This window comes from Streptomyces sp. NPDC044064, from assembly GCF_056434245.1.
In genome coordinates, this window is record NZ_JBWKFN010000033.1 from 68,861 (window position 1) to 116,076 (window position 47,216).

General features: G+C 73.8%; 30 protein-coding genes. 15 read left to right on the forward strand and 15 right to left on the reverse strand.

All coding sequences use genetic code 11. The features are described from left to right. The first annotated feature begins 757 nt into the window (after nt 1-757). From AC07DS_RS38115 to AC07DS_RS38140, 6 genes are read left to right on the forward strand one after another with little or no spacing between them, the layout of a single operon-like run. Complete coding sequence (locus AC07DS_RS38115) at nt 758-8,134, forward strand: SDR family NAD(P)-dependent oxidoreductase (protein WP_479153008.1); 7,377 nt, start codon at nt 758-760, stop codon at nt 8,132-8,134. A 1-nt stretch (nt 8,135) separates the two neighbouring features. After that, nucleotides 8,136-12,896, forward strand: coding sequence for a type I polyketide synthase (locus AC07DS_RS38120; protein ID WP_479153010.1), 4,761 nt, complete (start codon nt 8,136-8,138; stop codon nt 12,894-12,896). Beyond that, entirely contained in the window at nt 12,893-13,213 is a 321-nt protein-coding gene (locus tag AC07DS_RS38125; RefSeq protein ID WP_479153012.1) for an acyl carrier protein, read from the forward strand. Before AC07DS_RS38120 ends, AC07DS_RS38125 begins: the two co-directional genes overlap by 4 nt. Before the next feature lie 2 nt (nt 13,214-13,215). Then, complete coding sequence (locus AC07DS_RS38130) at nt 13,216-14,028, forward strand: alpha/beta fold hydrolase (protein WP_479153015.1); 813 nt, start codon at nt 13,216-13,218, stop codon at nt 14,026-14,028. After that, nucleotides 14,025-15,227 (forward strand): glycosyltransferase, encoded by a 1,203-nt coding sequence (locus tag AC07DS_RS38135; RefSeq protein ID WP_479153017.1) that lies wholly within the window; start codon nt 14,025-14,027, stop codon nt 15,225-15,227. The genes AC07DS_RS38130 and AC07DS_RS38135 overlap by 4 nt, the downstream gene beginning before the upstream one ends. Beyond that, a complete protein-coding gene (locus AC07DS_RS38140; protein WP_479153019.1) occupies nt 15,224-16,291 on the forward strand; it encodes a class I SAM-dependent methyltransferase in 1,068 nt (355 codons plus the stop codon). The genes AC07DS_RS38135 and AC07DS_RS38140 overlap by 4 nt, the downstream gene beginning before the upstream one ends. A gap of 55 nt (nt 16,292-16,346) precedes the next feature. Here the strand turns inward: AC07DS_RS38140 and AC07DS_RS38145 are convergent, their stop codons facing one another. Continuing rightward, the gene (locus AC07DS_RS38145) at nt 16,347-17,426 is read right to left on the reverse strand and encodes a lysylphosphatidylglycerol synthase transmembrane domain-containing protein (RefSeq protein ID WP_479153021.1); all 1,080 of its coding nucleotides are present in this window, start codon (nt 17,424-17,426) and stop codon (nt 16,347-16,349) included. 226 nt (nt 17,427-17,652) lie between these two features. On the opposite strand from AC07DS_RS38145, the gene AC07DS_RS38150 reads away from it, so the two are divergent. Beyond that, nucleotides 17,653-18,297: a DedA family protein gene (locus AC07DS_RS38150; protein WP_479153023.1), complete on the forward strand. Its 645-nt coding sequence runs from the start codon at nt 17,653-17,655 to the stop codon at nt 18,295-18,297. A gap of 23 nt (nt 18,298-18,320) precedes the next feature. Here AC07DS_RS38150 and AC07DS_RS38155 read toward each other — a convergent pair whose 3' ends face one another. After that, nucleotides 18,321-18,848, reverse strand: a complete 528-nt coding sequence (locus AC07DS_RS38155) for a gamma carbonic anhydrase family protein (RefSeq protein WP_479153026.1) — start codon at nt 18,846-18,848, stop codon at nt 18,321-18,323. 110 nt (nt 18,849-18,958) lie between these two features. Between AC07DS_RS38155 and AC07DS_RS38160 the strand changes: the two genes are divergently transcribed. Next, on the forward strand, nt 18,959-19,723 hold the full coding sequence (locus AC07DS_RS38160) for an acyltransferase (RefSeq protein WP_479153028.1): 765 nt from the start codon (nt 18,959-18,961) through the stop codon (nt 19,721-19,723). A 1-nt stretch (nt 19,724) separates the two neighbouring features. On the opposite strand, the gene AC07DS_RS38165 is transcribed toward AC07DS_RS38160, so the two are convergent. Then, nucleotides 19,725-20,582, reverse strand: coding sequence for an EamA family transporter (locus tag AC07DS_RS38165; protein WP_479153030.1), 858 nt, complete (start codon nt 20,580-20,582; stop codon nt 19,725-19,727). A 100-nt stretch (nt 20,583-20,682) separates the two neighbouring features. On the opposite strand from AC07DS_RS38165, the gene AC07DS_RS38170 reads away from it, so the two are divergent. Then, nucleotides 20,683-21,255, forward strand: a complete 573-nt coding sequence (locus AC07DS_RS38170; RefSeq protein WP_479153032.1) for a helix-turn-helix domain-containing protein — start codon at nt 20,683-20,685, stop codon at nt 21,253-21,255. A 43-nt stretch (nt 21,256-21,298) separates the two neighbouring features. Next, nucleotides 21,299-21,856 (forward strand): YbaK/EbsC family protein, encoded by a 558-nt coding sequence (locus AC07DS_RS38175; RefSeq protein WP_479153035.1) that lies wholly within the window; start codon nt 21,299-21,301, stop codon nt 21,854-21,856. A 2-nt stretch (nt 21,857-21,858) separates the two neighbouring features. Here the strand turns inward: AC07DS_RS38175 and AC07DS_RS38180 are convergent, their stop codons facing one another. After that, on the reverse strand, nt 21,859-22,983 hold the full coding sequence (locus AC07DS_RS38180; protein ID WP_479153037.1) for a cation diffusion facilitator family transporter: 1,125 nt from the start codon (nt 22,981-22,983) through the stop codon (nt 21,859-21,861). Between the two features lie 81 nt (nt 22,984-23,064). Here AC07DS_RS38180 and AC07DS_RS38185 point away from each other — a divergent pair, with 81 nt between their 5' ends. Further along, complete coding sequence (locus AC07DS_RS38185; protein WP_479153039.1) at nt 23,065-23,466, forward strand: ArsR/SmtB family transcription factor; 402 nt, start codon at nt 23,065-23,067, stop codon at nt 23,464-23,466. Nucleotides 23,467-23,612: 146 nt separating this feature from the next. On the opposite strand, the gene AC07DS_RS38190 is transcribed toward AC07DS_RS38185, so the two are convergent. From AC07DS_RS38190 to AC07DS_RS38200, 3 genes are all read right to left on the reverse strand, one after another. Beyond that, nucleotides 23,613-24,836, reverse strand: a complete 1,224-nt coding sequence (locus AC07DS_RS38190) for a 4-hydroxybenzoate 3-monooxygenase (RefSeq protein ID WP_479153041.1) — start codon at nt 24,834-24,836, stop codon at nt 23,613-23,615. Nucleotides 24,837-24,911: 75 nt separating this feature from the next. Then, the gene (locus AC07DS_RS38195) at nt 24,912-26,549 is read right to left on the reverse strand and encodes an APC family permease (protein ID WP_479153044.1); all 1,638 of its coding nucleotides are present in this window, start codon (nt 26,547-26,549) and stop codon (nt 24,912-24,914) included. 202 nt (nt 26,550-26,751) lie between these two features. Beyond that, entirely contained in the window at nt 26,752-27,159 is a 408-nt protein-coding gene (locus tag AC07DS_RS38200) for a CoA-binding protein (RefSeq protein WP_479153048.1), read from the reverse strand. Nucleotides 27,160-27,301: 142 nt separating this feature from the next. Between AC07DS_RS38200 and AC07DS_RS38205 the strand changes: the two genes are divergently transcribed. Genes AC07DS_RS38205 through AC07DS_RS38215 form a run of 3 tightly spaced genes read left to right on the forward strand, consistent with a single transcriptional unit; the run spans nt 27,302 to nt 29,327 of the window. Next, nucleotides 27,302-28,096, forward strand: coding sequence for a hypothetical protein (locus AC07DS_RS38205; RefSeq protein ID WP_479153050.1), 795 nt, complete (start codon nt 27,302-27,304; stop codon nt 28,094-28,096). Continuing rightward, nucleotides 28,093-28,641: a SixA phosphatase family protein gene (locus AC07DS_RS38210; protein ID WP_479153052.1), complete on the forward strand. Its 549-nt coding sequence runs from the start codon at nt 28,093-28,095 to the stop codon at nt 28,639-28,641. Before AC07DS_RS38205 ends, AC07DS_RS38210 begins: the two co-directional genes overlap by 4 nt. Before the next feature lie 59 nt (nt 28,642-28,700). After that, nucleotides 28,701-29,327 carry a YigZ family protein gene (locus AC07DS_RS38215; RefSeq protein WP_391337995.1) on the forward strand — a complete coding sequence of 209 codons (627 nt, stop codon included), beginning with the start codon at nt 28,701-28,703 and terminating at the stop codon, nt 29,325-29,327. A gap of 48 nt (nt 29,328-29,375) precedes the next feature. On the opposite strand, the gene AC07DS_RS38220 is transcribed toward AC07DS_RS38215, so the two are convergent. Together AC07DS_RS38220 and AC07DS_RS38225 are read right to left on the reverse strand one after the other, a co-directional pair. Continuing rightward, complete coding sequence (locus AC07DS_RS38220; RefSeq protein WP_479153075.1) at nt 29,376-30,710, reverse strand: MFS transporter; 1,335 nt, start codon at nt 30,708-30,710, stop codon at nt 29,376-29,378. A 142-nt stretch (nt 30,711-30,852) separates the two neighbouring features. Further along, nucleotides 30,853-31,251, reverse strand: a complete 399-nt coding sequence (locus AC07DS_RS38225; protein ID WP_479153054.1) for a DUF3291 domain-containing protein — start codon at nt 31,249-31,251, stop codon at nt 30,853-30,855. 115 nt (nt 31,252-31,366) lie between these two features. Between AC07DS_RS38225 and AC07DS_RS38230 the strand changes: the two genes are divergently transcribed. After that, on the forward strand, nt 31,367-31,987 hold the full coding sequence (locus AC07DS_RS38230; protein WP_479153056.1) for a MerR family transcriptional regulator: 621 nt from the start codon (nt 31,367-31,369) through the stop codon (nt 31,985-31,987). A gap of 6 nt (nt 31,988-31,993) precedes the next feature. Here the strand turns inward: AC07DS_RS38230 and AC07DS_RS38235 are convergent, their stop codons facing one another. The 6 genes from AC07DS_RS38235 to AC07DS_RS38260 are packed head-to-tail and all read right to left on the reverse strand — an operon-like array spanning nt 31,994 to nt 47,069. Next, on the reverse strand, nt 31,994-33,292 hold the full coding sequence (locus AC07DS_RS38235) for an NAD(P)/FAD-dependent oxidoreductase (RefSeq protein WP_479153058.1): 1,299 nt from the start codon (nt 33,290-33,292) through the stop codon (nt 31,994-31,996). A gap of 9 nt (nt 33,293-33,301) precedes the next feature. After that, nucleotides 33,302-34,051 (reverse strand): 4'-phosphopantetheinyl transferase family protein, encoded by a 750-nt coding sequence (locus tag AC07DS_RS38240; RefSeq protein ID WP_479153060.1) that lies wholly within the window; start codon nt 34,049-34,051, stop codon nt 33,302-33,304. Continuing rightward, nucleotides 34,033-35,838, reverse strand: coding sequence for an acyl-CoA dehydrogenase family protein (locus AC07DS_RS38245; protein ID WP_479153062.1), 1,806 nt, complete (start codon nt 35,836-35,838; stop codon nt 34,033-34,035). The genes AC07DS_RS38240 and AC07DS_RS38245 overlap by 19 nt, the downstream gene beginning before the upstream one ends. Continuing rightward, complete coding sequence (locus AC07DS_RS38250; RefSeq protein WP_479153064.1) at nt 35,838-37,550, reverse strand: acyl-CoA dehydrogenase family protein; 1,713 nt, start codon at nt 37,548-37,550, stop codon at nt 35,838-35,840. Before AC07DS_RS38250 ends, AC07DS_RS38245 begins: the two co-directional genes overlap by 1 nt. Further along, entirely contained in the window at nt 37,550-39,166 is a 1,617-nt protein-coding gene (locus tag AC07DS_RS38255) for a PfaD family polyunsaturated fatty acid/polyketide biosynthesis protein (RefSeq protein WP_479153066.1), read from the reverse strand. The genes AC07DS_RS38250 and AC07DS_RS38255 overlap by 1 nt, the downstream gene beginning before the upstream one ends. Before the next feature lie 31 nt (nt 39,167-39,197). Further along, nucleotides 39,198-47,069, reverse strand: a complete 7,872-nt coding sequence (locus tag AC07DS_RS38260) for a beta-ketoacyl synthase N-terminal-like domain-containing protein (RefSeq protein WP_479153068.1) — start codon at nt 47,067-47,069, stop codon at nt 39,198-39,200. Nucleotides 47,070-47,216: the final 147 nt, after the last annotated feature.

The window sequence follows — 47,216 nt, forward strand, 5'->3', positions numbered from 1 at the left end:
AGCCGCCCCCCCCCCCCCACCCCCCCCCCCCCCCCACCCCCCCCCCCAACCGCCCCCCCCCCCCCCCCCCCCCGCCCCCCCCCCCGCCGGGGACGCCCCGCGTGAGGAGCGCGGGCAGGGGCACGGGGACGGGCAGGGCCAGGGCCGGGAGCGCCGGCCGGCCGAGCCGGGGTACGAGACCCGGATCGCCCAGGCCGGCGCCCACGAGGACCCCGGCGCGGCGGAATCCGTCCCTCCCGCGCACCCGGTGCGCCGGCTCGTCCCCCGAGTCGCGGGCACCCTCGTCTCCGCGCCGACGGCGGTCGGCTCGCTGCTCGGCTGACGTCGGAGGGCCACCACGGGCACGTGGTGGCCCTCCGACGTCGTCCTCCGGCGGACTCGCCGCCCCGCTCGGGGGCGTACCGGGATCGAGCCACCGGGCTGAAGTCATGCGGAATTTACAGAAACCGATCCCGTGTCCCGCGACGTTGCCCCCGGGTGAGTCCACGGTGAATATGCCCGGCGCTTTGACGGGCTTGTGGGGGTGTGCCGAGAGGCTCGGCCGGGCCGCACGGTCATGCGGCGGACGGGGATTGCTCTGATTTCCGGCGCTTGCGGGGGAATTCGGCGGGCTGGCCGAATCGATGCCACCGTCCGCGAAAAGGACGCGGCGTTATTGACCCGCCAGTAAGCACCTCGCTAGGTTCCGGTGGCCTCGCACCAGAGAGTCCTGCCGCACACCCCCCACCGTGCTGTCTTGCCGATTCTTCGGAGCATCATGACCTCGCCCGTGCGCGCCCAAGACCTGATCCTGTGTCTCACCCCCTTCGGAGAACCCGACGCCGGGCCGGCCGTGGCAGCCTGCGGCGCCGGCGCGCTCGGCATCCTCGACCTCGGCGACGGCGACCGGCGATCCCGCGACGAACTGCGCCGGCTGAGCAGAGCGGCGCCGGGGCCCTTCGGCGTACGGGTGACCGGACGCTGCGCACTGGACCCCGGCGAACTCGGCGGTGCCCCCGACACCGTGGTCCTCGCGCGGGACGCGCCCTGGAACGTGGGCGAAGTGGCCGCGCGGTACCGGGTGCTGGCGGAGGTCACCGACCTGGCGCAGGCCCGGGAAGCGGTGCGGGCCGGGGCTCATGGGCTGATCGCGCGAGGCGCCGAGAGCGGTGGCCGGGTCGGCGGTCCGAGTACCTTCGTCCTGCTCCAACTGTTGCTGACCGAGGGTGAGTTGGAGGTTCCCGTCTGGGCCTGCGGCGGCATCGGGCCGCGTACGGCCGCGGCCGCGGTGGCCGGCGGAGCGGCCGGTGTCGTCCTCGACAGCCAACTGGCCCTGCTGGCCGAGTCCCGGCTGCCGGAGGCGGTGCGGGCCGCGCTGAGGTCCCTGGACGGTTCCGAGACCGTGGTCGTCGCCGGGCACCGGGTACTGCGCCGACGCGGACCGGACGCCCCGCCTGAGCCCCCGGACGACGCCGAGGCGGTCGCCTCCCTGCTCGGCGCGCGCGACCTGCGCCGCCAGCTCCTGCCGGTGGGCCAGGACGGCTTCCTGGCCGCGCGGTTCGCCGATCGGTGGGGGGACGTACCGCGGACCGTGCGCGAGATGCGGGCGGCGATCCGGGAGGTCGTCGGGGCGGCGGAGGACGCGGGGGCGGACGCGGCGGAGGACGCGGGCGCGGACGGCCACAGGCCGAGGCGGGCGGATTCCGGGCCCGGGAGGCCGGCGGGCGGCGGGTCGGCCGGGTCTGTCGGCCGCGGCCCGACGGAGTCGCACGGCGGCGGGTCGGCCGGCCGTGGGTCGGTAGTGGCCGGCGGTGGGCCGGTAGCAGCCGATGGTGGGGCGACAGTCGCGGATGGTGAGTCGGCAGCGGTCGGCGACGGGCCGGCAGTGGCCGATGGCGGCCCGGGCGCGCCGTTTGGTGGGTCGCGAGCGGTCGGTGAGGGGTCGGTAGCGGCCGATGGTGGTTTGGCGGCGCCCTTCGGTGCGTCGGCAGTGGCCGGCGGTGGTTCGGCGGGGCCGCTTGGTGGGTCGGTGGAGGCCGGCGGTGGTGCGGCGGTGGCCGATGGTGGCTCGGCGGCGCCCTTCGGCGCGTCGGCAGTGGCTCACAGTGGCTCGGCAGCGGCCGCCGCCGGTCCGGCCGAGTCGTTCGACGAGCGCACGGTCGAATCGCCCGACGCACCCGCGCCCCAGCCTGTCGACCACGGCCCCGCCAGTGCCCTGCTCCCCGGCTCCCCCATGAGCCGTGCCCTGGGTACCCGGCTCCCGGTCGCGCAGGGTCCCATGACGCGGGTGAGCGATCAGGCGGGCTTCGCCGCCGCCGTCGCCGCGGACGGGGCGCTGCCCTTCCTGGCGCTGGCCCTCGCCGACGGCGAGCGGACCCGGGCGATGCTGACCGAGGCGCGTGCCGTGCTCGACGGGCGGCCGTGGGGCGTGGGGGTGCTCGGCTTCGCGCCCGAGGACATCAGGAACGCCCAGCTGGAAGCCGTACGGGAACTGCGCCCCACGCACGCGATCATCGCGGGCGGCCGGCCCGCCCAGGCCGAGGCGCTGGAGCGGGCCGGGATCCGCACCTACCTGCACGTGCCCTCGCCAGGGCTGCTGCGGCAGTTCCTGCAGGCCGGGGCGCGCCGGTTCGTGTTCGAGGGCTCCGAGTGCGGCGGCCACGTCGGCCCGCGTGCCTCCTTCCCGCTGTGGGAGGCCCAACTCGCCGTACTGGAGGACTTCCTGGACGACGAAGCCGACGCAGGCACCGCGCGGCAGCTGGAGGTGTTCTTCGCGGGCGGGGTCCACGACGAGCGGTCCGCCGCGATGACCGCCGCCCTGGCCGCGCCGCTCACCGCCCGGGGCGCCGCCGTCGGTGTGCTCATGGGCACCGCCTACCTGTTCACCGAGGAGGCCGTGGCACACGGCGCGATCCAGCCGCTCTTCCAACGGCAGGTCCTGACCGCCACCACGACCGCCCTGCTGGAGACCGCACCCGGCCACGCCACCCGCTGCGTCCCCAGCCCCTTCACCACGGACTACCGCGTCCGCGAGGCAGGGCTACGCGCGTCCGGACTGCCCGACCGGGAGGTGTGGGAGGCGCTGGAGCGGCTCAACGTCGGGCGGCTGCGCATCGCCAGCAAGGGCGTCGAGCGCTCGGAGCAGGGTGAGTTGACCGGCGTCGACGAGGAACGACAGCTCAGCGACGGGATGTTCATGGCCGGTGAGGTCGCCGTCCTGCGCTCGGCGGTCACCACCCTCGCGGAACTGCATCACGCCGTCACCGACGGCGCCGCCGGCCTCCTCGCCGCCCGCGCTCCCCGCCCCGCCCGTTCGCAGGCCCGCGAACCCGCGCCCCCCGCCCCGCTCGACGTCGCCGTCGTCGGCATGGCCTGCATGTTCCCCGAGGCCCCCGACCTCGCCACCTTCTGGGCCAACGTCGTCACGGGACACGACGCCGTCACCGAGGTCCCGGCCGACCGGTGGGACCCGGCCGTGCACCACGAGGCAGGCAGCACGGCGTCCAAGTGGGGCGGTTTCCTGCCCCGCATCCCCTTCGACCCGCTGGGCTACGGCATCCCGCCCGCCTCCCTCGGCAGCATCGAGCCGGTCCAGCTGCTGTCCCTGGAGGCCGCCCGCAGGGCGCTGGACGACGCCGGATACGGCGACCGGGGGCGCACGTTCGACCGCTCGCGCACCTCCGTCGTCTTCGGTGCGGAGGCGGGCAGCGACCTGTCCAACGCCGCCACCCTGCGCGCCGTCCTCCCGTCGTACTACGGCAGGGTCCCCGACGGTCTCGAGGAGCAGCTGCCCCGGCTGACCGAGGACTCCTTCCCCGGCATGCTCGCCAACGTCATCTCCGGCCGCATAGCGAACCGGCTGGACCTCGGCGGCGCCAACTACACCGTCGACGCGGCCTGCGCCTCCTCGCTCGCCGCGCTGGACGTGGCCTGCAAGGAACTCGTCTCCGGCAGCAGCGACGTCGTGCTGTGCGGCGGGGCCGACCTGCACAACGGCATCAACGACTTCGTCCTGTTCTCCTCGGTGCACGCCCTCTCGCCGACCGGCCGCTCCCGCGCCTTCGACGGCTCCGCCGACGGCATCGCCCTCGGTGAGGGCGTGGCCTGCGTGGTCCTCAAACGGCTCGCGGACGCCGAGCGCGACGGCGACCGTGTCTACGGCGTGATCAAGGGCCTCGGCTCCGCGAGCGACGGCCGCTCCCTCGGCCTGACCGCACCACGCCCCGAAGGACAGCGGGCCGCGCTCGTGCGCGCCTACCGCAACGCCGGCGTCTCGCCCGCCGAGGTCGGCCTGGTCGAGGCGCACGGCACCGGCACGGTCGTCGGGGACCGCACCGAACTCACCGTACTCAGCGAGGTGTTCGCCGAGGCGGGCGCCGAAACCGGCGCCTGCGCGCTCGGCTCGGTCAAGTCTCAGATCGGGCACACCAAGTGCGCCGCCGGACTCGCGGGCCTGATCAAGACCACCCTCGCCCTGCACACCGGCGTCAAGCCGCCCACCCTCCACCTCGGACGGCCCAATCCGGCCTGGTCGCAGGAGGAGAGCCCCTTCGCCTTCCACACCCGCGCCCAGCCCTGGGCGGCCCCGGCCGCCGAACGGCTCGCCGGAGTCAGCGCGTTCGGCTTCGGCGGAACCAACTTCCATGTGGTGGTGGGCGCTCACGACGGCGCCGTACCGCCGCAGCAGACCCTGGACGCCTGGCCCGCCGAGCTGTTCCTGTTCCGCGGGAAGGACACGTCCGCGGCCCACCGGGAGGTCGCGGAGATCCTGCGGGCCGCCGAGTCCGACGGCCGCCCCTGGCGCCTGCGCGACCTCGCGCTCGCCGCCGCCCGGCGCGCGGACACCTCCCACGAACCGGTGCGGGCAGCCGTCGTGGCCCGCGACGTCGACGACCTGACCGGGCAGCTGAGACGCGTCCTCGCCGGGGAACACGAACCGGCTGCCGGCAGCCCCGTCGAGGGCGGGGCCGAGGTCGCCTTCCTCTTCCCCGGCCAGGGCAGCCAGCGGCCCGGCATGCTCGCCGACCTGCTGGTCGCGCTGCCCGAGCTGCGCCACTACCTGCACCTCGGCCGCGCCCACGCCGACACCCTGTACCCGCCGGCCGCCTTCGACGAGGCCGCCCGCGAGCGCCACCGGGCCGACCTCACCGACACCCGGGCCGCACAGCCCGCGCTCGGCATCACCGGCCTCGCCGCCCACGCCTTCCTCACCGCGGCGGGCGTCCAGCCGGATCTCGCGGCCGGCCACAGCTACGGCGAACTGGTCGCGCTGAGCGCCGCCGGAGCCCTCGACCCGGAGACCCTGCTGGAACTGAGCACCGAGCGTGCGAGCGCGATCCTGGCGGCCGCGGGCGACGAACCCGGCACCATGGCCGCCGTCGGAGCGGGAGCCGAGGACGTCAAAGGCGCACTGCGCGCCGTGGGGGCGCCCGAGTCGGTCGTCGTCGCCAATCACAACTCGCCCGACCAGTCGGTGATCTCGGGCCCCACGGCCGAAGTCGAGGCCGCCGTGGGCCTGTTGCGCGAGGCGGGCCTCGGGGTGCGTCGGATCCCGGTCGCCTGTGCCTTCCACAGCCCGGTGGTGGCCGCCGCCGGCGAGCGGTTCGCCAAGGTCCTCGCGGACAAGACCGTACGGGCCCCCGAGTTCCCCGTCTGGGCCAACCGCACCGCAGCCCCGTACCCGCAGGACGCCGACGCCGTACGCGGTGAACTCGCCGCACAGATCGGCGCGCCGGTCGCCTTCGCCGCCCAGATCGAGGCGATGTACGAGGCGGGAGCGCGGATCTTCGTGGAGGCGGGCCCCGGCACGGTCCTCACCCGGCTCGTCGGCCGGATCCTCGGCGACCGTCCGCATCGCACCGTCGCCTGCGAACCCCGCGCCGACAGCGGCCTGCCCGGCTGGCTCGACGCCCTCGCCCAGCTGGCACTCGCAGGGCTGCCGGTGCGCACCGCCTGGCTCTTCAGGGGCCGCGACGCCGTCGACGCGCTGCGTACGCCGGCGCCGCGGCGGCCCGGCTGGACGGTCGACGGACACCTCGTCCGCACCGCCGACGGAGCACTCCTGCCCGGTGCTCTCGCACCGGCCCGACGAGTCGTGGAGACGACTGTGACGACGAACCCGCAGTACGGTGCCCCGGCCGGCCAGGACGCCCTGATCTCCGAATTCCTGCGCACCAGCCGGGAGATGATCGCCGCCCAGCGCGACGTGCTGCTCACCTACTTCGGTGCCGCGCCCGGAGCGACCCCGCAGGCCCCGGCCGCCCCCGCACCGCCACCACAGGCCGTGCTCCCGGAGCCGGCCGGGCTGCCACCCGCCGCACTGCCGTCGCCCGAACCCGCCGAGCCCGGGCACGACGTCGAGCGTGTCGTCCTGGAGATCATCAGCGAGCGCACCGGATACCCCGTCGACATGATCGAGCCCGACCTCGACCTGGAGGCGGATCTGAGCATCGACTCGATCAAGCGGGCCGAGATAGCGGGCGAACTCGCCAGACGCCTCGGGATCGCCGGCGGAGCGGAGATCCTGGACGACGCGGAACTGGAGGAGCTGGCCAAGGCGCGTACGGCGGCGTCGGTGACGGCCTGGCTGACGGCTCGGGTCGGCGGGGGCGCCGGTGCCGGTCCGGAGCCCGGCGCGGCAGCCGGCCGGGAACCGGCGGCCCCGCACGAGCACACACCCCTCGGCGAAGCCCCGAAACGCTGCGAACTGCGCCCGGTGCCCCTCCCACCCCCCTCGGCCGACCCGGCCACGACCCTCTCCGGCGCCCGGTTCGTGCTGCTCGGGGACGGCGGGGGAGCGGCGGCCGAGGTCGCGGAGCGGCTCCGGGCGCACGGTGCCGACGCGGTGACCGCCGACCGGGACCACCTCCTCGGCGACGCCGACGGCAGAGTCGACGGCGTCCTGTACCTGGGCGCGCTTCCCGGTCCCGAGCTTCCGGTGCTGCCCGAGGCCTTCCCCGTGCTGCAGGCGGCCCTGGCCCGTGCACCGCGCAGCCTGCTGGCCGTGCAGCCGGCCGACGGCGAGGCGGCGACCTGCTCGGCCGGTCTCCACGGGCTCTTCCGCAGCGCCGCCCGGGAGTACCCCGACACCCTCGCCCGGATCGTCACCGTCCCCGACACCGCCCCCGGGGCCGTCGCCGAAGCCCTGCTCGCCGAGCTGCTCGCGCCGGAGCCGGCCCCCGTCGTCCTGCGGACGGACACCGGACAGCGGCACGGTCTCGAACTGGTGGCCGCGCCTCTGGGCCCGCTCGGCAGCACCGGCGCGGGACCCGCCGCGGACGGTGCCGCCGAGGCCGCCGCGCTCGGCCTGGACCGGGACTCCGTGGTACTGCTGGTCGGGGGCGCCCGGGGCATCACGGCGAGGTTCGCCGTCGCGCTGGCCGCCGCGAGCCGCTGTCGTGTCGAGCTGGTCGGCCGCACTCCCGCTCCCACCGCGCCCGAGACCCCCGCGATCGCCGCGGCCCGCACCGCCGTCGAACTGCGCGCCGCGCTCGCCGCGAACGGCTCGCTGGGGCCGGCGGAGGTCAACCGGGCGGCCGAACTCGTCCTCGCCCAGCGGGAGATCACCGCCACTCTCGCGGAACTCGGCGCCCTCGGCAGCGAGGCCCGCTACCGCTCGGTCGACTTCCGTGAGCGGGATGCCGCGCTCCAGGCCGTCAAGGAGATCCACGCCGAGCACGGCCGGCTCGACGGAGTCGTCTTCGCCGCCGGAGTGATCGAGGACCGGCTGATCGCCGAGAAGAGCCCCGACTCCTTCCGGCGCGTGTACGGCACCAAGACGGCCGGGGCCGCCGCGCTGCTCAGCGCCCTGGAGGACCTGCCCGACGGACCGGGATTCACCGTGTTGTTCGGCAGCATCGCCGCCGTCCTCGGCAACCGCGGCCAGGCCGACTACGCCGCCGCCAACGACGCACTGGAACGCCTCGGCGCCGACTGGGCCGAGCGCACCGGCCACCGTGCGCTCACCGTCCACTGGGGCCCCTGGGCACCCGCCGGCCTCCACGGCGGCATGGTCGGCGAGGAACTGGGCCGGGAGTACGCCCGCCGCGGGGTCAAGCTGATCGACCCCGACGAGGGCACCGCGGCCCTGCTGCGGGAACTCGCCTGGGGCGAGCACCCGGCCCGCGCCGTCGTCTACACCGCCTCGGGCTGGTGAGATGACGGAGCCCCAGGCGCCCGTCGCCATAGTGGGAATGGCGGTGCTGCTGCCCGGTGCCGCGGGGATCGACGCCTACTGGCGCAACCTGCGCGACGGCGTGGACGCCATCGGCGACGTCCCCGAGGGCCGGTGGGACGCCGGCTACTACCGCCCCGGCTCGGCCGCGGAGCCCGCCGTCGCCGACCGGATCTACTGCCGGCGCGGCGGATTCGTGGACGGACTGGCCGAGGTGGAGGTGACCCGGTACGGCATCATGCCCGCCTCCGTGCCGGGCACCGAGCCCGACCAGCTGATCGCCCTCGACGTGGCCGCCGCCGCGCTGGCCGACGCGGGCGGCACGGACCGGCTGCCGGAGCGGGACCGGATCGGCGTGGCCCTGGGCCGCGGCGGTTACCTCACCCCGGGCCTGGTCCGGCTCGACCAGCGTGTGCGCACCGCCGGACAACTCGTGCGCACACTGGGAGAGTTACTGCCCGACCTGTCGTCCGCCCAGCTGGACCGGGTGCGGGAGGCGTTCACCGAACGGCTCGGCCCGGACAGCCCCGAGTCCGCGATCGGCCTGGTCCCCAACCTCGCGGCCTCACGCATCGCCAACCGGCTCGACCTGCGCGGCCCCGCCTACACCGTGGACGCGGCCTGCGCCTCCTCGCTGGTCGCCGTGGACCAGGCGGTCACCGAACTCGGCACCGGCCGCTGCGACATGATGCTGGCCGGGGGAGTGCACCACTGCCACGACATCACCCTCTGGAGCGTCTTCTCCCAGCTCCGCGCCCTGTCCCCGAGCCAGCGCATCCGCCCCTTCCACCGCGACGCCGACGGCATCCTCATCGGCGAGGGCACCGGCGTCGTCGTACTCAAGCGGCTCGCGGACGCCGAACGGGACGGCGACCGCGTCTACGCGGTGATCCGCGGGACGGGCGTGGCCAGCGACGGCCGTACCGCCGGGCTCGTCACGCCCGACCCCGGCGGCCAGACCCGAGCCGTGCGCCAGGCCTGGCACGCGGCCGGACTCGCCCCCGCCGCACCCCACTCCGTCGGCCTGCTGGAGGCGCACGGCACCGCCACGCCCGCCGGTGACACCGCCGAACTCACCACGCTGGCGGAGGTGTTCGGGCCGGGTGCGGCCCACGACGACGAGCGGCCCGTGCTCGGCTCGGTGAAGTCGATGATCGGCCACACCATGCCGGCCGCCGGTGTGGCCGGCCTGGTCAAAGCAGCCCTCGCCCTGCACCACGGCACCCTGCTGCCCACCCTCCACTGCGACGACCCCCACCCCGCCCTCGCGGCCACCCGCTTCCGCACCCTGGAACGGGCGCGCCCCTGGGAGACCGGCCCGGAACAACCGGTCCGGCGGGCCGCCGTGAACGCCTTCGGGTTCGGCGGGATCAACGCCCACGTGGTGCTGGAGGAGGCACCGGGCGAACGAGCGAGGTCCCGGCACGCCCGGACCTCGGTCGCCGAGCCGGAGCGCGTTCTGCTGCTCGCCGCCGACACCCGGGACGACCTCGCCGCCCTCCTCGCCGCCGACGACCCGGCGGTCCTCGCCGCCGGCCTCGACCCCGCCCGGCCGCACCCCGCCGCCGGCCCCGCACGCCTGGGCATCGTCGAACCCACCGCCAAACGGCTGGCGCTGGCCCGTCGCGCGGTCGCCAAGGGGCGCGCCTGGCAGGGCCGCAGCGACGTCTGGTTCCGGCCCGCCCCGCTGCTCGCGCCCGGCAAGCTGGCCTTCGTCTTCCCCGGCCTCGAAGGCGACTTCGCTCCCCGCGCCGACGACGTCGCGGCCCACTTCGGCCTGCCCCCGCTCGCGGCCACCGGCACGGACGTACGCGTCGACGACGTCGGACGGCACGGCTTCGGGGTCGTGGGCGTGGGCCGGCTCCTGGACTCCGCGCTGCGCCGCATGGGGGTCGTACCGGACGCGGTCGCCGGGCACAGTGTCGGCGAGTGGACGGCCATGGCGGTGGCCGGGCTGTACTCGAACGCCCAAGTAGATGCCTTCATGGCCGAGTTCGACCCGGACACGGTGACCGTGCCGGGGCTGGCCTTCGCCGCGCTGGGCGCCTCGGCGGACCGCGTCCGGACGGCTCTCGCCCGATCCTGGGCCGGCTCCGGGATCGTGCTCTCCCACGACAACGCGCCCCGCCAGTCGATGGTCTGCGGTCCGGACGCGGCGGTCCAGGAGTTCGTACGGTCCTTCCGCGCCCAGGGCGTCCTGTGCCAGGTGCTGCCGTTCCGCTCCGGCTTCCACACGCCGATGCTCGAACCGTATCTCGCCCCCATCCAGGAGGCCGCCGACGGCTTCCGGCTCCATCCGCCGACCGTGCCGGTCTGGTCCGGGACGACCGCCGCGCCCTTCCCGCGGGACGAGGCGGCGGTGCGCGAGCTGTTCGTACGGCACCTGCTGGAGCCCGTCCGCTTCCGCGAGCTGATCGAGTCCCTGTACGCGGCAGGCCACCGCACCTTCGTCCAGACCGGCCCCGGCCGGCTGGCCTCCCTCATCGACGACACCCTCGCCGACCGCGATCACCTGGCCGTCGCCGCCAACTCCCCGCACCGCTCAGGAATGACCCAACTGCGATGTGTGGCGGCGGCGTTGTGGACGGCAGGGGCACGGGTGGCTCCCGCGCTGCACGCCGTTCCGGCGCGCGGGGCGGCCTTCGGCGTCGTAGCGTCCGAGCCGGCGTCCCGCGCGCACGCGTCCGTGACCGCACCCCGCACCCACGCGTCCGCGACGGCACTCGCGCGCCCCGCCGTCCGCCTCGATCTGGACGGTGCCCTGGTGTCCCTGGCCGGGCCGGACCTGGACGCGCTGCGCTCGGAGCTGCGGCCGAGCCGGCAGGCGGCGCACCCCTCGCAGCCGCCCCGCCCCGGCACGTCCGCCCTCGACGACCTCGCCACCCGCTTCCCGGCCGCCGCCGAGCTGACCGCCCTGCTACGGGACACCGCTGACACCGCGGCGGAGCTGATCACGGCGCACGGCCGCCGAAGCGGCCGCAGCGACGGCGGACCGGGACCGCTCACGGCCGTCGCCGGTGCCGCCGCGGCCGCGACGCCCCCCGCTTCCGTGCCGCGCACCGTCGCCCGGGCCGCCGCCCAGGCCCCGGCACACCCGGCCGTCACACCCCACACCCCCGTCCCCGGCCCGGCCCCCGCCACCACAACGGTCCACATCTCCGCCCGCTCCATGCCCCACCTCCTCGACCACTGCTTCTTCCCCCAACGCCCCGACTGGCCGGACGTGGAGGACCGTTGGCCGGTGGTCCCGGCGACCACGATCGTCCGGCACATGATGGACGCGGCGGAGGACGCGGCTCCCGGCCTGCGCGCCGTCGCGGTGCACGGTGCCCGCTTCGACCGCTGGCTCACCGCCACACCCCCCGTCGACGTGCCCGTCACCGTCACCCCCGAGCCGGGCCACCCGGACCGCGTCGCCGTCGCCTTCGGCCCCACGGCCCGTGCCGTGGTCGAACTGGCCCCGCACCACCCCGCACCGCCTCCGCCGGGCCCGCGCCCGGACGCCCCCGAACGCCTCCCCGAGCACACCGCCGCGCAGATCTACCGCGACCGCTGGATGTTCCACGGCCCGGCCTTCCAAGGCCTCACCGAACTGACCGCGATCGGTGCACGGCACATCCGCGGAGTGATCACCGCACCTGCGGCGCCCGGTGCCCTGCTCGACAACGTCGGCCAGCTGCTGGGCTACTGGATCATGGCCACGCGCACCGAGCGGACCGTCGTGTTCCCGGTGCAGATGCGCGAGATGCGCTTCCACGGGCCCCATCCGGCCCCCGGGGCACAGGTCGACTGCCTGCTGCGGATCACCTCGCTCACCGACACCCTCCTGGAGGCGGACGCGGAACTGAGCATCGACGGGCAGGTGTGGGCCGTGCTCATCGGCTGGCAGGACCGTCGCTTCGACAACGACCCGCAGACCCGCCCCGTGGAACGCTTCCCCGAGCGCCACACCCTCTCCGAGGCCCGGCCGGGCGGCTGGGCTCTCGTGCACGAACGGTGGCCCGACCTCGCCTCACGCGAGCTGATCATGCGCAACTCGCTCGGCGGTGCGGAGCGCGCGGAGTACACGGAGCGCCCGCCACGGGGCCGCAGACAGTGGCTGCTGGGCCGGATCGCGGTCAAGGACGCCGTACGGCAGTGGCTGTGGCAGCACGGCGAAGGGCCCGTCTTCCCGGCGGAGATCCGCGTGCACAACGACGAACTCGGCCGGCCGTACGTCACCGGCGTGCACGGCCGCACCCTGCCCCCGCTGGACGTCTCGCTCGCCCACCGGGCCGAGGCGGGCGTGGCGATCGTACGGCCGCACACCCCGAGGCCCGGCCCCGGCATCGACATCGAGGAGGTCACCGCGCGCGACCCCGCGACGCTCGCCACCGCCCTCGGCGCGGACGAACTGCGGCTCCTGCGCACGCTCTGCGCGGACGGCCCCGACGGCGAGGACCTGTGGTTCACCCGTTTCTGGGCCGCGAAGGAGGCCGTGGCGAAGGCCGAGGGCGTCGGATTCGGCGGCCGCCCCAGGGACTTCACCGTGCGCGAGGCCGCCCCGGACGGCAGCCGCCTGGAGGTCTCCGGGCGGCTGGAGCGCGCCTACACCGTGCACTGCGCACCGGCGGGCAATCCGCCCGCCCTGCCCCGACGCGCCTACGTGGTGGCCTGGACCACGGGACCCGAGTCCGGTGCCGGACCGGGCGACGGACCAGGCGATGGACAAGCAGACGAAGCAGCCGAGGAGTCCCCGCGATGAACCCCACCCAGCCGGTGCCGGCGCAGCCCACCACCGACACCGTGCTCGCCGACATCACCGGCATGCTCCGCACCCTCCTCACGGAGTACGGCGAGGACGACGTGGTGATCGGCATGTCCACCACCTTCAACCGCGACCTGGAACTGGAGAGCATCGACCTCGTCACCCTGGCGGGTCTGCTGGAGGAGCGGTACGGCCGGCGGGTCAACCTCGCGGAGTTCCTGGCCGGCATGGAGTTCGACGAGATCATCGAGCTGACCGTGGGCCGGCTCGTCGAGTACGTGGTGTGGAGCCTGAAGACCACGGAAGCGGGCTGACCATGGCGATGATCGACGCCGACGGTGTCCGCCTGCACGTCCAGCGGATCGGGCCCGCGGACGGCCGTACCCCGCACGCCACGGTCGTCCTCGTGCACGGGCTGCTCACCGACAGTCTGGCCAGCTACTACTTCACCGTGGCCCCCGCCTTCGCGGCGGCCGGCCTCGACGTCGTCATGTACGACCTGCGCGGACACGGCCGCAGCGGGCGCCCGGCGGACGGGTACAGCCTCGACCACAACATCGACGACCTGGAGGCGCTTCTCGACCGGCTCGGGATCACCGGGCCCGTGCACCTCGTCGGCAATTCCTACGGCGGCACCATCGCCTTCGGCCACGCGGCCCGCCACCCCGACCGCACGGCCAGCCTCACCCTGATCGAGTCCGAACCCGCGACCGCCGCCTGGGCGGTGAAACTGGGCGGCATCCTGCGCCGGGTGCTGACCGAACTCGCGCACAACGAGTCCGACGCCCTCGCCTGGATCGCCGCCCACCGCGGCCACAACACCGCCCGCCTGGCCAAGGGCGCGGCCCGGCTCGCCCGCGAGACCACCCTGGGCCGGGACATCCCCTCGAGCCGGGTCCTGACCGAGGACCAGATCAGCGCCGTGCGCTGCCCGGTGCTCGGCGTGTACGGCGGCGACTCGGACCTGGTGGACCTGGTGCCGCTGAAGGAGGCGCTGCTCACCGACTTCCGGCCGGTCGTGCTGCCCGGGCACGAGCACTCGGTGCTGGTCGAGGCGGCCCCGGCCGTCGGCGGGCACATCCTTGACCTGATCCACTCCGTCGGCGACGTGCGGGCGGGGGTCAGGTGAGCGGGTTCCTGTTCGTCGTCCCGCCACTGGTCGGACACATCAACCCGGCCGTCGGCGTCGCCGCCCGGCTCACCGCGCTCGGACACCGGGTGGCCTGGGTGTGCGCCGACCCGGCGCTGGTCCGCCGGCTCGCGGGCGAGAGCGCGGAGGTGTTCGCCTGCGCGGGCCCGGTGCCGGGCGCCGAGGGCGCCGTACGACCGCCCGACCTGCGGGGCGCGGAGGCGCTGAAGTTCCTGTGGGAGGGCTATCTGGTGCCGCTCGCCGACGCGATGGCGGCGGGCGTCCGCGCGGCCGCCGAGCGGTTCGGCCCCGACGTGGTCGTCGCCGACCAGCAGGCCTTCGCCGGTGCCCTGGTGGCCGACCGCCTCGGCCTGCCCTGGGCGACCTCCGCCACCACCTCGGCCGAGTTCACCGGCGCCTACGACGGCATGCCCAAGGTCGCCGAGTGGCTGCGGCAGCGTCTGGCCGGGCTGCGCGCCCGGATCGGCGACCCGGCCGGCACCGTCGACCCGCGCTACTCGCCCCACCTGCTGCTCATCTTCAGCACACCCGAACTCATCGGTCCCCAGGCTCCGTTGGGGCAGCGGATCCACTACGTCGGCCCGTCCCTCGCCGACCGCCCCGACGGGCCCGGCTTCCCCTGGGACTGGCTGGACACCGGCCGGGCGAAGGTCCTGGTGACCCTCGGCACCGCCAACGCCGACGCCGGGGGCCGCTTCCTCGCCGAGTGCCGCACCGCGCTGCGCGAACGCGCCGACCGGGTGCAGGCGGTACTCGTCGACCCGGGCGCCACCCGGCCCGCCGACCTGTCCGACAAGGACGTGCTGGTCCTGCCGTCGGTGCCCCAACTCCCGCTGCTGGAACGGATGGACGCGGTCGTCTGCCACGCCGGGCACAACACGGTGTGCGAGGCGCTGTGGCACGGTGTCCCGCTCGTCGTGGCGCCCATCCGCGACGACCAGCCCGTGGTGGCCGCCCAGGTCGTGGACGCGGGCGCCGGCGTCCGGGTCCGCTTCGGCCGGGTCACCGCACCCCGGCTGGGCGCGGCCCTCGACACCGTCCTGCAGGACCGCGCCCACCGGGCCGCCGCCACGCGCGTCCGCGCGGCGTTCCGCGCCGCGGGAGGCGCCCGCGCGGCCGCCGACCACCTCGAACGACTGGCAGCACGAAACAGCGGAGGGACGACGGAGAACCGATGAGCGACCACAGTGACAAGAGCGAGCGCATCGCCGCCCTGCGCCCCGCCTACCAGGACGACCTCGCCGACGGCACGGAACGCTTCTTCGCGCCCCGCCGCACCACCTGCCCCTGGTGCACGTCGAGCAGCCTGACGACCCGCCTGCGCACCACCGACCTGCTCCAGCACAAGCCCGGCCACTTCACCCTCGACCGCTGCACGGACTGCGGACACATCTTCCAGAACCCCCGACTGACCGAAGAGGGACTGGAGTTCTACTACCGCGACTTCTACGACGGCCTGGGCGAACAGCGGATGAGCGGCACCTTCGGCGGCCGCACCGCGATGTACCGGGACCGCGCGCAGGCGATGGCGCCGCACGACCCCACCCCGAAGAACTGGCTCGACGTCGGCACCGGCCACGGCCACTTCTGCGAGGCCGCCCGCACCGTCCTGCCCGGCACCTCCTTCGACGGCCTTGACTTCACCGACGGTGTCGAACTCGCGGCCCGCGAGGGCCGCGTGGAGCACGCCTACCGTGGCGCCTTCCCCGACCTCGCACCCGAACTCGCCGCCCGCTACGACGTGGTGAGCATGTTCCACTACCTGGAGCACAGCACCGGCCCCGACCGTGAACTCCGCGCCGCCCACGAGGCCGTACGCCCCGGCGGCCATCTGCTCATCGAGGTGCCGGACCCGGAGAGCCGCTACGCCCGGCTCCTCGGCCGCTGGTGGCTGCCCTGGCTCCAGCCGCAGCACCTGCACTTCATACCGGTCGCCAACCTGCGCCGGCGGCTGACCGAACTCGGCTTCACGGTGGTCGCCGAGCAGCACGCCGAGCCGCACGACCCGGTCGACCTGCTCGCCGCCGTCTGGCTGGCCCTCGACCACACCGCCCCGCGCGACGACGCACCCTGGCTGCCCGGACCTCCCGGCGCCCTCCGCCGTGTCCTGCGCACCGCGCTCCTGCTGGCAGGCGTCCCCGCCCTGCTCACGGCCACCCTGCTCGACCGCTTCGCGGTACGCCCCCTCTCCCACCGCCTCGGCCTGTCCAACGCCTACCGCCTGGTGGCCCGCCGCGAGTGACCCCGCTCAGCACACCAGGGCGCTCACCTCTCGGGCGCCGGCCACACCCCGGCGCTCACAACACCTTGGCGCGGATCAGAGCGGACAGCACCAGCGCGCCCGGCAGCAGCGGCAACCAGTCGGTCAGCACCCGGTACCCGATCACGGCCGCGGTGGCCGCCGCCGGCTCGGCACCGAAGGCGACCAGCGTCCACACCAGCGCCGCGTCCACCGCGAGCCCGCCGGGCGACGGTACGGCCCCGACGGCGGTACCGGCCGCCAGATGGGCGAGAACCACCTGCTGCCAGGGCAGCCCGAGGCCGAGCGCCGACCCCACACAGACCAGCGCACTTCCCTGCAGCAGCGGCATCGCGGCCGCCCCGCCCCACAGGGCCAGCACCCGGCGGGGCCGGCCGTGCACCTCCCGCGCATCGGCGAGGGCCGAGCGCACCAGCCCGGTCACCGGGCGCCGCAACGGCCGTACGACCGTCAGCAGCACCCCCGCCACGGCGACCACCCCGCCCGCGACGGCGGCGAGCGGCACCAGCAGCCGCCCGTCCGGGAGCAGGTCCCCGAGCCGCCGCCAAGCGGGCGAGACGGCCAGGAACACCAGCAGTACCAGGGTCTTCGCGCTGGACTTGGCCAGTGAGTACAGGCCGATCGAGGCGGTCGCCCGAGGCAGCGGCACGCCTCGGGTGCGCAGGAACCGCAGCGTGACGGCGTGTGCGCCGAGGCTGCCGGGCAGCGCGTGGTTCGCGGCTCCGGCGGCGAACTGGGAGGCCAGCAGCAGCCCCGGCGGCACCCGGTCCGGCAGCGCGCCCTGGCGGGCACAGGAGGCCGCGACCCAGTTCAGACACGTGAACCCGACCCCGGCCAGCAGCCACCAGGGGTCGGCTGCGAGCAGCCGCGTCACACCGTGGTACGCCACGGGCCGGTTGGCCAGTGCCCAGCCCACGGCCAGCAGCAGGGGAGCGAGGCAGAGCCCGAGCCGGACCGGCCGGGCCGCCATGAGCGAGCCCCGTCGCACCGGAGCCTCGGACTCCGGACACGGTGGCGAAACAGGAGAGACGGGCACTACAGGGGAGACAGGAACAACAGCTGTTGCCTGTGGGGAGAGCGGGGACAGTGAGGACACGGGGACGTCGTCCTTCCGCATCGGGCCCCGGTGGGGGACCTGGGGGAAGCGGGGCGGCGAGACCGCCGAGAGCCTTCCCCTCCCGCGTGACATCCGGATGTCCGGGGGCCGAAGGAGCGAGGGCGGGACGGTGCCGCCGGGTGTCCGCGGGAGCCGTCGTTCACCGCCGACCAGGTAGCCTTCCCTTGGGGTGCGCTTTGCAAGCCACACCCCGACAGCAAGGAAGGCGACACGGGAGGAACCAGCGGTGCACGTCCAGGAATGGCTCGACACGGTGCCCCCGGCCGCCGTCTACGCGGTGGTGGCCCTGGTGATCGGCCTGGAGAGCCTGGGCATCCCGCTGCCGGGCGAGATCGTGCTGGTCTCGGCCGCGCTCATGTCCTCCCAGCACTCCGGCATCAACCCGATCGTCCTCGGCGCGTGCGCTACCGCCGGTGCCGTCATAGGTGACTCCATCGGCTACGCGATCGGCCGCAAGGGCGGTCGCCCCATGCTGGCCTGGCTGGGGAAGAAGTTCCCGAGACACTTCAGCGAAGGCCATGTCGCCACCGCGGAGCGCTCCTTCGAGAAGTGGGGCATGTGGGCCGTCTTCTTCGGCCGCTTCGTCGCCCTCCTGCGCATCTTCGCCGGCCCCCTCGCGGGCGTTCTCCACATGCCGTACTGGAAGTTCCTGACGGCCAACGTCCTCGGCGGCATCTGCTGGGCGGGCGGCACCACGGCGGTCATCTACTACGTGGGTGTGGTGGCCGAGGACTGGCTGAAGCGATTCTCGTACCTGGGCCTGGTGGCGGCGGTCCTGATCGGCCTGACGTCGATGCTGGTCATCAAGCGCAGGGCGAAGAAGGTCCGGGCCGAACAGCGAGAAGCGGAACCTGTGAGCGCCGGCGAGTAGGACACCCGCACCCGCGAACGGCCCTACTGGTGCACATCCTGATGCGCCTTGGCCAGCTCCGCGTACATCGTGCCGTTGAGGGTGACCCCCTGCCGCTCCTCCTCGGACAGCGCCCGCCTGACCTTCGCCGGCACCCCCGCCACGAGTGACCCCGGCGGCACAACCATTCCCTGGGGCACCAACGCCTGGGCGGCCACGAGCGAGCCCGCCCCGATCACGGCCCCGTTCAGGACGGTCGCGCCCATCCCGATGAGACAGTCGTCCTCCACGGTCGCGCCGTGCACGACCGCGTTGTGCCCGATGGACACCCGCTCCCCGACGCTCACCGGAAACCCGGGATCGGCATGCAGCGTGACGTTGTCCTGCACATTCGCCTGAGCGCCCACGGTGATCCGCTCGACGTCGCCCCGCAGCACGGCCCCGTACCAGACGCTCGCCCCGGTGTGCAGCGTGACATCGCCGATCACGGATGCCGTCGGCGCCACGAACACCTCCGCGTCGAGCCGGGGCTCCTTCCCGCCGATGCCCACGATCAGCGCCTTCTGCGTCATCACCGTCTCCTCGCCATGTCAGTGGTACTCCGCACCGTACGTCAGGGGTGGGGCAAAGATCACAGCAGCCCGCCCTCATGCCGAAGGCTCCCGCCGAGTAACTTGAGCCCGTGCCGAAGAGCAAGAACACGTTCTCATCCTGGCGACGCCGGCTGGTGCAGCGCGCCGTCCACGCGGGCTGGGCGTGGGTCCAGCGCACGGGATCGGTGACGGCCGAGAACCCCGGCCGCCTCCGCTTCGGCTCGATCGGCGAAGCCACCCGGCTGGCCTTCCCGCTCGGCACCGTCTTCGGTGAGCCCTGGATCCGTCTCGGGTCCCACTGCATCGTCGGCGAGCAGGTCACCCTCACCGCCGGTCTGATGCCGGACCTGGACCTCGGCCCGGACCCCATCCTGCGGATCGGCGACGGAGTCGTCCTCGGCCGCGGCAGCCATGTCATCGCCGACACCACGGTTACGATCGGCCGCGACTGCTACTTCGGGCCGTACGTCTACGTCACCTCCACCAACCACTCCTACGACGACCCGCACGAGCCCATCGGCAGACAGTGGCCGCGGATGGAGCCGGTGGAGATCGGACAGGGCTGCTGGATCGGCACCGGCGCCGTGATCCTGCCGGGAGCGCGGATCGGCCGGAACGTGGTCGTGGCGGCCGGCGCCGTGGTGCGCGGGACCGTGCCCGACCACGCCGTGGTGGCGGGAGCGCCCGCCCGGGTCGTACGGCGCTGGACACCCGAGGACGGCTGGCAGCCGCCGCTGAGGACCCCCGCGCCGGTGCCGCTCCCGGAGGGGGTCACACCGGAGCAGCTGCGGGCGCTGGCCGACCTCGACGAGGAGGGCGTGGAACGGCTGGCCCGCCTGGAGGCGGACGGCTGAGTCAGCCGGTCGCCAGCAGCAGCGTCCCGAGCAGGGCGAGACCCGCGCCCGCGGCCTGGATCGCGCGCAGCCGCTCGCTGAGGAAGCCGCGTGCGGCCAGCGCGGTGACCACCGGGTAGAGGGACGCGAGTACCGCCGCCACCGTGACCGGGCCGTGCTGGGCGGCGACCGCGTAGGTGCCGTTGGCCGCCACGTCCGCGAGGCCGACGAAGGCCAGCGCCGGCAACGAGGACCGGGGCAGACCGCCCTCCGGCAGGGCGGGATTGCCCCGCCGGACCGACGCGTACAGGGCTGCGCCGCCCGCGGCGACGCTCGTCACGCGCTGCACGAAGAGGGAGAGGAAGAGACCGGTGGTGTTGGTCGAGGCCTCCGTGATCAGGGCGAACACCGTGCCGAAGCCCAGTGCGGCGACCAGCGTGAGCAGGATCGTCAGTCGCTGAACGGGCGCTCCGCGCAGCTGGGGGCCGCCCGCGAGGACGACACCGGTGACGGCGACCGCGATGCCCGCGACCTGCAGGGCCCCGGGGCGTTCACCGAGGACCAGGCCCACACCGACCGGGACGGCCACACTGAGCGTGGCCAGCGGGGAGACCACGCCCATCGGGCCCAGGGCGAGCGCCTTGTAGAAGGCGAACACGGCCAGCGGCCCGGCCAGGCCGGCCGCGACCGCGAACCACAGCCGTGGCCCGGCCTCGGTCCAGCCACCGGTCGCGACCACGATCGTGCCCAGCACCACCGCCGCGATCGCCTGGGAGGCGACCACCACCGTCAGTGCGGGCGCGCGTCGTGTCAGCAGCCCGCCACCGAAGTCGGCCAGGCCCCACAGGAGGCTGGTGGTCAGGGCGAAGAACGCTGTCACTGATGCCTCGCAGTACAGTTTGGTGAACGAGCGGGTGCATCCCACCGTAGTTCGATTCAGTGAACTGTGTCATCTAAAATATTGAACCCTTGGACGGAACGTGTCGGACCTCGAACTTCTGACCCAGTCCCTGGCGCGCAACGTCAAGCACTGGCGCGCGGTGCGCGGCTTCACCCTGGACGTGCTCGCCGCCCGGGCCGGTGTCAGTCGCGGCATGCTCATCCAGATCGAGCAGGCCCGCACCAACCCGAGCATCGGCACCGTCGTCAAGATCGGCGACGCGCTCGGCGTCAGCATCACCACCCTCCTCGACTACGAGCAGGGCCCGAAGGTCCGCATCGTCCCCGCCGAACGGGCCGTACGGCTGTGGCACACCGACGCCGGCAGCTACAACCGGCTCCTCGCCGGCACGGAGGCGCCCGGACCGCTGGAGATGTGGGACTGGCGGCTGATGCCGGGCGAGCAGAGCCCCTCCGAACCGCACCCCGGCGGCACCGTCGAACTGGTCCATGTCACCGCGGGTGAGCTGACGCTCACCGTGGACGGCGAGGAGTACCGCGTCCCGACCGGCGCGAGCGCGTCCTTCGAGGCCAACCTCCCGCATGTGTACGGCAACACCGGTGACGTACCGATGGAGATGGTCATGGCGGTCTCGGTGCCGCCCGTGCCCTGAGACGCCGGTACGGCGGGCGGACGGGCCTTGCTAGCGTGCGGCCATGCGCGCACCCATCGGAGACTTCGACACCGCCACCCCCGCCCCCGAGTGCCTGGACGAACTGACCGCCCCGGTCGCCGACGCCGTGCGCCACTGGCGGGGCAGCGTCCCCGCCGACCGGATCCTCTACGTCGAGACCGACCCGCGCTGGGCCGACACGGCCGTCTTCGTCGAGCACTACGGCCGCGACCTGCTCGAGCGGTCGGCGAACTGCGTGGTGGTCGCGGGCAAGCGGGGCGGCGGGACCACCCTCGCCGCGTGTCTGGTGCTCTCCACCACCCGGGTCGACGTGAACGGCGTGGTGCGCCGCCGACTCGGCGCCCGCAAGGCCTCGTTCGCCACGATGGACACCGCGACCGGCGAGACCGGCATGGAGTACGGCGGTATCACCCCGGTCGGACTGCCCGCCGACTGGCCGGTGCTGGTGGACGCGGCCGTCGCCGACCTGCCCTACGTCCTGGTCGGCAGCGGACGCCGCCGCGGCAAGCTGCTGGTCCCGGGCAAGGCGCTCGCGGAGCTGCCCGGTGCCGTGGTGCTCGAAGGGCTCGGGGTCGCCTGAGGTCAGGCCGTCAGGTGATGGGCGAGCGCCAGATGCGGGTCCGTCTCGCCCGGCACCGGTGCCGGGTCGGCGTGCACCAGGGCGGCGGTGAGCCTCGGTACGGCGTGCAGCAGGGCGTGTTCGGCCTCGACGGCGATCGCGTGCGCCTGGCGGACCGACACCTCGCCGTCCACCACGACCGCCAGCTCGGCGCGCAGCCGGTGCCCGATCCACCGCAGCCGCAGCTCGCCCACCTCGCGTACGCCCGGCACCGCGCGCACCGCCAGCTCGGCCCGGTCCACCAGGGCCGGGTCGACGGCGTCCATCACCCGCCGGAACACCTCCCGCGCCGCGTCCCGCAGCACGAGCGCGATCGCGGCGGTGATCGCCAGCCCCACGAGCGGATCGGCCAGGTGCCAGCCCAGGGCCGACCCGCCGGCCCCGAGCAGCACGGCCAGTGAGGTGAATCCGTCCGTCCGCGCGTGCAGCCCGTCGGCCACCAGCGCGGCCGAGCCGATCTCCCGGCCCACCCGGATCCGGTATCGGGCCACCCACTCGTTGCCCGCGAACCCGACCAGCGCGGCCACCGCGACCGCCGGCAGATGCTCCACCGGGCGCGGGTCGAACAGCCGCCCGACGGCCGCCCAGGCCGCGAACGCGGCGGAGGCGGCGATGGTCAGCACGATCGCGAGCCCCGCGAGATCCTCGGCGCGCCCGTAGCCGTAGGTGAACCGCCGAGTCGCCGCCCGCCGCCCCAGTACGAAGGCGATGCCGAGCGGTACGGCCGTCAGCGCGTCGGCCGCGTTGTGCACGGTGTCCCCGAGCAGCGCCACCGACCCGGAGAGGGCCACCACCACGGCCTGCGCCAGCGCGGTCGTGCCGAGGACGGCGAGCGACACCCACAGCGCGCGCATACCCCGTGCCGAGGACTCCAGTGCGGGGTCGAGCTTGTCGGCGGTCTCGTGCGAGTGCGGGGTGAGGAGATGGGCCAGGCGGTGGCGCAGGCCGGGGGAGGGACGGGGATGGCGGTGACCATGGTCGTGGTGATGGCCCCGGTCGTCGTGATGACCGTGGTCATGGGGGTGGCCATGCTCGTGGACTCGGCCAGGGGGCTGCTGCCCGTGCCCGTGCGTGTGCCGGTCGCTCACGTGGATCCCCTTCCGGTGGGTGGGAACGGGGACGCGCGGGTGGGAATGGACGCGCGTCGCCCATGGAGCCATTATGTGCGTATGAGCGCACGCATGCACCTGTCACCTGCGCACCATGCGCAGCCGCGCACCCCGGGCGACGAGCAGTTCGCGGTGGCCGCCGAACTCCTCGCCCTGCTCGGCGACCGCACCCGCCTGACCCTGCTGCACGCCCTCACGGCCGGCGAGGCCGACGTCACCACCCTCACCGAGGCATGCGGCGCCGCCCGCCCGGCCGTCAGCCAGCACCTGGCCCGGCTGCGCCTCGCGGGTCTGGTGAGCACCCGCAAGGAGGGGCGCCGTGTGGTCTACGCGCTGCGCGACGGCCATCTGCGCCGCCTGGTCGACGAGGCGCTGAAGGTGGCCGACCACCGCCTCGCCGACCGGGCCACCGCGACAGGGCCCAGCGGCTCACCGCAGCAGGGCGCCGAGCCGCTCCAGTAGGGCCAGTACCTCGTCCGGATCGCCGGTCGCCGCCGCCCCCGCCATGCGGCACGTCCCCGCCCGCCTCGCCGGTGCGGCCTCCGGTATCGACAACACGGTGCGGCACCGGGTTCGGCCGGCCACCGCCTGATGCGGCAGCCGGGCGCTCAGAAGGCGGCGGCCGAGCCCAGGTACTGCTCGGCGAAGGCCGCAGCGGCGGCGGGCGAGGTGAACAGACGGCGCAGCCGGGCGAGCGTGGTGCCGGCCCGGAAGGGGTCACCCGAGGCGACCCCGTGATAGACGTCCGACAGCCACTGCGAGAACTCCTGGTAGTCCCACACCCGCCGCAAGGACGCCTCCGAGTAGCCGTCCAGGCCGCTCCCGTCACCCCGGGTGAGGCGCCCGACGAGCGCGTCGCCGAGCAGGAAGGCGTCGTGCAGGGCGAGGTTCATGCCCTTGGCCGCGATCGGTGCCGTGAGATGACCGGCGTCCCCGGCCAGCAACAGCCTTCCGTGGACGAGGGGTTCGACGACGTAGTGGTGCATGTCCAGCACCCGCTTCTCGATCAGCCGGCCCTCGGTCAGCGGCGGTGCGCCGGCCGCGCCGAGGCGGGTGCGCAGCTCGGTCCAGACCCGCTCGTGCGGCCAGTTCCCGGGATCGTCACCGGGCGGGCACTGCAGGTAGTAACGGGTGACCTCGGGGCTGCGGGCCATGTGCCCGGCGAAGCCGTTCGGGTGGACGCCGAACAGGACGCAGTCGGCGGAGGGCGGGGCCTCGGCGAGCAGTGCCAGCCAGCCGATGCCGTCGTCCTGCCGTGCGATCCGTGTCGCCTCCGGGGGCATCGCGTCCCGGGTCACCCCGCGCGCCCCGTCGCAGCCCGCGACGAACTCGCAGCGCAGCAGCCGCCGTTCACCGGTGTCCGGGCACCGGTACGACACCGCGAGCCGGTCCGAGTCCAGGTCGTGCAGTCGTACGTCGTGCACACCGAAGCGGATGTCGCCGCCGCGTACGTCGGCGTACTCCCGCACCAGGTCCGTCACCAGCAGCGGCTGCGGGTAGACGTAGTGGTGGTGGCCCGTGAGGTCGCCGTAGGAGAACCGGAACCGTTCGCCGCCGAAGCGGAACTCGCAGGTGTCGTGCACCTGGGCCCGCTCCAGCAGGTTCGCCGCGAGGCCGCGCCGCGCGAGTTCACGCACCGCCCATTCCTCGATCACGCCGGCTCTCGGCCGGGTCTCGATGAACTGCCTGCTCTCGGTCTCCAGGACCACACAGTCGACGGAGGCGTCCCGCAGGATCGTGCCGACGGTGAGCCCGGCGGGCCCGGCGCCCACGACGACGACCGTACGACGTTCTCCGGGCGCGGAGTTGGGGTGGGGGGAGGGGTGAGTCACCCCGGCATTATGACGGTGTCCCGTCAGCCACGGCGGAGTTGCCGCGGCTGACGGGACACCGGGTGAGGTGCGGGGTCAGTGCGCCGGGGCGTCGGTGACCACGACCTCCTCGATGCTGCGCTCGATCGCCTCGGTCTTCGAGGCGGTGGCCTTGGCCCAGTAGTAGATGGCCAGGGAGAACACCGCGACCACCGCGATGTCCCAGTACAGCGGGATGGTGCCGTCGCCGCCGAAGGTGCTCAGGTAGGAGATCACGCCGAGGCCGGCCAGGTAGCCGGGCAGCCACTGCGCGGCCTTGAAGTCCAGCCGGGGCGCGTCGGGCAGGTTCTTGCGGATCGCGTACCAGGCGTAGGAGCCGAGCAGCACGTAGCCGATCAGGATCGCGGCACCCAGTCGCCACAGGGTGTCCCAGCCGGACCAGAAGATGATCAGGTTGGCGACCACGAAGGACAGCGGCGAGACGAACTTGCCGAAGGGCAGCCGGTACGGACGCTCGTGGTTCGGCAGACGGTCGGCGAAGACGCCGTAGGCCAGCGGCGCGCCGGCGTACATCAGGACGCTCGCCGAGGTGATGAAGCTGACCAGCTCCTGCCAGCTGGGGAACGGCAGGAAGCAGATGATGCCGGTCACGAACGAGACCACGAGGCCGAACCACGGCACACCGCGCGAGTCCGTCTTGGCGAAGACCTTCGGCGCGTAGCCGTTCTTGGCCAGGCCGTAGGAGATGCGGGAGGTGGCGGTGGTGTAGATCAGGCCGGTGCCGCCGGGAGAGATGATCGCGTCGGCGTACAGGACGAAGCCCAGCCAGCCGAGGCCCACCAGCGTGGCGAGACCCGCCCAGGGGCCGCTGATGCCGGCGAAGTCGAGCTTGGCCCAGCCGTGCGCGAAGGAGGCGTGCGGCAGCGCGACGATGAACACGACCTGGAGCAGGATGTAGATCACCGAGCCGATCGCGACCGAACCGAGGGTCGCGCGGGGCAGGTCACGCTTCGGGTTGCGGCTCTCGCCGGCCAGCTGGATCGCCTGCTCGAAGCCGAGCAGCGCGAAGATGATGCCGCTGGAGCTGATCGCACCGAGGACGCCCTTGGCACCGAAGGGCGCGAAGCCCTCGGAGGTGAAGTTGCCCGGGTGGAAGTTGCCGATGGCGATGACGAAGATCGCGGCGAGCGGGACGGCGATCTTCCACCAGGTGGCGGCGCTGTTGGTGTGGGCGAGGACACGGACACCGAGGAAGTTGACCGCGACGAAGACCGCCATGAGGACGACCGCGGTGGCGATGCCGCTCGCGGTGAGCGTTCCGTCCGCGCGCTGCAGTCCGTCGGCCCAGCTCCAGTGCTTGGCGTAGCCGATCATGGCCTCGACCTCGATCGGTGCCACGGTGGCCGCCTGGAGCCAGGAGAACCAGCCGAACGACATGCCGGCCAGGCCGCCGAAGGCGTAGTGCGGGTAGCGGGCCGTGCCACCGGCCACCGGGAACATGCCGCCGAGCTCGGCGTGCACCAGCGCCAGCAGCACGATGGCCACCGCGCCGATCACCCACGAGATGATCGCCGCGGGGCCCGCCACCACGACCGCCTTCTCGGCGCCGAACAGCCAGCCGGACCCGATGATGGAGCCCACGGAGGCCCACATCAGACCGATCAGGCCGACGTCACGGCGCAGGCCGCCCTGGTCCTTCGCGGTTATGGGCGCTGCATGGTCGACTTTCACCATGTCAAGTGGCCTCTCAGATCGTTTAACGCAGACTTAACGAACAACAGCGCCACACAGTAGGGACGCTTTCTGCGTCGCCAAAAGACTCTTGGTGAAGTCTTGACCTCGGATCTTGCCCCTCTTGGTCTCAGTATTCGCACAGGTCAGAGGGTGAGTCGAATGTCAATATTCAGCCGCGAATTGTGAGAAGAAGGTGAGACAGTCAGCTCAGAAGGGGGATTTCGATCGCCGGGCAACGGTCCATGACCATGTCAAGTCCGGCGGCCCGGGCCCGCTGGTGGGCGGCCTCGTCCACCACTCCGAGCTGGAACCAGACCGCTTTGGCGCCCTTGGCGACGGCCTCGTCGGCGACCGCTCCGGCCAGCTCGCTGTTGACGAAGACGTCGACGACATCGACCTCGAAGGGGATGTCCGCGAGGGAGGCGTAGCCCTGCTCGCCGTGCACCGTCTCCGCCTTCGGGTGCACCGGCACGATCCGCTTGCCGTGGCGCTGCAGGACCTGCGCCACGCCGTACGCGGCCCGCCGCTGGTTGGCGGACAGGCCGACCACCGCCCAGGTGTCGCCCAGCTCGGTCAGAATCCTGCGGATCGTCGCTTCGTCGCCGTACACGGCTGCCTCCTCCGGCTGCGGTATCTGTCGTCGGGGCAGAACAGCGCCCTTCAGGTGCTGATTCCCCCCAGAACCCCGCCACGGTGACCGGAATCGGCGCAAGGTGACTGCGTACGGCCCTCCGCACGCCTACGCTCGGGCCGTGCTGCGCATCCTCGACGCCCGAACCGGTGAGCCCGTCGCCGCCGCGCCCGCCCGGCGTGGCCTGACCCGCATCGAGGCCTACGCCTCCGGCCTCGACCTGACGGCCCTGCGGGTACTGCTCACCGCCGACGTCCTGGTCCGCGCCCTGGAACTCGGCGGTACCCCCGTCTGGGCCACTCTCACCGCACCCCACCGGCACGCCGAACTCCGCACGGCCGCGACGACCCTCGCCATCCGTCCCTTCGAGGACGGCCGCGACCTCGCCTCCGGGCTGGGAGAGGCGCAGGTCATCCATGTGGTGGCCGGGAACGCCGCGACCATGCCGGGCGAGGGCCCCCTGCTGACGGTCGCCCCGGCAGAGTGGAAGGCGGCGGAACCGGCGGAGGAGGAGCAGCCTGCCACCCCCCGCCCGCCGGGTGAACAGTCCCCTCATGACCTCCCGGTCCTCCTCTCCGATCCCACGGCCCTGCGCCTCGCACTTCTCTCCGTCCCCCGGAACACGGCGGTACGGCTGGACGCCGGCGCACTCGGAGAGGCCGCGCAGAACCTCGCCCGCCTGCGGCGGGCCGTCGCCGGGTGGGCGCGGCAGCCCTCGCGGCCGGTGCCCGATGCGGTGCGCGTGCGGTTGCGGGCGGCATGGGAGGACGATCTGGACCTGCCCGGGGTGCTGGCCGTGCTGCGGGAGGTGGAGAACGCGCCGGAGCTGTCCGACGGGGCCCGGTTCGAGACGTACGTGTACGCGGACCGCCTGCTCGCCCTCGACCTCGCCCGTGACCTCGGGAGTCTCGCGTGATCGAGCGGGCGGGCGCGGGCCCGCTGCGCCGGCTGGTCGTGCTGCGGCACGCCAAGTCCGCCTGGCCCGAGGGCGTCGAGGACCACCGTCGTCCGCTCGCGGCACGCGGCCTGCGGGACGCCCCGGCCGCCGGGCGCGCCCTCGCGGAGGCCGACTGCCTGCCCGACCTCGCCCTGTGTTCCCCCGCCGTACGTGCCCGCCGCACCTGGGAACTGGCCTCCGCCCAGTGGGGCACGCCGCCTCCGGTGCGCTACGACCGCAGGCTGTACGGGGCGGACGTACCGGAACTGCTGGAGGTCGTGCGCGAGGCGCCGCGCGAGGTGGAGACGCTGCTGCTGGTCGGGCACAATCCCGGCCTCGAGGAGCTGGTCCTGGAACTGGCCGGGGACGGTCTGGAGGACACGCTCGAGCGGGTGCGCCTGAAGTTCCCGACCTCCGCGATCGCCGTCCTGACCTGGCGCTCCACCGGCTGGCCGGCCCTGGCCCCGGGGACCGCCCTGCTGACCGCGTTCACCGTGCCGCGGGGCAGGAAGGAGAAGGGGTAGCCGGGCCCGGCGGATGCTCCGCGATCAAGGACGGCGCGACGCTCGCATAGGCTGACGGGATGCAGGACGAGTACCGCACCGTAGCCCGCGCGGGCGTGCACGAGACCGAGATCAACCGCTCCCGTTTCCTGTGCGCCCTCGGCCCGGCGGCCACCGAGCAGGAGGCCCAGGCGTTCGTCGCGGCCGTCCGCAAGGAGCACGCCGACGCCACGCACAACTGCTGGGCGTACGTCATCGGCGCCGACGCTTCCGTGCAGAAGGCCAGCGACGACGGCGAACCGGGCGGCACCGCAGGCGTGCCCATGCTGCAGATGCTGCTGCGCCGCGAGATGCGGTACGTCGTCGCCGTCGTCACCCGGTACTACGGCGGTGTGAAGCTCGGTGCGGGCGGGCTGATCCGGGCCTACGGCGGCGCGGTCGGCGAGGCCCTGGACGAGGTCGGCACGCTCACCCGGCGCCGCTTCCGGCTGGCCACGGTGACCGTCGACCACCAGCGCGCCGGCAAGATCCAGAACGATCTGCGCGCCACCGGACGAGAGGTCCGGGACGTGCGCTACGGCGAGGCCGTCACCATCGAGATCGGCCTGCCCGACGCCGACGTGGACGCCTTCCGCGCGTGGCTGGCCGACGCGACGGCGGGCTCGGCCGGGTTCGAGCTGGGCGGAGAGGCCTACGGAGACGCGTGAGGTCCGGCGCCCGTTCGGGGGCGGCCGGACCGCACACGTCTCAGACGTTCACGCCTCCTCGGAGGCCGTGTTCCGCGGGCGCGGAATGCCCAGGGCGCACAGTGCGCCGACGAGGACCACGGCGACGCCGACCCACACCGCGGGGTGCAGTCCGTCGACGAACTCCTGGGGGCTGCGGGTGCTGCCGTGCGCCACGAACACCGTGCTGAGGACGGCGATGCCGAGCGCTCCGCCGATCTCGCGGACCGTGGTGTTCGCGCCGGAGGCCTTGCCCGCGTGCTCCTTGGCGACCGAGGCGAGCACCACGGCGGCCGTGGGCGCGAAGACGAAGCCCATGCCGATGCCCGCGACGATCATCGGGCCGACCATCGCCGAGTATGCGGTGTCGGTGTCCGCGACCAGGTTGATCCAGCCGAGGCCCACCCCCTGCAGGAACAGGCCGAGCGCCATCAGACGGCCGCCGCCGACCTTGTTCGTGAGCACACCGGCGACGGGGGCGACGAACATCGGCATCAGCGTCCAGGCCAGGGTGCGCACACCGGCCTCCAGCGGGGTCCGCGGGGGCACGATCTGCAGGTACTGGGCGAGCAGGAACAGCGAGCCGAAGACGCCGAAGTACATCGCCGCCGAGACGATGTTGGTGAGTGTGAAGGCCCGTATCCGGTAGAAGGACAGGGGCAGCATCGGCTGCGCGGACCTGCCCTCCCAGAACACGAACACGGCGAGCAGCACCGCACCCCCGGCGAAGGCGCCCAGCACCTTCGCCGAACGCCAGCCGTCCGTGTCGCCGTGCACGATGCCCCACACCACGGCGCACAGTCCGGCCGCGGCCAGCAGCATGCCGACCAGGTCGAGGCGGATGCCCGGCAGCGAGCTCTCGCGCAGCGTCAGCAGGATGAGGGGAACGGCGACGACGCCCACCGGCACGTTGATCCAGAAGATCCACCGCCAGTCCAGCCCGTCGACCACCGCACCGCCGACCACCGGGCCCATCGCGACGGCCAGGCCGCTGATCCCCGACCACAGGCCCAGCGCCAGCCCGCGCATTCGGTCCGGTACGGCCTGGGACAGCAGGGTCAGCGACAGCGGCATCACGGCCGCCGCGCCGAAGCCCTGGATCGTACGGAAGGTGATCAGCTGGGCGCTGGTGTCGGCGAGACCGCAGCCCGCCGAGGCCAGCGTGAACACGATGATGCCGAGCACGAACACCTGCCGGCGGCCGAACCGGTCACCGAGCGCGGCTCCTGTCATCAGCAGGCAGGCGAAGCTGAGGACGTAGGCGTTGACGAACCACTGGAGCTGCTGGGTGTCGGCCTTCAGGTCGACGGCCAGGGTGTGCAGGGCCGTGGACACGACGAGGTTGTCGAGCGCGACCATGAACATCGGCACGCTGCAGGCGACGATCGCGAGCCAGAGCGGAACGCGCCGACCCGTGCGCTCCGGGCCGGCGACGACCGGATCGTCGAGGACCGGGTTTTCTTCGGACAGCGTCATGACGGGGGTCTCCTGATGGGGGTGGGCGGGGTCAGGCGTTCGTGTTCTGCTCGGCCAGCCGCCGCTTGGCGTCCGACCAGTCGATGGGCAGGCCGGCCGCCGGGACCTCCCAGAAGGTGAAGACCGACTGCTTCATCGTGGACCGCAGGCCGGTCATGATCGACTTGTGCGGCTCGGTCCGGGCGTAGGCGTACAGCGCGTCCTTGTCCTGCCAGGCGGAGAGCGTCCAGAAGGTGCGCTTGAAGGGTTCGGCGATGAGCGAGGCGCCGTAGGCGCCGGGCGCGCCGGAGACCTGCCTCCAGGCGACCAGGGACTTGAGGAAGAAGCGCGGTACGTCCTTGAGGGAACGGACCTCCAGACGGGACGCCATGACGAACGCCTCGGCATCCGGCGCGGGCTTGTTGACGGTGGTCCAGGGCAGGGTCGGCATGGCTGCGGCCTTCTCGGGTCAGAGGCAGGGCGAGGGGAGGGACCCAAAATTGGATACCTCTACTATCTATGTTAGACAGTAGAGGTATTCAGTTTTCAAGAGCGGAGCCGACCCGATGCGCATGTCCGAGCTGAGCCGCCGCAGCGGCGTCTCCGTCACGACGATCAAGTACTACCTCCGTGAGGGCCTGCTCCCGGCCGGCCGACAGACCGCCGCGACCCAGGCCGAGTACGACGAGCAGCACCTGCGCCGGCTCCGCCTGATCCGCGCGCTGACCGGTGTGCGCGGGCTGTCCGTCAGCACCACCCGGGACCTCCTCGACGCCCTGGACCAGCACACCGGCGACACCCACCTCACCCTCGGCCTCGCCCTCGGCGCGATCAGGCTGGCCGAGGAGCCCGCCGAGCGGGCCCCCGAGGCCGCGGAAGTCGACGCACTGGTCAAGGAGTTGGGCTGGGACGTGCACGAATCGGCGCCCGCCCGTGCCGCGCTCGCCGAGACCCTGGCCTCGCTGCGCTCGCTGGGCGTCCCGCGGGACTGGCACACCCTGCTGCCGTACGCCCGTCTCGCCGAGCGGACCGCGGCCCTCGACCTCGACCAACTGGACGGCATCGAGGACCCGTTGGAGCTGGCCGAGCACGCGCTGCTGCTGACCGTCCTCCTGGAGCCCGCGCTGCTGGCGCTCAGGCGCATGGCCCAGGAGAACGAGTCGGCACGGCGGCACACCGGGCACTGAGACGCGTCAGGACAGCTCGCGCAGGATCTCGGCCGCGGCCTCGGACCCGGCCGAGAACGCGGCCTCGTGGGAGCCGATCAGGTCCGGGCCCAGCCGCTTGGAGTGGAAGTACGATCCGGCCAGCTTGACCCGGGTGCCCTCGTTGGCGTCGTAGATCACGTCCTGCCGCTCGCGCAGCGCCATGTCGATGACCGGGTGGGTGTAGTCGAACTCGCGGATGACCGTCTCCGGGGCGGCCCGCCGGGGCGGGTCGAGGGTGACGAAGTAGTCCCGCTCGGCCTCGAAGTCCTGCAGCCGGTTCAGGTAGTAGGTGACGAAGCAGCGGGTCGCGCCGTCCACCTGGACCTTGCCGTAGTTCCAGGCCCGCCAGCTCCCGGCGGCGGCGGGCATGAGCGTCGGGTCGGTGTGCAGCACCACGCGCGAGCTGCTGTAGCGGACGCCCTCCAGCGCGGTGCGCTGGGCGCTCGTGGGGTTCTGCAGCAGGGCGAGGGCCTCGTCGGCGTGCGTGGCCAGCACCGCGTGGTCGAACCGCTCGGAGCCGGCGGCCGTGGTCACGGTGACCCCGTCCGCGTCCTGCCGTACGGCGGTGACCGGCGAGGACACCCGGAGGTCGGGGCCGGTCGCGGCGAGCGCCTTGCGCACGTAGGAGATCGAACCGCCGCCCACCGTGCGCCAGTCCACCCGCCGGCCGCCGAGGCCGCCCTCGTCGTGGCCGACGAAGAACGCGATGACCGTGGCCGCCGGCATCTCCCAGACCAGCTCGGCCGGCACGGACCAGACGGCCGAGCAGAGCAGGATCAGATACGAGTGGCGGAACTGCTCGCTGTATCCGCCCCGGTCGAGGTAGTCGCCCATCGACATGTCGGCACGGCCGCGGACGAAGTCGCGCCGGCTCTCCTCGTGGAACCGGCGCACCTCCCGCCAGACGTCCGGGAACCCGGGGAATCCGGCGGCATAACGCTCCTCGATCGCGGCCTCGTCGAGCTCCAGCTCCTCGGTGCCGTACTCGAGGCCGCTGTCGAGGTCGAAGAAGGTGAAGCCGCCCGGATGCGGGACCGTGTCCACGCCGAGTTCGTCGAAGAACCCGGTCAGCTGCGGGTAGAAGCGCCGGTTGCAGACGATGAACGCCGTGTCCAGGCCGAGCACGTGCCCGCTCTCCTCGACCTCCACGGTGTTGGCGTGGCCGCCGGGGCGGTCCTCACGCTCGAAGACGGTGATCCGGGCCCGGTCGCGCAGATGGTAGGCGGCGGACAGACCGGCGGGGCCGGCGCCGATCACGGCGACGGTCGGCGTGTGCTGGGACATGGCAGGTCCTTACGGTCGCAGAAGGTCGGGAAGGGGGATGAGGGGAGTACGGGAGAGGGCGGTCCCCGGGTCGCGCCGGCGCAGGCTGCCGCCGCCCTCGGTCGCCACGGCCACGAGGTGGTGCCCCGAGGGGCGCAGCAGGTCGAGCCGCCATCGGCGCGCCAGGTCCGGCCGGCGCCTGTCCACGACGGTGAACCGCCCACCGCCCTGGTGCCGGAAGCGGAGGTCCTTCGGGCCGCCCGCAAGACCGACGCCCATCCCCTTGAGATAGGCCTCGGCCAGCACCCACCGCTCACTCGTGGTCAGGCCGGGGTCCGCCGGGCCCAGGAATGCGCTCAGCAGACGCGTCTTCTCCGCGTCGAAGGGGACGCGCTCCACGTCCGCACCGCAGCCGCGCCCCCGGGTGAGCACACAGACGATCAGACCGTCCGTGTGGGACAGGTTGAAGCGCAGCCCGGCCGGGTTCGGGACCGGCTCCGGGCGCCCGCCCGCACTGCGGACGAACCGCCAGGTGTCCGGCGGCAGCCCGGTGCGGGTGCTCAGGGCCAGCCGGGCGAGCAGCCGCCCGCCGAGGAAGCGGCGCCGGGAGCCGGTCCGCAGCAGCCGGTCGTGCCGGGTGCGCTCGTCCGGGGCCAGCAGGTCCGGGCCGCCCAGCCGCGCGGCCAGCTCCGCCACCCGGTGCTCGGGCAGCGTCCACAGATCGGCCGCTCCCGCGTCCGGCCCCGCCTCGGCGTCCGTCGTCAGCGGGCTTCCGCGCACCGGGCACCCTCCGTCGGCGCGGTCCGCTCGGCCAGTGTGACCGGCCAGTGCGACAGCAGCCGGTTGTCGTCGTGCAGCCGGGTCAGCACGGCGAGGACCTCGTCCACGGCGGCCGGGTCGCGGTAGGCCTCGTACGGGTGGAACTGCCGGTTGATGCGCTCCAGTTGGAGCAGGAGCAGCGAGGGGCTCGGCAGCGGGCCGGCCATCAGGCCGTGCGAGTGGACGTAGGTGTGCACGCACGCGGCGGCCGCGTGCACCAGGCAGTACTCCCTGGCCATGTCGAACAGCTCGGCCGAGTGCGCGAAGCCACGGCCCAGCTCGGCGCGCAGCCGGTCCACCCGCTCCTCCAGCGGGAGCAGCCGGCCGAGCAGCTCGGTCGCCACGTCGGCGGCCAGCAGCAGCCGGTCGCGGTCCTTGTCCGCGGCCCGGTCGGCCAGCACCCGCAGCCGGATCAGGGAGTCGGGCGCGGCCAGTACGGCGTCGTCCAGGCCCCGGTTGGACAGCTCCTGCAGAGCGGGCCGGTAGACCGGCAGTTCGGTGTCCATGCTGTAGAGCACGGCCACCCGAGCGGCCGCCTCGGCACGTACCTCGGCGCCGGCGCTGCGGCCCTTCTCCAGCAGCGAGCCCAGCTGGTGGCCGATGTTGCGCAGGTTCACGACGGTGTTCCCGTCGGCCATGTTGGTCACCAGGATGTCGCGCAGCATCTTCTGGTGCATGCCGAAACGGGGGTGGGTGCGCAGGAACACGCGGGCCCCGAGTACCACGTTCAGCCGCGCCAGCGTCTCCTCCAGCAGGGTCGGCACCAGGTACTTGGCGGCGGAGGAGAAGACGCTCACCTGTCCGGTCGAGGCCTGGACGCTGCGGACGGCGCCGAGACACACCGCGTCCGCCACCATCAGATCGGCGAAGGACTCCGCCAACTGGCGTCCGGTGTACGGCACTTCGACGACCGGACGATTGAACAGGACGCGGTCCTGGGCGAACTCCAGCGCTGTGCGCAGCGAGGTGTCCACGCCCGACAGAGCCAGGCTGAGGATGACCAGGCGCGCGGTCTGGCTGGTCTTCAGGGCGATCTCCAGCCCCTGCCCCTCGGCGCCGACCAGGTCGGACTCCGGGACGAAGACGCCGTCGAGACGCAGCCCGCTCAGGTCCAGGGCCCGTACGCCGTGCAGCTTCAGCAGGGGCGTCTCCCGGACCGTCCCGGCCTCGGCCCGCCACTTGTCGACCACCAGGATCGAGTAGTCCCCGGCACCCTGGCGCGCCCCGGTGCGCGCGAAGACGACCATCCGGTCCGCGAACGTGGCGTTGCCGATCGGCCACTTCTCACCGGTGAGCCGGTAGCCGCCCTCGACCCGCTCCGCGACCACCTCGTTGCTGAGCAGATCGCTGCCGTGCGCGGCCTCGGACAGCCCCCACGCGAGCCCGACCCCCTGGTGGACCGCGTCGATCTGACGCCGCTTCTGCTCGTCGCTGCCCGCGATCCACAGCGGGGTGAACGCCGCGTTGGTCAGCCCGAGCGCGATGGCGGTCGCCCCGTCGCGCCGCGCCACCAGCCGCATCAGCATGAACCCGGTCTCCGGGTTGCCGGCCCTGCCGCCCTGCTCGGCGGGCAGACCGTAGTCCAGGAACCCCCAGCGGCGCAGCAGACTGACGAACCCGTACGGGAAGGCGTCGCGCTCGTCGTGGTCGAGCACCTCGGCGAACGACATCCGGCTCTCCGGGTCGTGCGGATCGCCGAGGTACTGCTCGAGCCGCTCGGCCAGTTCGGTCAACTCGGCCTGGGACATCAGGAGTCCTCCATCGGGTGAGAGGCGGAAGCGAGACGCACCGGCACGGCGGTCATCAGCCGCCCGCACCGGCCGAGCGCCAGCGTGGTGTCGAGGGCGGGCAGCAGGTCGGGGCCGTGGCGGCGCGGGTCGACGCCCTCGGCCCGGGCGAGCAGATAGGCGAGCGTCGCCCGCAGCCAGCCGGTGGCACCCGGCTCGGCGCCGTACAGCGACCGGTCCCGGTTGTGCCACCACAGGTGCAGGCAGGCGGCGGCCGCGTGCACCCAGGCGTACCGCTCGGCCAGGTCCACCAGCGCGTTGGGATCGGCGTCCCGCTCCCGCACGGCGGCCGCCCGCGGGCCGAGCCCGGTCACGGCACCGCCGAGCCGGCGCACCAGGGCCGCCGCCGGGTCGTCGCCCAGGTGCTCGAGGGCTCCGGCGACGACACCCGGCAGAGCGCCGAGGACGGGGTCCGCGCCGCGCGCGACGAGGTCCAGCCGTGCCGGGTCGTACGACGGCAGCTCGGCGTCCAGGGCGAAGATCCGGCGCACGCGGTCCACGGCGGGCGTCTCCTCACGGGTGACCAGAGCCGGGATCTGGGCGGCGTACGCGCGCAGGTTCGCCAGCGGGCTCGCGTCGATCACCCGGACCACCGCGACATCCCGCTGGATCTTCTGGAACATGCCCGCACCGGGCGCCTGTTCGCGCAGCACCGCCCGGGTGGCGAGCACGGCGGCGCAGCGCCGGACCAGATCGTCCGTGGCCTCCGCGACCACGTGCTTGGCCGCGAGCGCCCAGACGCTGAACACCTCCGGTACGACGTGCACTCCCCGTGCGGCGGTCAGCGCCACCGCGTCGGCCGCGAGCTGCGCCGCCGAGGCGACGGCCAGGTCCCGGCGCGGATGGGGCACGTCGAGCAGGGGCACCCGGGCGACCTGGCGAGCGGCGGCGAAGCCGAGGGCCAGACGCAGCGCCGTGTCGGCGCAGCCGAGGCTGCCCGCCATGCTCATCAGCCGCACCGCCTGCTGGGCGAGAACCGCCACCTCCAGGCCCTCCCCGGCCTTGCCCACCAGGGCGTGCTCCGGCACCGGGAGACCGGCGAAGCACAGCCGCGCGGTGTCCACGCCCCGCATGCCGCCGGTGCGGGCGGCCGGCTCCCGTACCAGACCGTTGCGCCCGGCCCAGTCCGCGTCCAGCAGGTAGGCGGAGAAGGCGCCCGGCCCGCGGGCGCCGGTGCGGGCCACCACGTACACGGCCTCGCAGCGCAGGCCGTTGCCGACCATCCACTTCTCGCCGTGCAGCAGCCCGTCGTCGTCCAGCCGCACCTCGCCCGACAGCAGGTCGCTGCCGTGCTCGGCCTCGGTCAGCGCGAACGCCACCGTGCCGCCCCGGGTGAGGATGTCCGCCGTCCGGGCCCGCTGGTCCTCGTCGCCGTGCAGCTGCAGACAGGTGGCGGCGATGATGCCGAACATGGTGCCCGGCATCACGTTCACGTCCCGCCGGGCCGCCGCGCGCACCAGGGTCAGACTGCGGTCGAACGACTCGAACGCGCCGCCCCACTCCCTCGGCAGGTAGTTGAGGTGGAAGCCGGCCGAGACCAGTCGGTCGCACAGTTCGTCCGGGTGGGCGTCGGCCTCGTCCCGGGCGACCGCCGCGGCGAACCCGTACGGATTGCCCGGATCCTCGGGATCGCCGAGGAGTTCCTCCACCGACTCGGGTGTCAGCCCGCCCATCACACGGCCTCCGTCAGGACGGGCAGCTCCAGCGGGACCGGGCGGTAGTCGGCCGCCGCCGACGGCAGGGTCACGCCGGCGGTGGCCAGCTGGGCGATCCGGGTGTGGAAGGCCGCGCCACGCATCAGGTGGTGGGCGACATCGGCCACCGTCCGGTTCTCCGGGGTCTTCAGATAGCTGCCGGACACCCAGGCGTTGAAGCTGCCCATCGCCGGACCGCACCAGATCTGGTAGTCGGCGGTCCGGTCGGCCTCGCCGGTCACCGCCCAGCGCGAGGCCATGCCCAGGTACCAGCGGAACACCAGGGCCATCCGCCGCCTGGGGTTGTCCGCGGCCCGGGCCAGCTGCTCGGGGTCGCGCCGGGTGAAGTACCGGACGCACTCCTGCCAGACGTCCTCCAGCGGACGCCGGAAGATCTGCGCCTCCAGCCGTGCCCGCTCCTCGGCGGGCAGCGCCTCGATGCCGTCGTACGCCTGGTAGAGCCGGTACAGCTGCTGGGCCCGCATCGCGAACATCGAGCCCCGGCGCAGCACCTGGAGCTCCACGCCCATCTCGAACATGTCGGCCGCCGGGGCCATCGCGCAGTCCGTGACGTCCGCCTGCGCGAGCAGCTCGCGGGCGGCCGGGGAGGTGCCGGACTCCAGACAGGACTGGTTGACGGAACCCGTCACCACATAGGCGGCGCCCATGGCGAACGCGGCGGCCACCGCCGTCGGGGTGCCGAGACCGCCGGCCGCGCCGACCCGGATCGGGGTGGCGTACCGGTGCTCGCGCTGGATCTGGTCGCGCACCCGCAGGATGACCGGGAACAGTGCGGGCAGCGGGCGGCGGTCGGTGTGCCCGCCGGAGTCCGCCTCCACGGTGATGTCGTCGGCGAGCGGCAGCAGATGCGCGAGCCGCGCCTGCTCGGCGGTGACCAGGCCGTCCCGCAGCAGCGTGTCGACCAGGGCGGCCGGTGCGGGGCGCATGAACCGCTCGGCGGTCTCGGCCCGGGACACCTTGGCGATGACCCGGTTCTCGGCCACGACCCGCCCCGACGGGTCCTGGCGCAGCCCGGCCAGCCGGTAGCGGACCAGATGCGGGGTCAGTCCCATGAAGGCCGACGCCTCCACGCAGCGCACACCGCCCCGCAGGAAGAGCTCGACCGCCTCGCGCTCCAGCCGGTCCTCGCTCGGGCTGTGGATCAGGTTGACGGCGTACGGCAGACCGGGGATCTCGGCCGCGAACCGGGCCAGCGCCTTCCCGATGGTCTCCGGCAGCAGGCCCGCCGCGCCGAACGAGGCGAGGAAGCCCTGCCGGGCCAGCGCGATCACCAGGTCGGCGGAGGCGATGCCGCCCGCCATCGCCCCGGCCATGTACGACTGCCGCACACCGTGGGCGGCACGGAAACCGGCCGAGCCGAGCCGCTGCGGGGGCAGTGCCGGGGCGGCGGCCAGGACGCCCGGCCCGTCCCCGCCCGGGGCGGCGGTGCCGCCGGCGACCGCGCCGGCGCCCCGGGCGGTGGACACGATGAAGCAGGGCTCTTCCACCCGGCTCAGGACCTGGTTGATCCCGGCCGGGTCCACGCTCGGATACCCGTCCCCGTACCAGCGGAGAGGGGCCTGGGGGGTGCTCATGGACAACAGTGCTCCTCGGCTGTGCGCGGCGTCAGCCGGCGTCGGGGCGGACCTCGATGGCCACGTCGGTGAGTTCGTAGATGCGCAGGCCCGGCTTCCACAGGTCCGCGTCGGCGATCAGCAGCAGGCGGTCCGTCTCCCGGCGGACCTCCTTGATGTGCACGTCGAAGAACAGCTCGCGGTCGTCGCGCAGGATCTGGCCCCGGTACTTCCAGGACATCTCCACCCCGGTGGCCATCGCGAACCGGGGCCGGTCCATGCCCTCGGCGAGGTTCTCCTCCAGCACGAACAGCCGCATGGCCTGCAGCACCGCCTCGACACCGAGGGAACCGGGCATCACCGGGTCGCGGTGGAAGTGGCAGTCGAAGTACCACTCGTCGGGCCGGATGCTGCGGAAGCCGTGCACATAGCCGGCGCCGAAGCGGCCGCCGTCCGCGACCAGGTCGACCCGGTCCACCAGGTCGAACCGGCCGCCGGGCAGGCGGAGTTCGCCTCCGGGGGCGTCATCGGGGGCGTCATCGGGGGCGGGCGCCGCACCGCCCGCCGGCTCGATGTGCCTGACCCGCCCGGCGGCCGGGGCTTCCGCCTCGATCCACGGCTTGACGTAGGTGCCGCTGTCGAGACCGACCTGGTTGGACAGCGCGGCCGCGTTGAAGTACCCGAACAGCGACTCGCCGGCGTAGAACACCTCGCCGTCCGCGCTGAGTTCGTACGAGAAGTTCTGCAGCACCGCACCCGAGACGACACTTGTCATGAGCAGCTTCGAGTGGTGCCGGACGGTCTTGCCGCGCAGGTCGATGTCCTTCACCAGGGTCGCGCGGCCGTCGAGGTTGCGGATGGCGTACTCCTCCTCGGGCTGCCGGAGCGTGGCGCCGAGGTAGTAGCCGAGGAAGATGGCGGCCTGCAGCGAGGACTCCATGTACACGAAGTTCGGCATGTACGGCGAGGAGTTCTGCGCGTAGTACCAGGCGTCGTCCGGGGAGTCGTACTCGGTGACCATCTCGGAGCCGGGGCTCAGGTCGCCGCGGGTGCCGGTCAGCTTCATGACCCGGTCGACGAACTGGAAGTCGCCGTTGGGGATGTAGGGGGCGCGGCTCGTGCGGTAGATCTCGAACTCCGGGCCCATCGCCATGTCCAGCAGGCCCTTGGCGGAGTGGGCGAGGTGCAGTTCGTTGATCAGGGCCGGCTCGCCGCTGCGGTTTCGCCGGCCGAGGAACTCGGGCACGCCGCCGGTCTCCGGCCGGTACGGCGTCCCGGGCTTCTCCACGATCTGCAGGCCGAGGTTCTGCATCCGGACCACCGGCTTGTCACCGAGGTACACCAGGACGTCCGCGATCACCATGGGCCGGGGCAGCAGGGTCAGCTCGGTGACCTCCACCTCGTAGCGGATCTCGGCGTCCTTCGGGGTGACCTGGCCGCGCACCTGGACGTCGATCCGGCGCTCGGTCACCGTCTGGAAGCGGGCGTCCGGCAGCGTGAGGTGCAGGCCCTGGTGCATCAGGTAGATCTGCAGCAGTTGCACGGCACCCTCGGCGATGAGGGAACCGGCCAGCACCGGGTCGTCCGGGAAGTGGCAGGTGAAGTACCAGGCGTCCGGCTCGAGACGCTTGACCGCGGTGATCAGGCCCAGCTCACAGGGCCCGCCCTTGCGGTCGACGGTCACCTCGTCGACCATGCGCAGCCGCTCGTCCGGCAGGCGCAGCGCCGGGTTGATGCCCGGGTCCTGCGCGTGGTCCGGGCCGAACACGTCCCCCGGGCGCCCCTGGGCGAGCAACTCCAGGTCATGGGCGTCCAGTCGGTGCTTGCGGGCGTAGGCCAGCGGCTTGAACGTGCCCTTGGGCAGCACGGCGCGGCGGGCCCGGTCCTTGTCGGTGAGGACGACGCCGAGCGGGGTCGCCAGCTCCTGCTTGCTGAAGAACCCGGCGCAGGCGTCACGGAGCTGGAGGATCAGCTCGCCGTCCGCGAAGCAGTCGTAGCTGAAGAAGAAGATCGTGGTGTCGCCCTGGTGGACGAACCGGTCGATGGAGATCTCGTAGCGCAGCGTCTGCCCGGTCGTGGGCAGCCCGCCCTTGAAGATCAGCGAGCTGTCCAGCAGCCGGTAGACCCGCTCGCCCTTGTTGCGGAAGTCGATGCCGAGGTAGCTGACCAGGAGAAGGTCGCACTGCCCGGCCTCCACGGTCACCGCCGGCGGCACCCCGCCGTCCACGCCGTACCAGGCGTCCTCGGGCAGGTCGTACTCCGTGGTGATGCGGGCGGGTTCGAGTACACCGGGCTCGGCGTCCAGCTCCGTGACCCGGGTGACGAAGTGGTACGGCGGTGCGGGCAGCCGAACGCGTGCGGCGAAGGTGTCGATCTGGGCGAACCGGGCCCCGAACACCTTGGCCACGGAGCCGGTCGCGAACTCGAGCAGATCGGCCTCGTCCCAGATGACGCCCTCACGGGCCGGCGCTGGCGCCGGAGCCGGGGCCGGAGCCGGGGGCTCGGGCAGGGCGGGGGGTGCCGTGCGCTCCACAGCGGGAGCAGGAGCGGGGACCGGCGGCACGGGAGCCGACGTCGTGGCCGGCGCCGTCGCATCCAGCAGGGCCTCGGCCCGTTCCAGGGTGGCCGCCTGGAGCACCCGGTGGGTCTCCATCACCACGCCGTGCGCGGCGAGCATCTCCCGGCGCAGGTCGTGCACCAGCTCGGCGGCGGGTCGTCGGCCTGGTCCGGACGGCGCCGGGCGGTACGCCGGCGGGGCGGGCGGAGTGGCCGAGGGCGGGGAGGTCACGGGCGGAGCCAGGGCCGCGGGCGGCTGCGGAGCGCCCCAGGGCAGGGCCGTGATCGGATCCCCGTCGAAGGTGATCACCTCGGAGATCTCCAGCGTCGGGTCGGCAGGCATGGCGGCGGGCTCCTCCGGCGGGACGGAAAGGACGGGTACGACGGGTTCGTGGACCCCGGCGCCCGAGTGGGCAGGAACGGGGCGGGCTGCACGCGCGTCGGCCGACCCGCGCGCGGCCGCGGGAGCTGCCGCTGCCCGGGCACCTGCCCGGCCGGTGGATGCGGGGAGGCTTGCGGCTGTCGCTTCCGGCGGGTGGACGGGTGCGGGGGTGGCCGAGGTGTTCGTGCTCGCCCGGCCGGTGGATACGGGGACGTCTGCGGTTGTGGGAGCCGACGGGCGGGCGGGTGCGTTGGTGGCCCTGGTACTTGTGCTCGCCGGGTCGGCGGAGGTGGTGAGGCTTGCGGCTGTCGCTTCCGGCGGGTGGACGGGTGCGGGGGTGGCCGAGCTGTTCGTGCTCGCCCGGCCGGTCGATGCTGGGAGGCCCGCGGTTGTTGCTCCCGACGGGTGGGCGGGAGCGGGGGTGGCCGTGGCAGCGGGGACGCCTGCGGCTGTCGCAGTCGGTGGGCGGGTGGGCGCGTCGGGGGCCGCCGCAGTACCTGTGCTCGTCGGGCCTGCGGACGCGTGGAGCGCTGCGGTCGTTGCACCCGCCGGGCGGGCGGGCGTGGAGGAGGGCCCGGGCGCTTCGCCGGCCGTGCCGGCCGGGGTGGCGGGCTGCAGGTGCCCGGCCGGGACGGGTGCCGCCGTTGCGGGGGCCCCATGGGCCGGGGCGGCCGGTTCGGCGGAGACGGTGATCAGGGCCTTGGCCGCCTCGCGGGCGATGCGGTCCGGGATCGGCTCGCCGCGGCCCACCCGGACCGGGGGCAGTCGGCGGGCGGGGCGTTCGGACGGGGCCGGGGCCGGTTCCTGGAGGGCCGCCAGGTCCACCGGGAGGCCGTGGCCGACGAGGCGGGCCGTCAGGTGGGCCAGCGGTGTGGTCGCCGGAACGCCCCGGCGGTCCACGCAGGCGGCCACGTGCGGGGCGTCGCCGAGGGTGTCCCGGATCCAGCGGGAGCAGGTGGCGCCGGGCCCGACCTCGATGAAGTAGCGGTAGCCGCGCTCGTAGGCCGCGTGCACCAGCCGCGGGAAGTCGATCGTGGACCGCAGGGTGTGCGCGATGCGCCGCGGGGACTCGGCGAGCCGCTCGGCAGGCAGGGGCCGGTAGTCGTATGCGCTGAACAGCTCGAGGTCCCCGAAGGAGCCCGTCGGATAGTCGTTCATCCGGGCGAGGCCGTCGAGTTCGGGGTCCACGACCGGGCAGTGCATGACCACGTTGACGGGGGAGCGGGCGGCGGGGCAGCCCAACTCCTCGATCAGCGCACGGCACTGCGCCGGATCACCGGCGATCACCAGCTCGCGCGGGGTGTTCACATGGGTGAGGTGGACCCGGTCGTAGCGGGCCAGCGCCGCCCGTACCGGTTCGGCGGACGCCAGCAGCACGTGTGAGGCCCACACGTCCCCGTCGGGGGTCCGTGCGGGCAGATCCCACAGCTCCCGTACGGTCCGGCGCGGCCCGCACAGGCGGTTCCGGAAGATCGGGCTGTCGCTGATCAGCGGGTCGCTGCGCCCCGCCGGGTCCCAGCCGCCGGTCGCGAACAGCATGCTGGACTCGCCGAGGCTGTAGCCGAGGCCGCCGTGCGCGGTGATGCCCAGTACCTCGCGCACCAGCGTGGTGTAGAGGATCGCGAAACTGGTGCCGGTGGCGAGCATGAACGGGACGTCGTCGCCGAGGCTCTCCTCCAGCCGCATCAGGCCGCGCCGGTCCAGGGCCTCCAGGGTCCGCGGGTACAACTGGGCGGCCCGCAGCATCCGGGCCGGCTCGGCGGCCTGCTGCTCGAAGCGGTCCAGCAGGGCCGGGAAGGCCCGGAAGAGGTCCGCACCGAGGCCCGGATAGCTGTTGAAGGCGCCGGGGTAGACGAGTGCGACCCGCCCCTCGGGGCCGAGCGGCCGCGGGGTGAAGAAGGAGCCGGCCGGGGTGGCCCACTCCCTGCCCTCGGCGTGTGCCCCGGGTACGTCCCGGACCGCCAGCTCCAGCTGGCGCAGCAGACCCTCCCGGTCCTGGCCGACGAGCACGATCCGCAGCCGCCGCCCGTCCGGCCCGTGCGCGGAGTCCCGGGCCAGCGCCCGCGGATCGGCGCCGTCCTCCAGCAGCGCACGATGCCGGCCGGCCTCGGCGACCAGCCCGTCCGCCGTGTCCGCGGCGACGACCAGCAGCACCGGTCCGCCCGCCCGGGACCAGTCGGCCGTCGGGCGCGGCCGCTCCGTACCCGGGACGGACGAGAGGACCACATGGGCGTGTGAGCCCGAGGCGCCCCGGATGCTCACGGCGGCATGCCTGCGGCTGTCCGCCCGCTCGCGCAGCCAGGGGCGGGAGACGTCGGGGACGTGGAACGCGGAGCCGGCGAACGCGTCCGCGAGGTCGGGCTCGGGCCGGCGCCAGCCACGCGTGCCGGGCAGATACGCCTGCCGCAGGCACAGCACCGTCCGGATCAGCCCGGCCATCCCGGCCGCACAACCGGCGTCGCCGAGCTGCGCCTTGACGCTGCCCAGGGCGGTGGCGCCGGCGCCCGCGCGGTACACCCGCGCCAGCGCGTCGATCTCGGTGCGGTCCTCCCCGGCGGTACCGCCCGCATGGGCCTCCAGATAGCCCACTTCCGCGGCCGCCACCCCGGCGTCGGCCAGGGCCGCCTCCGCCGCCTCGGCGAGCGGGGCGGCGGCCGGGCCGGGCATCGGGCCGGACGCCGGCGCGTACCGTACGGCCAGCCCGCCGACGCGGGCGTGCACCCGGCCCGGGACGGTGTCCGCGCGGGTGACGACCAGGGCTCCGGCGCCCTCGCCGGCCTGCCGTCCCCGGCCGCCCTCGCCGAAGGAGAGCCCCGGTTCGCCGGCCGGCCCGGGCCGGGTCAGCAGCTGCTCCGCCGAGCCCGCCAGGTCGACCGCGCCGACCAGCACCGCCTCCAGGTCCGGGTCGAGCAGCAGCAGCCGCGCGACCTGCAGCGCCTCGGCGGTACCGGCGCCGTCCCCGGACACGGTGAACGACGGCCCGGTGAGGTTCCAGCGCGAGGAGATCCGCCCGGCCATCACGTTGCCGATGTAGCTGAGCACCTCGTTGGCGCCGATCGGGTCCACCACGGCGTCCCGGGACACCTCGGTGAGCGCGGCCCGCTGCTCCTCGGTCAGCCGGACACCCGCCCGGTCCAACTCGCCGCGCAGGAAGGCCCCGAGGCCGTACCGGGTCAGCCGGGCGTGCGTGTACGGCTCGATCTCGGTCACCACCACCACGGCGACCCGGCGCGGCCCGGGGGTGTCCCGCGCCCCGGCGCCGAGCCGGTACCCGGCGTCACGCAGCGCCTCGTCGGCGACCTTGGTCAGCACCGCGTGCTGCGGGTTGTAGATGCGCAGGTCGGACGGTGGCACCCGCAGCTCGGCCGGGTCGACGTCGACCCCGTCCACGAAGGCACCGCGCAGCGCGTCACCGGTGAGACCCGCCTGTTCGAGGGTGCCGCCGCCGGTGCGGTCCAGGCCCCGCCAGCGGTGCTCGGGCAGCGGCCGCAGATCGTGCCCGCCGCGGTGCACGGCACGTTCGAAGGCGTCCACGGACTCCAGCGACCCGAAGTGCGCCCCCAGACCCACGACGTCCAGAGCGGGTAGCTCGGGGGGAGCCGGGGGAGCGGTGGGAGCAGGGAGAGCCGTCGCGGCCGTCGTGTCCGGCCCCGCCGACAGCACGACGTGCGCGTTGGTGCCGCCGAACCCGAAGGCGGACACCGCCGCCCGGCGCGGACCCGGCCCCTCGGGCCAGGCCCGGGAGGCGCGCACCAGGGTCCGCGCACCGACCTCGCCGTCCGCGGAGGTGACCGGACGCTCCACGCCGACGGTCGCCGGGATCGTGCCCTCCTGCATGGCCAGGACGACCTTGAGCAGGCTGCTCAGTCCGCCGACGGTCAGCAGATGCCCGATGTTTCCCTTGACCGAGCCCAGCAGCGGCACGCGGCCGTGCGCGCCGAAGAACTCGGCGACGGACTCGGCCTCGGTCGCGTCCCCGACCGGGGTACCGGTGGCGTGGCACTCCAGGTAGTCGATGCCGGCCGGGTCGACACCGGCGTTCGCGTAGGCGCGCGCGAGGGCGTCCAGCTGGCCGGACTTGCGCGGCACCAGGGGATGCCGGCCCGCCCCGTCGTTGGAGAGGCCGATGCCGTCCACGACGGCGTGGATGCGGTCGCCGTCGCGCAGCGCGTCGGCCAGCCGCTTGACCGCGACCATGCCGGCGCCCTGACCGGTGACGATCCCGCCGGAGCGGCTGTCGAAGGGCTGGCTGAACCCGTTCTCCGGGTAGGCGTGCAGATCGGAGAACGACAGGTGGATGAGCGTCGGATCGGGTGCGCAGACGCCGCCCGCGAGCACCACGTCCGCCTCGCCCGCCGCGAGATGCCCGCAGGCCAGGCTGAGCGCGTAGAGCGCCGACGAGCAGGCGGCGTCCAGGCAGTAGCGGGGCCCGCCGAGCCCGAGGGCGGCCGCGGTGACGGCCGCGGGCGAGCCGCTCACCCGCAGGTTCTCCGGCAGCAGGGCGTCCCGGTCGACGAGCGGACGCGCGCCCGCCAGGCCGTCGAGCACCCGGCCCAGACCGGCCAGCACGGCCTCCTGCGCCAGCGGAACACTGACCTGGGCCGAAGTGGGCGTCGGGAACGAGTAGTTGCCCATGACCAGGCCGGTGCACGCCAGGGTCTGCCGGTCGTCACCCAGGCCGCAGTCCCGCAGCGCCTCCCGGGCGGCGTACATGGACCAGTGGAAGATCCGGTCGAGCCGGCCCAGATACCCGGGGTCCAGCCGGTAGCCGGCCGGATCGAACACGAAGTCGGTGATGAACCCGCCCCGGCGGGAGGTGATGCGGTGGCGGGGGTCGAGGTCACGCTCGTCCGGCTCCGGGCCGAAGACCTCCGTACCGCCGTCACGGCGGCTGTCCGTACCGGCGAGGAGGTTCCGGCGGAACTCCTCGGGAGTCCGGGCACCCGGAAACAGGCAGGAGATCCCGACGATGGCGAACTTGTGCATAGCAGCTGCTTCCTCCAAGGTGCCGGTCCCGGGGGGGGGGGGGGGGGGGGGGCCCCCGGGGACGGCGGTGCGTCCGTTTGCGCCGAGGCTCACGAACCCGGCGGCCAGCCGGCGGGGGGACAAGAGAAGGGCAGAGGGGGGAACGGA

Bases quoted from the DNA above. Each gene is read 5' to 3' on its own strand.
- AC07DS_RS38195 (WP_479153044.1), bottom strand. From the start codon at position 26,549: ATGGTGAAAGTCGACCATGCAGCGCCCATAACCGCGAAGGACCAGGGC.
- AC07DS_RS38175 (WP_479153035.1), top strand. From the start codon at position 21,299: ATGCGCGCACCCATCGGAGACTTCGACACCGCCACCCCCGCCCCCGAG.
- AC07DS_RS38185 (WP_479153039.1), top strand. From the start codon at position 23,065: ATGAGCGCACGCATGCACCTGTCACCTGCGCACCATGCGCAGCCGCGC.
- AC07DS_RS38145 (WP_479153021.1), bottom strand. From the start codon at position 17,426: ATGCGGAAGGACGACGTCCCCGTGTCCTCACTGTCCCCGCTCTCCCCA.
- AC07DS_RS38140 (WP_479153019.1), top strand. From the start codon at position 15,224: ATGAGCGACCACAGTGACAAGAGCGAGCGCATCGCCGCCCTGCGCCCC.
- AC07DS_RS38245 (WP_479153062.1), bottom strand. From the start codon at position 35,838: ATGTCCCAGGCCGAGTTGACCGAACTGGCCGAGCGGCTCGAGCAGTAC.
- AC07DS_RS38255 (WP_479153066.1), bottom strand. From the start codon at position 39,166: ATGAGCACCCCCCAGGCCCCTCTCCGCTGGTACGGGGACGGGTATCCG.
- AC07DS_RS38115 (WP_479153008.1), top strand. From the start codon at position 758: ATGACCTCGCCCGTGCGCGCCCAAGACCTGATCCTGTGTCTCACCCCC.
- AC07DS_RS38260 (WP_479153068.1), bottom strand. From the start codon at position 47,069: ATGCACAAGTTCGCCATCGTCGGGATCTCCTGCCTGTTTCCGGGTGCC.
- AC07DS_RS38220 (WP_479153075.1), bottom strand. From the start codon at position 30,710: ATGTTCATGGTCGCGCTCGACAACCTCGTCGTGTCCACGGCCCTGCAC.
- AC07DS_RS38130 (WP_479153015.1), top strand. From the start codon at position 13,216: ATGGCGATGATCGACGCCGACGGTGTCCGCCTGCACGTCCAGCGGATC.
- AC07DS_RS38250 (WP_479153064.1), bottom strand. From the start codon at position 37,550: ATGGGCGGGCTGACACCCGAGTCGGTGGAGGAACTCCTCGGCGATCCC.
- AC07DS_RS38125 (WP_479153012.1), top strand. From the start codon at position 12,893: ATGAACCCCACCCAGCCGGTGCCGGCGCAGCCCACCACCGACACCGTG.
- AC07DS_RS38120 (WP_479153010.1), top strand. From the start codon at position 8,136: ATGACGGAGCCCCAGGCGCCCGTCGCCATAGTGGGAATGGCGGTGCTG.
- AC07DS_RS38235 (WP_479153058.1), bottom strand. From the start codon at position 33,292: ATGTCCCAGCACACGCCGACCGTCGCCGTGATCGGCGCCGGCCCCGCC.
- AC07DS_RS38230 (WP_479153056.1), top strand. From the start codon at position 31,367: ATGCGCATGTCCGAGCTGAGCCGCCGCAGCGGCGTCTCCGTCACGACG.
- AC07DS_RS38155 (WP_479153026.1), bottom strand. From the start codon at position 18,848: ATGACGCAGAAGGCGCTGATCGTGGGCATCGGCGGGAAGGAGCCCCGG.
- AC07DS_RS38225 (WP_479153054.1), bottom strand. From the start codon at position 31,251: ATGCCGACCCTGCCCTGGACCACCGTCAACAAGCCCGCGCCGGATGCC.
- AC07DS_RS38215 (WP_391337995.1), top strand. From the start codon at position 28,701: ATGCAGGACGAGTACCGCACCGTAGCCCGCGCGGGCGTGCACGAGACC.